Below are 57,671 nucleotides of genomic sequence, written 5' to 3'. Positions count from 1 at the left end.
AGGAACTGTTACAGTAACGGTAAATTACAACTAGTATAATTACCATATAAATAAATACGCCGTCTAGATAATGGCGGCGTTTTTTTTGAAACACTTTGCTTTCTTAATTTAGTGATTCAACAACCTCTCATGAAGAAACTACTCTTTTTTCTTTTTATTGGATTCTGTACGGGAGTTTGTGCTCAACACTCAGCTTCGGCTAGTGTAAATAGTACAGCTGTTGTAGTAGATCCTATAGAAATAACTAAAAATGTAGATCTTCATTTTGGAAATGTTATAAGTAGCTATAATCCCGGTAAGCTTATTTTATCTCCAGAGGGTAGTAGAACAGCATTTGGCATTCAGATTTCACCAGGAAACCCAGGTCAGGTAAGTGCTGCAGAGGCCATTGTAAAACATGGTAGCTATAACTACTCGATAACCTTACCAGAAAATTTCACTTTATTTAATGAGAATAATTCTAATCAATTTTTAATAATTGATGAATTTACGGTGAATCCGGAAGTTACAGGTGAAGAAATCGACATCCTTAAAATTGGAGCTACACTCAATCTAGAAGCAAATCAACCATCAGGTTTTTATACAAATTCATCAGGATTTAATGTTACTGTGAGTTATAATTAGTAGTATAGTGCACCTATTCTAGTAATTCAAAATATACCCCCCAAATGATTAGTTACAAATTTCGCTTCCTAACTTTACTTATTTCATTTTTTTGTTTTGTCAATATCTTTGCTCAAGGCGATCTTATGATCATGCCAAAGCGACTAATTTTTGATGGAACCCAAAGGTCTCAGGAAATAAATCTCGTAAATACTGGTAGTGATTCAGCCACCTATGCGATTTCCTTTATTCAGTATAGAATGAAAGAAAATGGAGAATTTGAACAGATTTCAAAACCGGATGAAAATCAAAGATTTGCTGATTCCTTCTTAAGATATTACCCAAGACGGGTTTCACTTGCCGCTAAAGAGGCTCAAACAGTTAGGCTTCAGGTAACAAGGACGAATAGTATGGAAGAAGGTGAATACCGTTCTCATTTATATTTTAGAGCTGTTGAAGACCAAACTGCACTTGGTAGTGAAACTAACAAAGAAGAAGAAAACAATATCTCTATAAATATTAAGACGGTATTTGGAATTAGTATTCCTGTAATACTCAGGAAAGGAAAATCTAATACTGAAATCAGGTTAAAAAATGTTTCCTTAGAAACCCTGGAACAACCTATACTTTCATTAGATATTGAACGAGATGGTAATATGTCTGTGTATGGAAACCTGGATGTAGAATATCAATACGAAAATTTAAAACCAGTGAAAGTTGGTATTGTAAAAGGAATCGCTGTATATACTCCAAATAATGTAAGAACCTTCTCTTTTCAATTACAAGACTCAGAAAATATAGATCTCTCTAAAGGAAAACTTCTCGTTTCTTATTCTAACGATACAGGAAAAAAATTGGCCAGTACTGTTTATGAACTGGAATAATTCAGAAATTTTAAGCTTAATATTGAAAGTATATAACGTATGAGAATTCTCCAACATACATCATATACTGTTCTTCTGATGATACTTTTAATTTTGGGATCTACAGATCTACAAGGTCAGAAAATTAATGATATTACCGTTAATTCTTCTAATGTATGTGCAGGAAATGAAATCATTATTTCATTTGAAGTAAGGAATGGAGGGAATAATCAATTTACTAGAAGTACTCAATACACTATTGAGTTTGGAACGGGGGTGGGAAATAACAATGACAATTTTTTAGCTAGAGGTGTTCAGTTACTTTTCACGGCCGATAACGCTCCCGATCCATTTAATAATGCTTCAGCTATAATTACAAAATCTTTTTTGATTCCTGATGATACCCCAGCAGGTAATATTTATGTGTTTAGGATAAGTTCTCAAAATCCTAATGCTGGAGGTAGTAAAAAGGAAGTATCAGATACCTTCGAGGTTTTTGCTAAGCCCGCAACCCCTTCAGCCAGCAGTAATACTCCTATTTGTAGTAGAGGAACTTTAATGCTTTTCGCCAATAGTTCTGAAACTAATATTTCCTATAATTGGACTGGACCAAACGGTTTTAATCGAACCAATGAACAAAATCCTACTATAAATAATGCTACCGCAGCAATGAGTGGCGATTACTCTGTAAGCATTACTAGCACTACTACGGAATGCGTTAGTAGCACTGCTACTATATCTGTATTTATAGAAGATGAAAACAAATGGAACGGTTCCGTCGATAACGACTGGAATAACCCGGGAAATTGGGATTGTGGCCGAATACCTGATTTAAATGAAAATGTTAGGATTTCTGGCACAGGAATTCCCAATTATCCTGTTCTAAATTCAGGATCAGCAGGCCAGAGCAAAAATATTATACTAGAAAGTATGGCTTCGCTAGAAGTTCTGGACAATGCACTGGAGATTTCGGGTATTATATCTAATAATGGAACATTCAATGCCAGTAATGGTACAATCGAAATGAAGGGGAACTCATTTCAAACTATTCCAAATAATACCTTTCTGAATAACAGAATTAAAAATTTAACGATTAATAATCTCTCTGATGTAAGTCTTTCAGGAGATCTGGAAATTACAGGAATCCTAAATGTAGAAAATGGAAACCTTAACTCAGCCGGCTTTTTGAAACTAATTTCTGATGCTACCCAAACAGCATTGATTGACGGTAATGGAACCGGTGAGATTATTGGAAATGTAACTATACAACGCTATATAGATCCTGCATTTGGGTATAAGTACATAAGTTCACCGTTTAATAACTCCACGGTAGGCGATCTTGAGTCTTATGTAAATCTTGATGCTTCTTTTCCCTTATTTTATGAATATGATGAAAACAGGCAAGATTTAGATGGTAATGATGCAACAGGTTGGTCTGCTTATACTACCCGTTCAGGTAGCTTAAATCCCGGGCAGGGATATGCAATAAATATGGGTACCTCTTCTAGTGCAGCCACGATAGAAATTTCCGGAATCGTAAATAATTCAGATTATAACCGCCGCCTTTCTAATAATAATGGCACTTATACTAAAGGATTTCATTTGGTGGGGAATCCATATCCTTCACCAATAGACTGGAATGCAACTTCGGGATGGAATAGAACAGGCATTGACGATGCCATCTATTTATTTTCAGCCGATAATTCTGATCAATTCACCGGAACCTACTCTTCTTATGTAAATGATATAAGCAGCAGTGGAACGAACAGCGGAATTATTGCCTCCATGCAGGGCTTTTTTGTTCATGTAACCAGTACGACTGGAGGCAATCTTGGAATGACAAATTCAGTAAGAATTAACGATTTCAACAATCATGAGTTTATAAAAGCCAGCGCCTCCACTACTCCATTAATTCGTATTGCTGCAGGTTTTGAAAATGAGCAATTGAACGATCCAATGGTGATATATTTTGATTCTTATGCTTCGCTTGATTTTGAAGCCGAACTGGATGCTTTAAAACTGATGAACACAAATAAGAATGTTCCTAATTTATATTCCATCTCAGCTAATAAACAGAAATTACTTTCTATAAATGCAATTTCAGATCCGGTTAAAAAAAACTATCAAAAAATACCTCTTGGATTATCTACTGAAAAAGCAGGAGATATTATTTTTAGCTTAAAGAACTTTGATAATATCTCTGAAAATTTCAATGTTTTTTTAATCGATCAGGAGCGTCAAACATCTATAAATCTTAAGAAAAGAGATTATAAAGTTTCCGTGGGAAAAGGCCAATTTAATACCCGATTCTTTCTTGCATTTTCACCATTGGATAATATCTCTTCAGAAGAGATTATAGAGCCTCCATTTACTTTGATGAGCAATCAACAAAAGATCAATATAAAAATGAATCTTTTGCAGCATGAAAATGGCACAATTCGTATTAGTGCGATAGATGGCAAATTAATAGAACTCGTTCCTGTAAGGGCCAACCAAGAAATAACTATTGATGGGATTAAAAGTAATGGCGTATATCTGGTAAGTTTCACCTCTGGAAATCAACAATACTCGAAAAAGGTAATCGTAAGAAAATAAGAAAAATTATGAGCTGCTCTAAATATCTTCTTTTTACTTTTATAAGTGTCTGTTTCAGTTCACTAAACCTTAATGCCCAGGAGAACCCGCCCATTCCTGTTCAGGTAGAAGTAAGCACCGCGCAGTCACTAAATTTTGGAGCTTTTGTTGTTGGCAATGCAACGGGAACCGTTAGTATAGATTCTTATGGTTTTAGAACACCCGGTGGGAGTGTCACTTTGCTCAATATGGGAGATCCGGAGTCGGCTGCTTTGTTTGATGTCTATGCAAATCCTGGAACCATTATTAACATAACCCATAGCGATAGTTTTTCTCTTTCTGGAACCAGTGGAGACGAAATTATACTAAAACTTGATAGTTATAGTACCGGTAAAACCTTTATCACCACTCAAAATTCTGACATTCCTAATCCCGTTACCATCGGGGGAACTCTATATCTTGAAAGCAATGTAACAAATCGCCCGGGTAAATATTATGGAACCATCTACGTAACCTTCAATCAGCAATAAGAATTCTATTAGTTAAATGCATCATTCCTTCGGAAAGTTCTTAAGATCCATATTCAGGATTTGCCTTTTTTCTTTATTCTTGACTGTGAGTAATTCTTATTCGCAGGATTATCCCGGATATGACGAACTTATCGTAGAGCTTTCTATTCCGAAAATTGGTAAAATTGAAGTTCCTATTGCAATTAAAGACCAGGAGGCTTACATTTCTTTTACAGATTTGTTTGATCATTTCAAGATAAAGAATGAGTATGATCCATCCTCAGGAATTATAAATGGTTTCATTATCACTCCTGAAGAAGCGTTTCTTATTGATCCTTCCGAAAATAAAATAAAATTTAAGGATAAAAGCTTCGTATTAACCGAAGATGATTTTATAAAAACTCCTACCACATTCTATCTTAGATCTGACCTTTTCGGAAAAGTATTTGACCTGAATACCGATTTCAATTTTAGACAGCTAGCCATTAATTTCAATACAAGCCTGGATTTACCAGTACTTAAAGAAATAAGACTTAAACAGGTAAGAAGTAATTTGAATAAGGTAAAAGGCATTGTAGAGCCAGATACCGTCATAGACCGTAAATACCCGTTCTTTAAAGGTGGTAATCTTGATTGGGGAATCACTACTACCCAGCAAACTAATGGTCCGGATGACAATCGTCTTAATTTGGGCGTGGGGACGATGCTTGCCGGTGGCGAAACCAATATATTACTTAACTATTCTGATAGAATACCATTTACTTCCAGAAATCAGTTCTATCAATGGAGGTATGTAAATAATGAAAATAAACTTTTCAAACAGGTAACGGCAGGTAAGATTTTTACCGGTGCCACTTCTTCCCTGTTTGCTCCTGTGGTGGGTGTTCAATTGAGTAATTCTCCTTTACAAAATCGCCGTTCCTACGGCTCCTATATTTTAAATGATTATACCGAACCTCGGTGGACGGTTGAGCTATACGTAAATAATATTCTTATTGATTATACAAAAGCCGATGCTTCAGGTTTTTATTCGTTTGAAGTACCTCTTATGTATGGAAGTACCAATGTGAATTTAAGATTTTACGGACCCTACGGAGAAGAACTTTCTGAAGAACGACTCATTAATATTCCATTTACTTTTGTACCGAAAAATGAACTGGAATACACTTTAAGCGCAGGAGTTGTAGAAGATGAGGACAATCGTAGATTTTCAAGGTTTAATCTTAATTATGGAATTTCTAATAGTATAACAATTGGTGGTGGAGCTGAATATTTATCTGATGTCACTAGCGGCGAGATAATGCCATTTATAAATACTTCCGTCAGGCTTACTCCAAATTTAATATTTTCAGGAGAATATAATTATGGAGTTAAAGGAGAAGGTTTACTGAGTTATAGAACCACGTCCAATATGCAGTTTGATCTTAATTATACCAAATATCATGAAGATCAAACTGCCATTAACTATAATTACCTAGAAGAGCGGGAATTTAGTTTTTCGGCTCCAATTAGAACCAAGGCTTTTTCAGCATATACACGGTTTACGCTGAATCAGATTATTCTCCCAACCACCGAGTTTACCACAGCTCAGCTACTGCTTTCAGGAACTCTATTCGGGATTAGTTCTAATTTAACCACCTATGCGATTTATAATGATCGTATAAAGGAACCTACCATTTATAGTAGTATTTCACAAACATATCGTTTACCAAAGCAGGTATTATTTTCTCCTCAAATACAGTTTGATATTTCAGACCAATCTCTTAGAAATATTAACCTGGAACTGGAAAGAGTAATTTTTGAACGAGGATTTTTAAATCTTTCTTATGAAAACAACTTTTTGAGAAATGCCTATTCTTTTGAAATCGGACTTAGGTATGCATTTAATTTTGCTCAAACTTCGGCAACTTCCAGAATTGGAAACAGAAACTCTTCCTTTATCCAATCAGCCCGCGGAAGTCTGCGCTACGATGATAATACAGGTCATATCGGGATTAGCAACAGGCCTGGTGTTACCCGTGGCGGACTTACCATAATTCCCTTCCTGGATTATAATGAAAATGGAAAAAAAGATAAGATGGAACCTGGAGTTTCCGGTCTGGAACTTAAATCTAAACCCGGAGTTCTTTCGTATAATGAAGACAAAACTATTTTAAGACTAAATGACCTGCAACCCTACATTAAGCTGCTACTTGAGGTTGAACCCAATAGTCTTGATAATATTGCCTGGAAAGTAGACAATCCAAAGATCCTTGTTGAAACGGTTCCAAATCAGTTTAAACCAGTGTATATCCCTGTAAGTGTGATCGGGGAAGTTTCAGGTTTTGTATTTCTGAAAAGTGAAGATAGAAGAAAAGGTCAGGGTAGAATTATCATTAATATTCTGAATGAAAATCAGGAAATAGTAGAAAGCGTTCTTTCTGAAGGGGACGGTTATTTTACCTATTTAGGACTTTCACCAGGAAATTATACGGCCGAAATCGATAAGCAACAACTTGAGAACTTAAAATTTATAAGTTCAGAAGCCCAATCTTTTGAAATTGAAATGAACGAATATGGTGATATTATTGATGATCTTGAATTTATCATCGAAGAAACTCAATAAGTAATTCCTAAGACTTTCAGTTTTCTTATTTCATTGCCCAACTTAAAATCAATTTCTTCTCCTACTTTTCTACCGGTTACTGCTTTCGCGATAGGAGCTACAAATGCGATCTTTTTCTTTTTAATATCGGCTTCATCAACTCCAACAATCTGAAATTCCTGTAATTGCCCCGAAGTTTCATTTGTAAGTTTAACCCTTGCACCAAATCTTATTTCATCTTTTGGCTGATCTTTTGAATCCAGAAGTCTCGCGGTTTGCAATCTTTCTGACAGCAAATTTATTTTTCCGTCAATTAGACTTTGGGCTCTTCTTTTTTCAGTATCATTTTCAGCTTCAACATGAGCTCTTTCATATTCTAGGTCTTTTAATTCCTGCTTAAGTTCAGCAAGCCCATTGGGTGTTACATAATTAGTAACTCCTTCGGGTATAGCCGCTCTTGGAGGAACCAAAACCGGTTCTTCCTGATCTTCTTCCTTTACAAATCCCCTACTCATAATTCAAGTTTAAAATATAATCTATGGAATTATATTCAAAACGCTTCATCTAACCAAAATTGGAATCATAAATATTTCAGAAAGAACAGCGGGTAAAAGAACTTAGAAGTATTTTTATATGAATTAATATAAGCATGACTCTGGAAATCATCATTCTCTTTGTTATTATCATTGCTGTTATATTCCTCTTTGCGTTAGAAGTTTTTCCAGTAGACAAAATCGCTTTCTTTATCATGGTAAGCCTTTTGCTTGCGAACCTTATTACTCCCGAAGAGGCTATTTCAGGATTCCCGAGTCCGGCCACCATCACTGTACTGGCGTTAATGATTATCGCCATCGGGTTGGAAGATAACGGTGTTATAGACTGGCTGGCTAATGGATTAAAAAAACTAAGAGGATTACCTCTCTTTTTTATGGTTCCTGTGTTTATGTTTATTGCAGGTGGAATTTCGGCATTTATAAATACCACTGCAGTTGTGTTGGTATTTGTGAAGATCATCGATGAGCTAAGCGATAAATATGACATTCCAAACTCTAAATTGTTGCTTCCACTTTCATTTGCGGGAATAATTGGTGGAAGCTGTACTTTAATGGGAACATCAACAAACCTTATCGTTAACGCTGTTGCCGTTAAAAGAGGTGTTGAAAAATTTAGTTTTTTTGAATTTACCTGGTTAGGTGCAATATTTCTGATTATCACTATAGTTATTGTGAGTTTAATGGCCCGCTTTCTTCCTAAAAAGAAAAAAAGTAGTATTTCCAATGTCTATGATCTTGATGAGTTCATTACAAGAGGAATTGTCTCTAAAGACTCGGAACTTATAGGAAAGAACATTAAGGAAATTTTTGGTAGTGAGAATGAGGATATAGAAGTAATTAGGTTGAAGCGGAACGCTGTTATCAATGAACATCCGGGAAAATACACTACCCTAAAAGAAGGTGATCAATTACTGTTAAGATGTAATATTGAACAGCTTATTAAGCTAAAAGAATCGGGTGACCTTACCATCATAAGAAAATCAGAAAAAGATAAACCTGAAACAGACGAGCAAAATGAAGAGATCCTTGAACAAAATATTCAGGTAGTAGAATTATTGATGCTTCCAAATTCACCTTTAATTGGAAAGAGCATAAAAACAGTTGGCTGGTATGATCTCCATGGGGCGGTACCTTTGGCTATTAGAAAACGGAGAAGTTTTATAAATCCCGGAAGAAGAATATTCGATAAAAAATCTGATGATATAGAATTGAGAGTTGGTGACCGTCTTTTGGTTGAAGTAACCGAAAATGACCTGGAGCAACTTCATAAAATGGATAATATTAGTATTCTGCAGGAGCATAGTGACATTAATATCACGACCAAATGGAAACGCAATTTAACTTTAGGAATTCTTCTACTTGTCATTGTGTTATCTGCATTTTCGATTTTCCCTATTCTGAAAAGTTCCCTTATTGGTTGTTTTCTAATGATCTTTTTAAGGTGCATAAATCTTGGAAAAGTCTATACACAGGTGAACTGGCAAATTATCTTTCTTCTTGCCGGCATGATTCCTCTTGGTGTTGCCATGAGTAACACCGGAGCCGATCAATGGATTTCAGATAGCCTTTTAAAGCTTTTTGAAGGCCAGGCTAATTATGTAATTATAGGGTTGCTGTTCTTTGTAACCATGTTCCTAAGTGGTTTTATATCTAATAATGCAACAGCGATTATTGTTGCTCCAATTGCGATTACCATTGCCGCTAGCTTAAAATTAGATCCTAAACCATTTATTCTCGCGGTGTTATTTGCCTCTAATTTCAGCTTTTTCACTCCGGTGGGATACCAAACCAATACGATTATTTATGGTATGGGAATCTATAAGTTCAAACATTTTCTTATTATTGGAGGTGTGGTATCTATCGCACTTTGGATTACCGCGACTATACTGCTCTCTGGCCAGCTATAAAATGTTATTTTTGAAAAAAAGTAAATGCCAAAACTGTTAGTGATCGGTTATGTTTGGCCTGAACCGAAATCTTCGGCTGCAGGAACCAGAATGATGCAACTTTTGAAGTTCTTTCAAAATGAAAACTATCAGATTACATTTGCCACTACTGCCCGTGAAACCGATAATAAGGCTGACTTGAATGAATTAGGAATTCAAAGCGAGAAGATCAAATTAAACGATGCGGATTTTGACGTTTTTCTTGAAGATTTAATGCCCCATATTGTTCTTTTTGATCGTTTTATGGTGGAAGAACAATTTGGCTGGAGAGTTGATACTGTTTGTCCCGAAGCAATAAAAATACTTGATACAGAAGATCTACATTTTCTTAGAAAGGCACGTCATCAATCATTTAAGGAAAATAAAAAAGCAGAAGAAATCTATTTTGATTCAGATCTAGCTAAAAGAGAAATTGCCGCGATCTATAGATGTGATCTTAGTTTAATTATTTCTGAAATTGAATTAAAGCTACTTACTTCTAAATTTCAGGTTCCAGAAAGCATTCTTCAATATTTGCCATTTTTACTGAAAGAAATTTCAGAAAAAGAACAATTGAATCTTCCTGTTTTTGAAGACAGAAAAGATTTTATAAGTATTGGTAATTTTTTACATGAACCCAACTGGAATGCCGTTCTGTATCTTAAAGAAAAAATATGGCCGCAAATAAGAAAGGCTTTACCTGAAGCTAAAATGCAGGTATATGGCGCCTATCCTTCTCAAAAAGTTTTAAACCTTCTCAATTCAAAAGAGAACTTTATCATTAATGGTTGGGCTGAAAGTTCCCGGGAAGTAATGAGAGATTCCAGGGTATGCCTCGCCCCTATCCAGTTTGGTGCGGGATTAAAAGGAAAACTTGTGGAAGCTATGCAAAATGGAACCGCATCTGTAACCACTAAAATTGGAGCGGAAGGAATAAACGGTCAATTAGCATGGAATGGTTTTATTACAGAATCTGATAATGAATTCATTGAGAAATCTATTGAATTATATACGAATGATCAACTTTGGGAAAAACAGCTAAAATTAGGATTTGACATCATCAATAAGCGTTTCAATAAGCAAGAGCATATAGAAAATTTCAGAAAAAAATTATCCCTAATTCAGAATGATCTGGAAAGACATCGTTTGACCAATTTCACAGGGAAAATGCTTAAACATCATTTGCATAAAAGCACCTATTTTATGTCCAGGTTTATCGAAGAAAAGAATAAAAAATTTCTTTAAACCGACTATCCCCAAGGCAAGCCGTGGGAATTTATTAGATTAAAAAACCGCCAGTTACAATTGCATCCTGGCGGTTTTCACTACAAAAAAAACAGTTTATTCAAACTCTAAACAAAACTGAAACTGTTAAACAGATTTTAATTGGTTTACAAATAGTTTTTCATTCAACTTTTGCAACACCTCAATTTTATTTCTTGTATCAACTAACAGGGAAATATTATTGCTACTTCCTCCGTAAGAAATCATTCTAATGGGCACATCCTGAAGAATTTCAAATAATCTTGAAGTTCCCCTATCCTCAATTAATCCTTCTCCCACCACACAAATAATACTATGACTGGCATCTACACTTATCTCACCATATTGATCAAGCTCCTGGAGTATTAGATCTAAATTTGCCGTATTATCTATCGTCAGAGAAATTGCGATCTCAGATGTGGTAATCATATCAATGGAGGTTTCGTAGGTATCAAATACCTCAAATATTTTCTTTAGAAAACCATGTGCCATTAGCATCCGGTTAGATTTGATCTTGATCGCGGTAATTTCATCTTTTGCAGAAATTGCTTTAAGCCCTTTCCTTTCAGCAAGAGCACTAATACAGGTTCCGGTAGCTTCAGGAGTAAAGGTATTCTTCAAATAAACAGGAATGTTTTTTCCTATAACCGGGGATATGGTTTGAGGATGTAGAATTTTAGCTCCAAAATATGCCAGCTCTGCCGCTTCCTCAAAACTTAGTTGTGAAACCGCATGAGTGTTTTCTACAAATCTCGGGTCATTATTATGTAAGCCGCTTATGTCTGTCCATATCTGAATTTCAGCAGCTCTTATTGCTGCTCCTAATATAGTTGCAGTATAATCACTCCCCCCTCTTTTTAAGGTGCTTACTTCATTTTGAGCATTCAACCTCACAAATCCCTGAGTGATTAAAATATTACTTTCAAAAGAAGATTTCAACGTGTCATTCAGCAATTCTCCAACAAGACCAGTATCTGGATTCTCAAGATTATGAATTTTCATAAATTTTCTTGCATCCAGTAATGTGTTAGCTACCTCCTCAAACTTTAGATAAGAACTAAATATAGAAGTTAAGAGCCTTTCACCTGTGGTAATAATCTTAGCATCAACTTCATTACTCCATGGTTGTACCTGGCAAATTTCCACCAGTTCTTCTAATTGTAATACTATATGATCTTTAATAGATTGATTGGATGTTTTATCTGGAACCAGTTCGTCGATTAATGAAAAATGTTTAGCTTTTAAAGCCTGGATTTTTTCAGATACCTGATCTAAACTCCCGGTTTTCACAAATTCAGATATTTCAACAAGTTGATTGGTTACTCCGGACATCGCCGAAAGTACTAAAAGCTTATCTCCAGGTAAATTGGAAATAATTTCTTTTACATTTCTTATACTTACCGCAGAACCTACAGAAGTACCGCCAAATTTTAAAACTTTCATACCTACTAAATTGAAGATGCATAGATATTATTAAAATGAAGTGACTAAAAAATTATGTTTCATTTTATATACATTTGTACAAAATGTTTAATATTTAACAATGAAGACCATTACAACTGTTGTTCATGACATTATAAGACATCAACCATTTCTAGATGATGCCATTGCCAGAGATATTATAAACTTCAGCGGATTAGCGGCCGATATTCAGTCTCAAGTTGAAAAGGAGATGCGAAAAGAAGTAAAACAGGGAAGCATTATTATGGCGTTGCGAAGATATGCTCCAAGCAGAACAAAAGTGAATATGCAAAGTCTTCGTGAATTGGGAGACATTATTGTGCGTTCGGGAATAACCGAGTATACTTTCTTAAATTCAAAAACCATTATAGCGAATAAGATCAAATTAATGGAAGCGGTTAAAGAACAAACCGGGGTTTATTTAAATTATTCCAGCAATTATCAGGAAAGCAATATTTTAGTGTCTTCTTCGCTCACCGATCTTGTTGAAAAATGTTTTAGAAACGAAGTAAGGGTTTCAATTAAGGAAGAACTTTCCTCAATTACTATTGAACTGCCCAAGAATAGTTCTCAAAGTGTAGGTCTTTATTTCTATATTTTTAAGTTACTCGCTTATGAAGGAATTCCTGTGTTTGAAATGATTTCAACTTCAAACTATTTCGCATTATTTCTTGAAAAAGAATATGTGAATAAGGCATTTTTATTAATGAATGAGATCAAGCAATAATCTACCAGTATTCGAAAAACACACCTGTCATGGCTATTAGAGCCAAAACTATAATTATAGCAATAGCAATATTAATTGTTTTGCTTAGTCCCTGCCTGGCCGATTGAAAAAACTCTAGATCCGAGGATTTTCTATTAGTATTGTCTTCAGTATGCATCATTTTTAGTTGATTGGTTCGAAAACGGCAGACAATATACTAAATATCAATAACTTATATGGTTTTATTATTAAATTTTTGTGGAATATGGTAATATTACAGGAATATTAATTGATTTATAACACGTTATAAACCTTCAGAAATATTCGGCTTAAATATCTCAGTTATAATCTTTTACAAGAGTAGCCCATTCCATACTTTTTAGGGTTCTAACCAGTACAGGATTTATAATTTCCAGTAACTCTGAATCTTTTGGAAAAGCGTAACTATAATAATCTTTTTTCAGGCTCTGTCCTAATATCTCCAATTCATCAGAAAGATTATTTCGTTCAATCTCAAACTTTAAAATTGGCTCATCATATACAAAAAGACCGGATTCTTTTTCAAGAATCACGTGTAAACCTTCTGAACCACTATTCACTAAATTACTTTCAATATTATATAGGTCTAATAATTCCTGCGAACTTGAACTTTTAACCGTGGTGATATCAAATCTTTCCAGATCCTGAATATTGGTTATTTCTTCATTGATGCTTTTTACCGTAAGCGAAGATGCGATCCCCGCTGTAAAGCTTGAAATAATGATCACGGCCATAAACATCCAGATAACACCAACGATTCTACCTCCGGTAGTTTTTGGTGATTTATCACCATAACCTACCGTGGTCATAGTTACGGCACTCCACCAAAATCCCTGCATGATCCCTCTAAAACTGCCTCCGAATTCTTCATGATTTTTCTTACGCTCAAAGAACCATACTAATGCCCCAAAAATGAATATAACCAATAACAACAAGGCAATAACAGAAAAGAAATTCCAGCTAAAAAAATTCTTTATGTGTTTAAAAAATGTTGATTCTTTTAGTTTAGCCACACTGGTATGAGAAATAAAATAGGGCTGGGAAAAATTCATACGGTTCATACGACTATCGGTAACCGTGATAGGGTTTACACTAAAGTCTACTTCCCCATTTTCAACTCCATTTAATAAGCTACCAAGATCTTCATACTCCTTAAATTCATACGAGACCTGAAGTTGTTCATTCACCATCTTCCAGGAGGCGATACTTAAACCTGAATATCCCTGGGGACGTTTTTCTACAAAAGGAGGTGTTTCGGTAATTCCAATGACAAGTTTTTTCTGAATTTTAAGGGAATCTGTTTCCTGAGAAAATCCTTGAAAAAAAAATAATACTATAGTTAATAATGTGATATTTCGGAAAAAAGGCATCAATAATTTTTTAAAAATTCGAATATAATATAAAGATGTGAAACGCTATTATTTCGAAATCGTGTCCTTTTCGAAGATATAGGAAATATTAATTTTCTTTCTACCAAATTTTCTAGCTCGTTTTACATTTTCACCCATATAGATATCTATTCTATGCCGCCAGCGATAATGCATTTTATCCTTTACCAGGAACACCCCGTCAAAACCTTCAATTTTAATTTTTGAGTTATGATCCAGTCCTAATCTAATTAAATCCCTGGAAACTGCAATGGCATTCATTCCCGGCTTCAAAGTATCACCCCATGCGGTTATACGGGGATTACCAGCAGTTTGATAATCAAGAGAATTATAGGCTGTTGCAGTGACGCAGACAGTAACCCACTCCTCTTCATTTTCATCTGAATTGAAATTTTTACAGGAATTCAAAAATAATATTAGGATACAAAAGGCTGCTAACTTTTTAAAGTTAATCGCAGTAAAACAAAATTTCACGTATTTCATATAATCTTATAAAGTAAAACCTTCTGGATAATCACGCTTTACAAACTGATTAGCTTCATCAAAATTAGTTACTTTCATATTCTCTGCATCCCAAATCATTTTTATATCTCTTCCTGGATAATAAATTTGATCTTTACCTTCTTCATCCTTCCTGGTTTTCTGAATATCATATCCTCTAATGGCGAGATTTGCAATAAGAAGAGACTCCGTTAGAGGTCCTGCTATACTAAAAGGAGAACTTACCTCTTTCTTTCCATGACCAGCAATGGCAGCTTCTACCCACTGCGCATAATGTCCATTTATACCGCCTTCTACCCTAGAATATTTTTGAGGAAGATTTACTTCCTCTGTTTTAGAGGTTGGCAGTAATTGCGGATTTAAGCCATAAGTTCCACACATCATTTTACCTTTAGAACCAATAATTAAAGCTCCATTTCCTCCGTCACCAAAAGTTTCTTCTGGACCGAGCTCTTCGGGACGCATTGGTTTGATTCCTCCATCCATCCAATGCAATTTAATATCTTTTGAAACACTGCTTTTACCATCAAAGCTCATAATCACATGACTGGATGGCGGACAGCTCTCCGGAAAATAGCCTCTTTTAAATTCATCTACGTATAGACTTCCAACACTACATTCAACATCTTTTGGATACTTTAACCCTAGAACACTAAATGGAGGTTCAATAAGATGACACCCCATATCTCCAAGTGCGCCAGTTCCATAATCCCACCAGCCACGCCAATTGAAGGGAACCAGTCCGTCTACATAATCTTTACAAGGTGCGGTACCCAGCCAAAGTTTCCAATCCAGTTCAGAAGGAACCGGAGAAGAATTCTTAGGCCATGGTATTCCCTGTGGCCATACCGGGCGGTTCGTCCAAACATAAACCTCTTCTACTTCTCCTATTAGTCCTGCATCATACCACTCTTTCATTTTCCTCACTCCGTCGCCAGATGCTCCCTGGTTTCCCATTTGAGTAACCACCTTATATTCTTCAGCAGCTTCGGTTAATTTCCGGGCTTCATAAATATCGTGTGTTAGTGGTTTCTGTACATATACATGCTTACCACGTTCCATAGCTGCCATAGTTTGTACAGCATGATTATGATCTGGGCTAGCAATACTTACCGCATCAAAGTTTTTAGATTCTTTATCAAAAAGTTCTCTATAGTCTTTGTAATATTTTGCCTTTGGAAAGCGCTCTCTTGAAACTGCGGCTCTGCGATCATCAACATCACATAGAAAGGCAATTTCAGCTTTCCCACTTTCGTAAAAACTAAGTAGATCAGATTGTCCTTTACCTCCTACTCCTATTCCAGCGATTAAAAGTTTATCGCTTGGCGCAGTAAATCCGGGGCCTCCAAGGACGTGGCGCGGAACTATCATTATTCCGCTTGCAGCAATGGCCGATTTTTTCATAAAATCTCTCCGAGAATCTAAACTGCTTATTTTCTTTGTTTTAGTCATGTTTTAAGGAAGTTGGTTTGAAAGCATCACAGTACAATTGCTACTGAATATCTTCCAATTTAATGAAAATATGACAAAATGTATCATCGTATGTTATTCTGTCTGGTTATTTGGCATTCGGCAGGGTACTTGCACAAGTTGATTATAAATGACTGAAAATTAGTTTACAGTCAAATTTAAAATTGAAAAAATACTTTTTATGAGTCAAGTAAAGCAAAATGACGCCGTTAAGGTACATTACACAGGGAAGTTAGAAGACGGTCAGGTTTTCGATAGTTCAGTAGAACGCGGAGAACCACTAGAATTTACTCTAGGAGAAGGTCAACTTATCCCAGGTTTTGAAGAAGGTCTTATCGGTATGGAAGTGAAAGAAAAGAAAACGATCAATATACCAAAAGAAGAAGCTTACGGAGAGCCTAAAGCTGAGCTAATTCAGGAAGTTGAAAAAAATCAACTACCAGAAGAGCTTAAACCAGAAGTAGGAATGCCACTTGTTTCTAAAGGTCCTGATGGTCGTGAGATCAACCTTGTAGTTACTGAGATTAAAGAGGAAAGTATCGTAGTTGATGCTAATCATCCTTTAGCTGGTAAAGATCTTGTTTTTGATCTTGAAGTAGTTGAGATCAAGTAATTACCTTTATTTATAATATCATAAAGCCTGAAAGTTGAACTTTCAGGCTTTTTTATTTATAAGCGTGTTTTGGTTAAGATTTTTATAATTCTTTTCTATTTCAGGCATTGCGCCTTAATTTAGAGAGAAATCAATAAAAATTATTATTATGAAAAGAAAAGGATCAGCCGTTTGGGAAGGCTCATTGAAAGAAGGAAAAGGAAAAATAAGTCTTGAAAGCGGCGTTCTAAAAGATGCGCAATATTCTTTTAAAACACGGTTTGAAAATGGTAAAGGAACGAATCCTGAAGAACTCGTAGGAGCTGCTCATGCCGGTTGCTTTAGCATGCAACTTTCAGCATTTTTAACTGAAGACGGTTTTGAACCGGACAAGGTAGAAACCACCTCTGAAATTACTTTTGAAGATGGAGAGATCACAAAATCTCATCTTATACTGAATGCAGTTGTGCCAGGGATTGATAAAGATAAGTTTGATAAGATCGCTAATAAGGCTAAAGAAAGTTGTCCACTTTCTAAGCTTTTAAAAGCTGAAATTACATTGGAATACGATTTGAAATAAAAATCCTGCATAATACATAAGCCACTAATGCACTAATGAGTTTAAAAATATATTGGTGTATTAGTGGCTTTTCTTTAGAACTAAACTAAACAATTAGATTAGTCAGAACTTATTATTTAGTTCTTTAATGATTTCAGAATTGAACTTTTTAAATTATTGTTCATTTTATTCTCACTTACCCATTTCTGGTTTACTTCCAATTCTATTCCCAGATAATCATTGCGAAATACTTTTCTTAAAGAGGTCGTAAAACCATCTGCCTTGCCTAAATAAGGATAATTGTATCTAATTTTCAAATCAGAATTTTCCTTTAATAAATTATTTTTCCATTTCCTGCAAAATTCCTTTTCTACCAATCGCTTCGGGTCATATAGCAGCCCTATGTCACAATTTCTTTTCACAGAATTTAAAACCGGGGTAAAAGTATGAACCGATATATGTAGAACAGTATTTCCTTCTCTAATAAGGTCTGAAATTTTATCTTCTATTTCCTCACGATATGGCAGGTAATACGTTTGAACTATGTTGGTTATTTGCTCCTTCTGTAAATTCTTTGAATATCTGGATAAAAAACTTTTGTGATGTTGAGATCTATTGGTTTCAACTAATAACCTGCCGATAGTTTGATACTTACTAAAATCTACAGAATTCTCCAATTTTTGATAAAGATCGAATGCTCCCGGGTCGTATGCTACATGAGTTTCAAGAACATAAGGATCCTTTTCAAACACATATTGATATTTTTCAGGGATATCGGGGAAAGCATGCTCACAGCTTAGAACAAATTTCATGGTCTGAACATTCTATTTTCATTAAGACACTCTGCAAGTCTAAAATAGACCTTTTTTATGTGCTCTTTTGAAAAATCGTTTCTTATAGCCTTAAGGATTCTTGTGGATAAGCTACCATGTTGCAATATAAACTCTATACGTTTTTGATGGTTTTCACTTAGTTTACTGCCCACCCTGGCATACAGTATTTTCCAGATCTTTTTTACGTCAGCCTCCCTTTGAAGATCGAATATTGCGAGATACTTTTTATCGGTTATTAAGGTAGTTTCAGCACTGCCAATAACTTCATCTAAAATAAGGAATAAATCATCTTCATGCCAGGACTTCTGGTCTTCTAGAGAGACTAACTCTTCGCTAACAAATAACTTCAACACTTCAACAATAAAGGCCGCGATAGCTATATCTGCCGATGGGTTTTCCTGGATGTCTATCACTCTAATTTCAATTGCGTTGCGGTCAAATCTTGAGATTGCTCCCCGCGAATTTAAAAAGTGATGATCTAAAATATTTTCAGTATCAAACGGCTTAATAGCATTAATTATTGGTTCAAAGATCGTTTTATTGTAATCGGCTTTATTGAAAACCTGTTCGGGAATGATTTTCCCCGTCATATGAGGGATTTCTTTTTGATTGGATTTATAAAATTCCATTCGGGAATCTTTAAAACCTGTAAATTTACCATCTAATACGGGCGAGCTTGCCGAAAGCCCCGGAATTATCGGAAGCAAAATTCTTACCGCCGCATGTAATTTTTCAAATTCAGCGTCATCAAAAAAAGGAAGATTAATGTGCATACTTTGAACATTGCTCCAACCATGCCCTTTGCAATTAAAAATCTTATTATAAAGACTGTAAATCTTATTGTAATGATGTTCCCATAGCTTAGTTTCAGTTTGCGGATTCATTAATGGATGGGATGCAGAGGGAAGAAGAAAAGTGTCAAATTTTTGCAGATGCTTATTCATCTCCCTGACATTTTCTGCAAATAGCGAATCAAGATCCAAAAGATCATTAGTAGGACCATTTGTTTTCATCTCCACCACATGGGCTACAAGCTCATTGCTCCATTCAATTTTTCCATTCTCAGTATCTGAAGTTATAGAACCGTGTTTTTCAATAAAAAGTTGATCTACAATTGGGTTGACCTTAAAATTAGACCTCTTAACCAGCATATACTCCAGTTCAATCCCAAATACTTCAAAAAGATGATAAGCCATTATATTTTATTTTCTAATCGATTTTTAAGTGCAGTCAATACATCTATGTAAACCTGATCACCATAATATTCGTCTTCCACTCCCGCATCAATATTAGGATTGTCGTTGATCTCGATCACCAATGCCTCTCCATCTACTTCTTTAATATCTATTCCGTATAAGCCTTTGCCCATAAGTTTAGCCGCTTTTAGAGCGTTTTTTAAAATCTTCTCCGGAACCTTTTCAATAGGTAATGAATCTGCATTTCCATCCTGATCGTCTTTATTTTTGGCATCCCAATTATAGATCTGCCAGTGGCCTTTAGCCATATAATACCTACAGGCATAAAAAGCTTTTCCGTCTAAAACCCCAATTCTCCAATCATAATCTGATGGCGAGAATTCCTGGGCAATCACAAGTTCAGACTTCTTAAGCATTGTAGAAACCAATTCTAAATATTCCTCTTCAGTACTTGCTTTTTTAACTCCGAAAGAAAAAGTTGAGTCGGGAGATTTTAGAACCACCGGTAATTTTGTAATTTCTAAAACCGACTTTAAATTATCTTTATGAACGATCACCGTTTTTGGGGTAGGAATTTTTGAGTTTTCTAAAGCTTCTGCCATAAATACCTTATTACAGCATTTTAAAATAGCATCTGGATAATCCAGAATAGCGATATCTTCCTGTTGTGCTTTTCTTGCAAATGCATAGGCTTCATTATTAACTTCAGTACTTTGTCTTATAAACAAAGCATCGAATGCGGGCAACCTTGAAAGATCTTTAGGTTCCAGAATTTCAGTAGCAAAACCAAGCTTCTCCCCTATTTCTATAAACTTTTTGAGTGCCTTTGCATTACTTGGCGGGGCAACATCATTAGGTTGGACCAGAATAGCAAGATCATATTCTGAAACGTTCGCTCTGGGAGTATCATATCGCTTTTTTGCAAAATATTGTTCTGCAGAAATCAGCACACTTTCTTTATGCTCTTCCGGAATTTCAGATTCTGAAATAGCTTTGATACTTTTTATATTCCATCTGGTTGTAAAATTGAATTTAACTCTTAAAAACGGAATTTGAAAATGCCTAAAAAACATAGCACTTAATTCCTTGTACTTTGCAGCAACATTCTGCCCAAAGTATATACTTAACGTAAATTCCTGAGACTTTAAATTCTTGAGAGTTTGCTGAATAAGATCGTCAAAATCTTCAGAAACAATTTTTATAAGTTTTGGTTCCCCAAGATCTACAAGGTTTTTTAAGGTTGGAATTGCCAGATGCCCCCTGGCTTCAGCTAAAAGCGAAACATAGTATCCCTTAGACTGGTATGAATAATCCTTACAGAGATTAAAAACTCGCGCTTTTTTAAGTCTCGAATATTCAGGATTAGTGAGATAGTCTTTGGACGAAATTATAGTAACATGCTCAGAAGAGATCGTCCACGTCTCCGGCTGATTTACGACAATATATTTTTTCATTAAAAATGAAATGTTTGATCAAATGTATATTAAAAACCAATCCGATTTCAGAATTTAAGTATAGCTTAATATTAATTCTTAAATTCAGGCCACCAAACTGATAAATATCAATTCTTATGCAACTAAAACTATTCGTATTTATACTATTTTCAAGTATTCTCACGGTTAATGCCCAAAAAACAGATCAGAAAATTATGGAAAGGGCAAAAAAGATTCATAAAGAAGCAATTACTATAGATACCCACAATGATATTAATGTAGATAATTTTACAGATAATAAGAATTATACCACGGATCTGGATACCCAGGTAAACCTTCCTAAGATGGATGAGGGAGAAATGGATGTGACCTGGCTAATTGTTTATACAGGACAGGAATCCTTAGACGAAGAAGGTTATAAAGCTGCTTACGCTAATGCAATAAGCAAATTTGAAGCGATTCATCGCCTTACCGACGAAATAGCACCGGATAGAATAGGTTTAGCTACGAATTCTGAAGAAGTTCGGAAACTGGTTAAACAAGGAAAAAAGGTTGCTATGATAGGTGTGGAAAATGCATATCCTATTGGGACTGACCTAAACAGAATTAAAGAATTCTATGATCTTGGAGCCAGGTATATGTCTCTTTCTCATAATGGGCATAGCCAGTTTAGTGATTCTAATACGGGCGAAGAAAATGATGAATGGCTTTATAATGGTTTAAGCGAATTAGGAAAAGAGGCGGTTATAGAAATGAATAAATATGGAATAATGATAGATGTTTCACATCCTAGTAAAGAAGCAATTAAAGATATGTTTGAGCTATCAAAAGCACCATTAATTGCCTCGCATTCTTCCGCTCGTGCTTTATGCGATCATAGCAGAAACCTGGATGATGAATTACTAGCGTTATTTAAAGAACATGGCGGAGTGGTTCAAACCGTTGCATTTAGTTCTTATTTGAATACAGAGAAGGATGATGCTTATGAAGAAGCCAGTCGTAAAGTTTATGAGCAGAAAGCTGCTGAAATGGATCTCCAGATCTTACCAAGAGATACGGTCAGAAATTTCACAGATGAGAAACGTACGGCATATTATAATCAAATAAGCAAGATCAAATCTTCTGCTAAACCTGAAATTGATAAACTTAAAGAAACGGTTATTCCGGTAAATGTTTCAGATTTTGTAGATCATATAGATTATCTGGTAGAAAAAATTGGAATTGATCACGTAGGTATTAGTTCAGATTTTGATGGTGGCGGAGGAATCGAAGGATGGCAGGATGCTTCAGAAACCCTGAATGTGACCATTGAACTTGTAAAACGTGGTTATACCGACGAGGAAATCAAAAAATTATGGGGAGAAAATTTACTGCGAGTTATGGATGAAGTACAGGCAGTTGCAGATGATCTTCAGAAATCCTAATTAGTTTAATGTATATCCATTTTCTGTCCCAATCGTTCTTTCGTCACCCTGAATTTATTTCAGGGTCTCAATATCGCATTGATTTACATTAAACTGAGATTCTGAAACAATCCCGATAGTTATCGGGACAGAATGACGCTATTTTTCAGTTTAGGATGCTTTACGGACAAACAATTAGTTTATTTTAACTTCAATAATATTTGCCGGCCCTCCCAGGGATTCATTGGCAATAAATAATCTACCGGACGGGCTAAAACAAATACCTTCCGGCTGGGCAAATTCCGCTGGATCCAGAAGATGTAGATTATTTATTTGTCCTTTACGATCTACAATAAGAACCTTTTGGAATTCAGCATCCAAAACATAGAGATCATCATTAAGAGGAGAAAAAGTGATATCTGAAGGACGAATAAGCTTTCGGGGATTATCTGTCTTTAAAACATCAAATTTCGGATCATCATAACTTATTTTTAAAACCGGCTCTTTATTAAGTTTATTAGTTAATGGGTTAAAAGAATAAATACCTTTATAACCACTGCTATTATCAAGATTTCTCTCTTTCACAGATAACCAAAGCTCACCATTGGTATTTGCAGCAAGGCCTTCAATATTATTTCGATATTCAAATTCAAGCTCAATTACCTCAGAATTCTCTTCTACTCCCTCCAGACTTTTTATATTGAAGAGCTTACCATTGCTTTCGGCTACCCATAATTCGTTATTTAAAGAAGTTAATGCTTCGTAATCACCGGAATTGGCAAATTTGTATTGCTTTATTATTTTAGAGGTTGATAGATCATAAATAAAAATAATTCCATCTTCATCCTGCACACAGGCTATTTTTTCATCTCCAATCCATTGCATACCGGAGACTTCATCAAGTTCTTCTGGTAGCTCCCATTTGTTTAGAATTTCGTAAGATTTAGTCGAATCTTCAAAATCGTAATCATTACTTTCATAAATGGCATATACAACTCCAGCTAAAATTAAAGTTAACGCGATGATACCAATGGCCCATTTATTCATGAAATTATTTTTAGTAAACTAAAATTACATGAATGAGCATCAGGCACAAAAAGATTAACAATACTTTGAATGCTTTATATTGATCTCATCTTAACTTTTTTCTTTTATCTACAAATTTCGCATTTGAGTCCGAATTTTTTTTATATCATAACCTTAGTTATGCTTTTCTAAAAAAACCTTCATTAGATAATAAATGTACCTCTCCTGTAATAAATGCTTCAATAATTCAAGCGTGCTATAAAAGTCTAAATATCAAATAAAGTTAAAGATATGTTAATTTAGTACCTTTTATTACATAGTACTGTAACGCTTTAGTTTTAACGTCGTCTATTAAATAGAAACAATCATTAAAATTCATCAATCATGACAACTTTAGTAAGCAACACCAAAAACAGAAAATCATTTATGAGTACAGAGGCTAGTTCTAACAAGACAAGCTTCTATAACCGAAGAAGATTTTCCTAAACAAAATTCATCAATCAATAAAATCATCAATTATGACATCATTAGACAGCATTATCCAGGATTTTGGAACGAATAAAGAAGGAGGTCTTACTCATCGAAGACCATTCTTAAACTTAAAAGCTTCTACCAAACACAGCAATTATTATAGTCGCCAAAGCTACATTTGATTATTCTTCAATTGTATAATCATCTGCCGTGACAATTTTACCTAACCTAATTGAAAGACTTTGGTGTAAGAACTCAAATTTTACTTATTGATTATCCAGAAGGTAAAAGGTAATTGCAAACGAGATTGCAAGATTAAAAAGCGTTTCATTTAGAGCAAAAAAAGCTATCGTATGAAAACTATTTCAACCTAGCCGGTAAATTCAAGTTTATCGGCTATAATTTTTGGTTAAAAAAAATCTAAATTAGTTCAAAACCAAAGCTTCTGACGTAAACATTTGTTTATTTGCAGTATTTATCTTCAACAAATGTTAGCATACATAAAAAGGCACCCAAAATTAAAATGGGCTTTAATTATATTTACCAGTTTAATAGTACTATTCTTCTTGTTTTTTGGAAGTATCTATTTTGGAATGTGGGGAAAGATCCCAAGTTCTAAAGAGCTTACCGAGCTAAAACAAAATAAAGCAACCCAGGTTCTTGCAGCCAATGGTAAACTTATTGGGAAGTTTTATATATTCGACAGGCAACCTATTGATTTTTCGCAACTCCCACCCTACCTTAACGAAGCTCTGATTGCCACCGAAGATGCCAGATTTTATGAGCATGATGGGATTGATAATCGTAGCCTGCTAAGGGTTTTCTTTAAATCTATTTTACTTCAGGATGAATCTGCCGGAGGAGGAAGCACCATTACGCTGCAATTAGCCAAGAACATTTATGGGCGTCGGGATTTTGGAATGTTCGGCATTGTGATAAATAAGATGCAGGAAGCGGTGATTGCAAAGAGATTGGAAAATATCTATTCTAAAGATGAGATCATACAGCTCTATTTTAATACGGTTCCGTTTAGTGATAACACCTACGGAATTGAAAGTGCTTCCCTAAAATTTTTCAACAAACATACTTCCGCCTTAAGCCTAGAGGAAGCTGCTGTTCTGGTTGGAATGCTAAAGGCTAGCCATTATTATAATCCCAGAATTTTTCCGGAACGTAGTCGTTTAAGACGTGATGTAGTTTTAATGCAAATGTCCAAGTATGATTATCTAAGCGTGGAGGAAGCTGAAGAAGCTAAAATGCAACCGCTAGTCCTGGATTATAAAAGTTATAGCAACAATAAAGGGGTTGCTCCGTATTTTAGAGAACAGATTAGAAAAGACGTTAGTAAGATTCTTGACACCCTTAAAAATAAGGATGGACAGAAATATAATATTTATCGTGACGGACTTATTGTTCACACTACCCTTAATTATGAAATGCAGCAATTAGCTGAAGAAGCTATGACAGAGCATATGTCTGAATTGCAACAGGAACATGAAAAATCTTACGGGAATTATGCACCCTGGATTCGTAATAAAGATATATTAAATAGTGCCATCAAAAGATCCGGGAGGTATCAAAATTTACAAAAAGATGGAATGAGTGAGCGTGATATTCTCAAAGAATTGGAAAAAACCCGCCCCACCGAACTTTTTGAATATGAGGGTATGGAAACAAAAAATGTGAGTACTATTGATAGTATTTCACATTATTTAAAGTTTCTAAATTCAGGTTTACTGGCGGTAAGTCCAAAAAACGGTGCGGTCCAGGCCTGGGTGGGTGGTGTAGATTTCCGTTTCTTCAAATATGACCATGTTGCGCAAAGTAAAAGACAGGTGGGATCTACTTTTAAACCGTTTGTTTATACGGCTGCTCTGGAAAGTGGAATTGATCCCTGCTCCTATTTTTCTGTTCGGGAAGTTACGTATGCAGATGGCTGGACTCCTTCTAATTCATCTTCTGAAGGTGACGATCCAAATATGAACTATAATTTGAAAACTGCTTTAAGTCAGTCAATGAATACCATTGCGGTAAAAGTACTGATGGAAACAGGAATAGAGAAGGTTATAAATCAGGCTCGTAAAATGGGTATAGTATCTGATCTTCCACAAGTTCCCTCTATTGCCTTAGGGACAGCATCACTCAATCTAGGTGAACTTACTTCAGCATATACCAGTTTCGTAAATGATGGGCGTTATTCTAAACCCTATTATATTACTAAAATTGAAGATGGAAATGGGAATTTACTCGCTGAGTTTCAACCGGAAGTATCAAAGACGAGAGCTTTTTCAGAAGATACCAGAAAGATCATGCTTAATATGATGCAGGCAACGGTTAATGAAGGAACTGCTACCAGGTTAAGATATAAATACGGCCTGCAAAATGATATTGCAGGAAAGACAGGAACCACACAGGATAACAAGGATGGCTGGTTTGTAGGAATTACTCCAGAATTGGTTTGCGTAACCTGGGTGGGTGCAGACGATCACAGGATAGGATTCAGAAATACAGGTATTGGTCAGGGAGCAAATTCTGCCCTCCCTGTTTTTGCCAAACTCATGCAAAAAATGAATGCCGATTCAGAATTTAATAATATCACAAATGCAAGGTTCCAGCCCTTAAGTCGGGAATTGGCAGAATTGATGGAATGTCCGCCAGAAGAACGTGATAACTTTTTTGAAAGATTATTTTCCGGAAATAAAAATAAAAATTCCAGGAATGAGGAAAAGGACGATAAAAAGAAAAAGAAAGGTTTCTTTAAACGTCTATTCGGCAAAAAGGATGATAACTAAAATTTCTTATTAAGACATAATAGCAGAAATACCGTTTTGAGGTGAGCAAAAACTCCGTCATATCAAAAGTTAAACAATTGGATTTTAGAGTTTCCCGTTGGATGTACGTTTATGGCAAACCTGTTCTAAGGTATTCACTGGCCATTATTTTTGTTTGGTTTGGGTTTTTAAAAGTAATTGGGGAGAGTCCTGCTGAAGACGTAATTACGGCTACGGTATTCTGGTTAGAACCCGAAGCTTTTATTCCTATTCTGGGAGTTTGGGAAGTGCTTATTGGTTTATTTCTCTGTTTGAAAAAAACAATAAGATTAGCTATACTATTATTGATCTTTCAAATTCCGGGCACTTTCCTGCCTATAGTTTTCCTTCCTGAAATTATTTTTACCGAATTCCCTCTTCAATTAAGTATGGAAGGCCAGTATATAATTAAAAATCTTTTAATTATTAGTGCAGCCATCGTTGTGGGAGGTAGTGTTCGCGAACCGGAATTTGTGGAAAAAAACATTAAATCATCTGATACAAATTTCTAGAATTCCTTATTGATCTCCATCCTAAGTTTACGCGAATAGTCTTCTTCCAGCCAATCACGATAATTCTTGGTGCTTTTACTTATACAGTAAGAATATTGCTTTATACGGGAAGAAATATCATCCTTTAATTCCTTCGCGAGGATCCTTGCGTCAAATACATCTTCACTATTTTCAACACACATCTTTACGTGTTGCTCCATAGACCATTCCAAAACAGCTTTAGATTTCAGACCTTTTTTGATCACTATATCATAAGCTTCTTCAATGTCAAAAGTGACATCTTCAGATTTGGAAAATTGCTCTCGAATTTCAGGAGGCATTTGATACTGAAAATCTCTTTCAATATCTTCATCACTAAGAAGATTTTCAAAATAGAAATCGGGAGATCTAAATATTTGTTTCCAATCTACCGCAGTGCTCCAATGCCCGAATCTAGCCAAATTATTCCCTAGATCTATTACATTAAACTCATCTTTATTCTTTAGCACACGTGAACCACGGCCAATCATTTGGAAATAAAGTGTAAGTGATTTTGTGGCACGATTTAGAATAATCGTTTCTACTGTAGGCTCATCAAATCCTGTAGTAAGAATACTTACTGAAGTAACAATAGCATCTGGTGTATGTTTGAACCATTTTAGAATGTCTTTCCGGTCCTGCTTACTCGTTGTATTGTCCAGATGCCTAATAGGCAAACCTGCGTTTTTAAAAGTATAATAGACCTCTACAGAGGTGTTGATACCATTATTGAAGATCAGCGTCTTTTTACCTTTAGACCTCTCATAATAAGCAGTGAGAAGCTTCTCCTGCATGCTATAATTAGAATATAACTCTTCAGAAGATTTTACGGTGTAATCACCATTCATCCCCACTTTAAGATTGGTTAATCCCACATTATAACTATAAATATTAACCTGAGCTAGAAAGCCTTTTTCTATTAAAGAAGAAATAGAATCCCCAACAATAAGCTCCCTGTAGTTATCTTTCATCGGAAGTTTAATATTGGAACTTAATGGAGTTGCTGTTACTCCAAGGATAAAACACTTTTCAAAGAACTTGAATAATTTTCTAAATGAGTTGTAATGTGCTTCATCAATAATCACCAATCCAATATCCTGAATTTCCAGTTTTTCATCATTCAATCGATTATTTAGTGTTTCCACCATGGCAACAAAACACATATAATCGTCCTGATCTGGTAATTCCTTTACCTTGCTATTAATGATCTTATTGCGCACTCCAAACCCTGAAAGCATCTTAGAAGTTTGCTTACAAAGTTCAATTCTGTGCGTAAGTATAAGAACTTTTTTATTTGTTCTCTGGATATACTCCCTTGTCATTTGAGAGAAAATCACCGTTTTTCCACCACCGGTAGGTAGTTGATAAAGAAGGTTATAGTTTTCAGGATGTTCTTCAATTACGCCGAATATCTTATCTATATCTTTTTGTTGGTAGTCATATAACTCCTTGTCTACTTTCTTCTTTTCAATACCAAATGTTTCTGACGCCATAGATTTTTTTAAGTAAGCAATTTTGCAAAAATAAGCCATTTTAAGCATTACTCAAAAAATTATTGCAGTTTATGAGCCCTAAAAAAACACGCTCCAATTTTAAAAATATTGTAGATTTGTAATGGTTATTTTGGATAATACTTTTTTCATTCCCTGAAAAAAATAACTCTGTAAAATCCCCCGGAATTTTTATTAACTAAAAATCCCGTGATTTGACTTCAGCAGAGCGTTTATTTACCAAATACGAGAAAACACTTTTAATTTGTGAACTTTTTTCTAATATGAAGAAAGTTGACTGGTTAGACCTATTGGTGCATTTTCATGAGGAAAAATGGAAGAAAAACACCTGTATTATTAACCATCAAAAATTCCTTTTTCATTTTTATATCATTACTTCCGGAAGAATAAAAATGTATAATGTTGATGAAAGCAGTCATAAAGAGCACACCTTATTCTTACTTAAAAATGGAGATGTCTTTGATCTATTCTGTTTAGTAGACGGGATTAGTCATAAGGTTTACTATGAATGTCTGGATAATATTAAGGTTCTGGCAGTTTCGATGGATCATTTAAGAGACTGGCTCAATAAAAACCCTGTATACTATAAGTACTTTTTATCATATACAGGAAAAATAATGAGAACGCTCGAAGAAAACGTCTCTCAATTAATATTTACGAATATCTCGACTCGTCTTTTAAAGCTGTTAATAGGAAATATCGATAAAAAATCTAATCAGCTTGAAGTTATTAACGATCTGCCAAATAAAGAGTTAGCTCATTTAATAGGATCTACCCGGGCGGTAGTAAACAGGCATCTGCAGGAATTAAAAAAAAACGGCTCAATTGCTATTCACAGAAATCAGGTAGAAATTAAAGATATTTCCCTCTTGATCAAGGAATTAGATAAACACTATAAAAATAGAAAATAGATACTCTTGTGCTACTTAAGTCGTTCTTATACAGTCTTTTAAATACTACCTTGGTGGTTCTTAAAATATTTTATTCATCAATTATATACTGTATTATGAAAAAAATTATCACCTTAATTTTAGTCGCAGGATGGGTGCTTTCCTCCTATTCTCAAAGAATAATTCAACTTGAAGAAACAAGATTGAATTTTGATCCAACCGCAGAAATCGTTTTTGAAGATTATGCAAACGGAATTGTTAAAGTAAAAGAGAAATTTTCTACTCAATTTCGATCCGACGCTATTTCATTTATGAAGAAAAACTTTGATATACTGAGATATATGGAGGCTCAGGATAATATTAATGGTGATATTATTGTTACTGCGAAATGTTCCAATGGCTATATAAAAGCAACTTATAACCAAGATGGGGAGATAGTGAATAACTATCAAAAATTCAAGAATATTCCTCTACCATATCATGTAAGAAATGAGGTTTACTCCCAGAATAAAGGTTGGACTATGACGTCAAATAAATATATCGCTTATGGTAGAAGTGACCAGATTGAAAAGCAAAAATATATAATGACCTTAGAAAGAGGTAAAGAGAAAACAAAAATGAAGCTTACTCCCAGCGCATCAATTAGTGGGGTCGCTTCCATAGACTAATAAATTAGAGGCTGTATAAATTTTAGCAACTGTCTTGATCTCAATGGGCAGTCTAAATGTTAAAATGTAATAGTAGTTAATAAAAGTTGATCTCTCAGATCAACAAATACAGAGTTAACGCTAATTTTTATACAGCCTTTTTATTAGTTTTTTATTCAAAAAGATCTGAAGAAAGATACCTGTCTCCGCGATCACAAACGATACTAACAACAAGCCCGCTATCAAGTTCATTGCATAGTCTAACCGCTGCCGCTGCCGCACCACCACTACTCATACCTGCAAAAACCCCCTCTTCTTCAGCCAGCCTCCGGCTCATATCAACCGCCTCCTTCTGGCTTACTTCTAAAATCCTGTCAACTTTTTTCGGATTAAAAATTTTTGGCAAATAGGCTTCGGGCCATTTTCGAATACCCGGTATTCTGGAGTCGTCTGTAGGCTGGACGCCTACGATCTGAATCTCCTTATTCTTTTCCTTTAGATATGTACTTGTTCCCATAATAGTTCCGGTGGTACCCATAGAAGAAACAAAATGGGTGATTTTATGGTCTGTATCTTTCCATATTTCAGGTCCTGTGGTATTATAATGCGCTTTCCAGTTATCCTCATTTCCAAACTGGTTCAACATAAAATAATCCCCGGAGTTCATTTTATCTTCTGCATAATCCCTGGAGCCTTCAATTCCGTCATCAGCACTGGTTAAAATAACCTTTGCGCCATAGGCTTTCATGGTTTGTACACGTTCTACTGTAGAATTCTCCGGCATCACCAGTTCAATATCCAAACCAAAAATCCCGGCGATCATGGCGAGTGCTATTCCTGTATTTCCGCTGGTGGCCTCTATAAGCTTAGTGCTTTTATCAATATCACCTCGGTCTAATGCATTTTTAATCATACTGTATGCGGCACGATCTTTTACACTCCCTCCAGGATTCTGGCCTTCCAACTTAAAATATAAATCTACCCCTGGTTTATCTATTAATCTTTTAGCTTTTACCAGCGGGGTATTCCCTACAAGATCTATGATTGAGTCGTTCATTTATCTGAATTATTTTTAATATTAATTTGTGGGGTATGGGAAACCATGGAGTTTTTAGGTACCGACTTGGTTAACCAGACGTTTCCGCCAATTACACTATTTTCCCCAATAATGGTATCTCCTCCCAGAATAGTCGCGTTTGCGTAAATAGTAACATTCTTTTGAATGGTTGGGTGGCGCTTTATGTTTTTAAGTGTTTTGTTAACCGTTAAGGCTCCCAGCGTAACACCCTGATATATCTTTACATTATCTTCAATTACCGCCGTCTCCCCTATTACCACTCCGGTGGCATGGTCAATAAAAAATGATTTACCTATTCTGGCACCCGGGTTAATATCTGTTCCGGTAATACTATGAGCACATTCTGTCATGAGTCGCGGCACAAGAGGGAGTCCGAATTTGTAAAATTCATGACTCAATCTATAGGTGGCGATGGCAAAAAATCCAGGATAGGAAAGATAAACTTCTTCTACAGAATTTGCAGCCGGATCATTTTTTGCGATTGCCTGGGCATCAAGATTTAATTTTTCAAGAATCTCCGGGAGTTTATTTAAATAATTACTCCAAATATCCTGACAAGGCGAACCTGGTTCCCAGCAAACCAGTTTGGCAAGTACTTCAAAATCCATCCCTAATTCCATAAGATTATCCTTTACAGGCGTTTGTCTATCAAACAGGGTGTAGAAAAGTTTTTTGGTAAAGGCCTCCGTCTTTTCTTTAATGCTAAAATTGAGATTTGGAAGGTGTTTTTGATCTTCTATTTTCTTAATAATTGTTTCTAATTTCATAGCACGCATTGGTCTATTTCAAATTTACTTAATTACAATGAACTCAGGAAGCATATGATCACAAGGATTAGAATTCATATTTGAATATTATCTCATCAAAGAAAAATGGCCTCTTTGATCTTCAAAGCCCGATAATTTACTCAGTCTAAGGAGTATTTAATTTAATACTGTCATGTAATATCTTTTAGTCATAAAAACCGGTCTCTAACCCGGTCAAATTGATAGGCGTTTGTCCAGTTCTGGGAATCGGCTTCTTCAGCAATCTTATTAATTCTGGGGCCAAATTCAGAAGAGATGGCATTACTTATTACGTAATCTGCCGCCTGTTCATATGATTTCAGCATACTTTTCTCGAAAGACTCCGTTATATTTTCTATATCGTTTGAAAAAGTTTGGGCGATCTCAATATTATAAAACATTACATCTGCCAGAGAATACGGTTCCATCTCTAATTTTAAAAAATGCTTGATAAGTTTATGGGCAACGGAACGACGTTTTTTTGGTTTCCGATTATTGGGAGGATAATATTCTTTTGAAATCTTAAACTTTGCTTCCTTTACGAGCTTATCTTCATTTGGGTTAAAAACAAAATTGTAAAACACTTTTACATCATCAAACCGATTATAAAGATCAAGAATTTGTTCTTCGAGATCTTCCTTTTCCAAAGACTTTATATATTTTTTGAAATCTCTTTTACTCATTCTCTTTCTTATTTAATCTCTTTACGTTATCCTCAATTTTGCCTGAAATGTCCAGCAACCATTCTAGTTGGCCGGTAACCAGGTGTGCCTCTTGAAGATTAAGCCGCATTTGCTCATCTATCTGATTTTTCCCTGCCTTAATTTCAATATCTCTTTCTTCAGCCATTTTATCAAATTTTCTATGAAGCGATTGTCCTGCCTCAGAAATTTCGTCATGAGATTTTTCGAGTATTTGTTTTTTCTCTAAAATATTCATGCTGTTAGAAAGATTAAATAAAATTGCTTTGGTATATGCTTCAAAATCTGAGGAAGCATGGGTGGTGGGATGTGTACGTATGTAGGTTCCCAGGGATGCCGATGCAGTTAGAAAAGTATGGCTAAGACCTACAATTTCATAAACAACAGGTAGATCTTTCTGTTTAGATTTTGGTTCCTGGGTCATTCTTTGAAAAGCACTACTTAAATTACCCATTTCTATAAATGCTTTTTTCCTGGCCAGTTTATAAGATAATGGAAGATTTTCCTTTTTATGATAATATTCGTCAATCTGATCCAGATACTCAAAATTTGCTTTTAAGGAGCTTACAATGACATTATGAATATCCTGTGATTCCCATTTAGGCCATAAAATCAGGTTTCCGAAAGTCGCTAGTCCTGCACCAATTAAGGTATCTACTACTCTAAACTGGATCACATTAAGCACTTCCGGTTGAAGCAGCGCATAAATAAAAATTATACTCAAAGTAATAAAAATCGCCGCTGTTGTATAGTTTCGCTGTATCAGGGAAAAAGCAAGCGTTAAAGAAAGAATACCCAGAATGGCATAAATCATTGTGTTTTGGGTAAGAATAACAATACCAATAGCGATTGCACCGCCAATCAGGGTACCTACGATCCTTTTCCGCGTTCTTACCTTGGTAAGCCCGTAATTGGGTCTCATAATCACAACTATTGTAAGTAATATCCAATATGAATTCTGTACAGAAAAATAGTCACCTATTAAATATCCAAGCAAAACTACCAGTGCCAGTCTTAATGAATGTCTAAAAATAGCGGAACTTAGATTGAGATTAGTTAATATGGTTTTGAAGCTGTAATCCTGTGGCGTTAGGAATTTTTGAACTTCTTTTTCCTTATAGAAAAATTTCTTCTTGTTTTCCAGGTTTCTTAGAATGCGATCAATATTATTGATCTTTTGTGCCTGTTTAGATTGGTAATCAAACAGGTTTCTAAGCAAAAGCATAGCCTCTCTTTTCTCTTCAATTTCGATATTATTTCGAAAATTTTGTAAAGCTCTTTGCACTTGTTCCAGATCGTGAGGAATCTGGTTCTTCGGTAATTTGGTATTCTTATAAACCGCCAGCCCTATTTTCTCCAGTTGATTTGCCAATTGCAATGTAAAGTCACCAAATATCTTTAGTGTTTCTTCATCATTCTCAAAAGACTTTCGCATTCTCTCGTAATCTATCGGGTGTGCCATCGCCAGCTCCAGCATGTCTACCAGATCAATAAATATGAGTAACCTTTTTCGTGCATAACCAGAACTACCGGAAGTTTTCCTGGCACTAATCAGTATTTCCCGAAGACTTTCATGATGTTCGTTTAACTCGGTTTGAAGCTGAAATAATTCTTTCTGAAGCTTATCGTCCCTTTGATTAGATCTCAATAGTCGAATTCTTAATCTCAGATAATCAGCGGTAATTTCCATCGTTTCCGCTAAAAGCTGTTCGGTGGCTCTTTCAGGTTTAATAAAGTACCAGCCAATACTAATGAGTAAATACCATATTCCGCCAGCAAAGATCAGTAGTGATTTTTGCCAGATCTCTATTCCTGAAGAAAGATTGGCAAAACTTAAAACCACGGCCAGTAATCCGGCAAAAGTGACAAGCGATGCCCTAAAACCATATACCGACAAATATGAAATTGAGAAGATCATAATAAGTAGCATGGGAATCACAGCCCAATCAAACATAGCAGCGTAACCTGCAATTATAAATGAAGATGCCCCAAGAAAAGCAGCGGCTAAAACCCCATTAATTTTATGTTTAAAACTACCAGGTACATCGCTGGGAGAAGATAAAAGACATCCCATGGCAATGCTTATTCCTATTTCCAGGCTACCAAAATTTGAAAAAATAGTAATTGGTACCACGATTGAAATTGTAAGGACAATCGCTTTAGAAAAGTCTGTGCTTCTCAAAAATTTTATAAAATCGTTTTGGTATTTTTTAAACGGGATGGTCAAGTCAACTAAATTTTAAGCTTTGAAATTAAAGCTTTAACCTCAATAAATAATGGCAATAGTACAAATTTCAATATTTAAGGAGAAATTGGCATATGTTATTTGTCTCATTTTATAATTCCGTTTAATTTGTTAATAAAATATGTTGAAAATGAATAAGCAAATAATATTGAAATCAAGACCTGAAGGCAAACCTTCACTTAAGAATTTTGAAATTCAGGAAATTGATAATGCACAAAACGGTGAGATAATTTTAGAAACTAAATTCATATCTGTAGATCCCTATTTACGCGGAAGAATGAGGGATGAAAAATCATATATTGAACCTTTTGAAGTTGGAAAACCTTTGGAATCGATGGTGGTCTCAGAGGTTACAGATTCCTCCAATGAAGATTTCAAGAAAGGAGATCACGTAATTGGAATGCTGGACTGGAAAAAACAACAATCGCATAGCGGTAAAGATCTTCGAAAAATAGACCCATCTATAGCACCACTTTCAGCTTATTTGGGGGTGCTTGGTTTAACAGGACTTACTGCATACCTCGCCCTGGATAAAATAGGAAAACTGGAAAAAGGTGAGACTCTTCTGGTTTCTGGTGCTGCAGGCGCGGTTGGAAGTGTAGTTGGCCAGATTGGAAAGATCAAAGGTTGTCATGTGGTTGGAATTGCTGGTAGTGATGAAAAGATTGATCATATCCAGGGAAAATTCGGCTTTGATGCAGGTATCAATTATAAAACCACTCAGAACATGAAAAAAGCGATCAGTGAAGCATGTCCAGATGGTGTAGATGTTTATTTTGATAATGTGGGTGGTGAAATTTTAGATGCAGCATTACAAAATATTAATAAAGCTGCCAGAATCATAAATTGTGGAGCTATTTCAATTTATAATGAAACCGAAGTGCCTACAGGGCCAAGATCTGAAGGAATCTTAATCAAAAAGTCTGCTTTAATGCAAGGCTTTCTGGTGAGAGATCATATTGAAGATTATCAAAAAGCAATTTCTGATCTTGCCGGTTGGTTAAAGTCCGGGGAACTTAAATATGACGAAACTGTTGTGGAAGGTTTCGATCAAACACCACAAGCATTTATTGATATTTTTGATGGAAAGAATCTAGGGAAAATGGTTGTAAAAGCTTAAACAAAAAGAGGCTGTCTAAAAAAGTGACATTAATTTCACTTTTTTAGACAGCCTCTTTATAATAATCTAATCTAGTGGTTCTCTATTGTTCCTGCTCTGTAGGCATTATAAATACGTCATTTACATTCGCTCTTTTTGGTTGCGAGAGTGAATAATAAATAGCATTTGCAATGTCTTCTGCTTGCAACGGTGTCATCTCCTTAAAATTAGATAGAACGTCTTCTTTTATTTCATCATCGGTAATAGTATCGGTAAGTTCAGTATCGACAAAACCAGGTTCAATTGAGGTAATATTTATATTGAATTTAGGTGCCAATTCCTGTCTTAATCCTTCAGAAAACATTTTTACTGCAGATTTTGTTGCACAGTAAACTGCTCCCCCGGGATATATCTTTCTAGCAGCACTAGAGGAAATATTTATAATATTACCACTCTTCTGCTCCATCATTGTTGGAAGCACAGCCGCAACCCCATTTAAAACCCCCTTGATATTAACATCTACCATTTTATCCCATTCATCTGTATGTAGATTTTTGACATATGATAAAGGCATTAATCCAGCATTATTTATCAATCCGTCAATACTGCCAAATTCTTTCTTGGTTTTATCTATGAGGTTCTTGAAATCTTCTTTTTTGGTTACATCTCCTGGAATTACAAGGGCTTTTCCTCCATTTTCCTTATCGATTTTGGATTTTAGTTCCTTTAACTTTTCTTCTCTTCGGGCCGTCAACACAACATTTACGCCTTCCTTAGCTAATCTCATCGCTGTTGCTTCACCAATTCCACTTGAGGCTCCGGTAATAATAATCGTTTTTCCTTTCATGCTCATAACTAATTTCTTTTTTTGATTTTATCTAAAATACTCCAAAACCTCTAAAATAACTTAGGAATCATGGGCTTTGTCATTAATTTAACCAGATATACTAAGGCTTGTTAAATAATTTATCATGAAGCATAAAAAAGCCGGATCCTTTAAAAAAATCCGGCTTGTTATCAATAAAGAACGATTACTTTTTTGGTGGCTTTGAAGGCCTCACTTCTATCTTACTAGGTAGTGTGCGAGGATTCATTTTTAATAGATCTCCTACCAATTCACCAATATCCTCACTCTGTATTTTCCAGGCATCGGCTTCAGAAGGTTCATGATCATTGAAATGTGTTGCTACAGAACCTGGCATAATGGTGCTTACTTTTACACCTTTATCACGAAGATCCAGCATAACTGCTTGTGTAAAGCCTGTAACTCCAAATTTACTGGCATTATATGCCGCTCCCCCGGCAAAGAAATTTGTACCTGCAAGACTTGAAATGGTGATAATATATCCTTCAGATTTTTTTAAAGCATCTACGCATGCTTTTATACTAAAGAAAACTCCAGTCAGATTAGTATCAATGGTATCTTTCCACTCCTCTACCGTGAGGTCTTCAACAGAACCAAAATTTCCGATTCCCGCATTGGCGACAAGAACATCTAACTGTCCCCATTTATTAATCAATTGGTCAACCGCTTTTTGCTGACTATCGAAATTTCTAACATCGGCTTCCAATCCAAGAGCTTCTCCATGCTTAGATAATTCACCAGCAGCTTTTTCCGCAGATGATAATGAACGGCTGGTAATAGCTACTTTATATCCCATTTTTAGTAAAGTCTCTGCAACACCATAACCTATACCTTTACTTCCTCCGGTAATAAGAGCTGTTTTCTTATTCGTACTCATAATTTATTTTTTTTGAATTTTAAAGCTACTAAAGACGCTTATGCTCCTGAAATTTAAAGCTCTAAGATTGTGTTAATTTTAAAGGTTAAATACTTTATAAAACCTTACAAAAGACTTTTATAGAATCTTAAAAAAACTAACTTTGTTCCTGAGAAAAATTCAGCAGATTTAATTGAATTTTCGCAAAATAAGTACTGACTAATTTAATAGAGATACCTTGGAAAATATAACAGCACAGAAGTTACTCAATAAGATTCAACGCGACTTGATGCGCAACGGAATCATTACCAATACAATCGTTGAAGATCTCAAAGATCTTAGAAAACTTGTAGTTGAAGAGAACATTCCTTTGCTGGCTAAAGTAACCAGGTTGACCCATGAGCATATTAGTGAGCATGACGACTTTTTAATAGCCATTCCTGATGATGAACCATTGGAGTTGGATGAAGATAATAATGAAGAAGAGAATGAAGAAGCTGAAGAGGAAACTGAGATTATAGAAACAGAAGATGTTACCGGGCAGGAAAGTTTAGAATATATGCTATCTCTAATGGCCGAACATTCCAATAAGCTGAATGAAATGGAGCTTCGTGATTATGTCAAGGCCTTAAAGGAACATGCCGGGGAAGATTATTAATTCCCGAAAATACTTTTCAGAAGTACTTCTGAAATTGCTACAAAAAGAAATTATTTGATGAAAGAAAAAGCGAAATCTAAAAAGAAGTCGCGAATACGCTTATTACATCAATATTATAGTTATACAGGTTTTTATACGTTCGTTTGGAACAGTATAAAAAAAGCTATCATACCTATCGTATTGTTTGTGGGCGCCTTATGGGCTATAGATCGTTATCTTCTCGATATTGAAGATATGCTGGTAACTATTACCGAAACCTATGCTCCTCTTGAGGTTTTAAGTATTTTCTTTCTTTCAGAATCACTTCTTGGTTTAGTTCCTCCTGAGCTTTTTATTGCCTGGGCAGGAAAATCTTCAAGCCCAATTCTATTTCTTACGCTTTTAGCAACAGCTTCTTACCTGGGCGGAATTGTTTCTTATTGGCTTGGTGTGAGCATCACAAAAATTCCAGCAGTTCATAAAGCTATGGAACTTAAGATGGCCAAGCATATTAAAAACACCAGAAAATGGGGTGGCTTTTTAATCATTGTTGGAGCGCTTTTACCTATTCCATTTGCGATGACGAGTATTGCCGCAGGTATTATCAGGTTCCCGTTTTCCAGTTATTTGATTTTTGGTTTGCTAAGGTTTGCAAGATTTTACCTGTATGCTTTAGTGATATTCGAAATGGTTTAACTCTTTCCTAAACAAAATTCTAAACTTTTCATAAGGTCTAAGGTTTAGGTTTTTAATCATATTATCTTGGTTTAAAATTACGCTACGGCGTTTTTACTATTAACCAAATAAAATCAAAACTATGTCAATTCTTACAATTGTATTGAATATCCTTTTACCGCCGCTGGCTGTATTTATGAAGCACGGGTTAGGAGTTACTTTTTTAATAAGTTTACTATTAACCGCCTTAGGTTGGATTCCTGGAGTGATACATGCATTCCTGGTAAATGGAACTCGATAAGAAAAATTTCTTATTAAATTAAGAGGCTGTCTAGAAAGTGAAAGTAATATCATTTTTTAGACAGCCTATTTTATTTATATGCAGAGGCAAAATTAATTTTCTTCCTCTTCTTTTCGTTTTACTACCTGTTGCCATTTCCAGGCACTTTTTAGCGCATCATCTAAAGTTCGTTCTGCTTTCCAGTTAAGTTCGTTATTAGCCTTTGTAGTATCGGCATATGCTGCTGTTATATCTCCTTCTCTACGGCCTACGATCTTATGAGGTAATTTTTCTCCAGAAACTTTTTCGAAAGAGTTGATGACTTCCAGCACAGAATTTCCTTTACCGGTACCTAAATTAAATACCTCATAATTATTTTTCTCTTTTCCATGCATTAATCTTTGGAGTGCATGAACATGAGCTTCCGCTAGATCCATTACATGAATATAGTCTCTAACAGCTGTACCGTCATTAGTAGGATAATCATCGCCGAAAACAGATAATTCTTCTCTCTTTCCTATAGCTGTTTGAGTGATAAATGGAACTAAATTTTGCGGAGTTCCAATTGGCAATTCACCAATTTCAGCAGTTGGATGAGCTCCTATCGGATTAAAATATCGTAATGAGATAGCCTTGAAATCTACATTGGTTTTACAAGTATCGTGGATAATCTCTTCGCCTATTTGTTTTGTATTCCCATAAGGGGATTCCGCTTTTTTTACCGGAGCGTCTTCTGTAATTGGAAGTTCATCAGCCTGGCCGTAAACAGTACAGGAAGAACTAAAGATAAATCTGGCACCCTCCTTTTTATTCAATTCATGTAATAAGTAGACCAGGGTAGAAATATTATTTTCATAATATAATAGTGGATTGGTTACACTTTCACCTACAGCCTTGGAGGCAGCAAAGTGAATTACATCTTCGATATCTGTATATTGATCAAAAAAGCTTTTTACTGCTGCTTTTTCTCTTAGGTCTATATTCTCAAATTCCGGAGTTTTTCCTGTAATCTGAGTAATTCCAGCCAGAACATCCAGAGATGAATTAGATAGATTATCAATGATTACAACCTCGTAACCTTCATTTTGCAAAGCTACAACTGTGTGAGACCCTATAAATCCCAATCCGCCGGTAACTAATATCCTTTTAGTTTTCATAAATGTATTTTACACCTGCAAATTAAGAAAAATGGTAAAAAGCAAGTACTCAATTTTATTAAAAACATCACAAAGCTGTTTAAGGTCTGTAATGTCATTTCTAATTTATAAATTATCTTTGCACAGATTAAATCCTGTTTATGTCTTTACAAAGCCAAATCAAACTCTTTAAATGGATTAGCATACTTGAAGGAATCTCTTTCTTATTGCTTTTATTCATAGCTATGCCTCTAAAATATATATTTGAAATGCCTGAAATGGTTAGACAGGTTGGTATGGCTCACGGTATTCTTTTTATCGCTTATGTTTTAGGCGGAATCTTATTAATTAAACCCATGAAATGGAGCTTAAAACAGATAGGAATAATCCTTGGCTGCTCTATGCTTCCTTTTGGACCGTTTTATGTTGAAAAGAAATACTTATAGTACATGAATATTGAAGAAGGCTTAATAGATATTATCTGCTTTTTTGAAGAGTTATTTGTAGACTACGGAATGAATGCCGTGGCTGCTCAGTATCTTAATCTTCTCATTAATCTTGTGGTTCTTACCCTGATTGTTCTGGGAATCAATTATCTCATCAAAAATTTTATAATAGAAGGGTTTAAGTTATTTACAAATAAGACAAAAACCACGCTCGATGACTTTCTTATAAAAAGTAACTTTCCAAGGTATGTTGGGCGATTTCTTCCATTGTTTGTGGTTTACAAGCTCTTCCCATTAATATTTTCTGAATTTCCGGAAGTCCTTGAGATTTTTTATAAGCTGGTAGAAATTTATGTCATCATACTTATTGTATGGATTTGTAGAAGTGTACTTAGGTCTACCAGGAATTATTTAAAAACGAGAGAAGAATTTAATGATAAACCATTAGAAAGTTTTAGCCAGATCATCATGATCTTTATCTGGATTATAGGCTTAATGTTTATCTTTTCAACTCTTTTTAATAGATCTGTATTAGGATTTGCTATTTCTTTAGGTGCGGCTTCCGCTGTAATTCTTTTAATATTCAAGGATACTATACTGGGATTAGTAGCTTCCATTCAGGTTTCTGTTAACGATATCGTTAGAATTGGAGACTGGATCACTTTTGAAAAATTCGGGGCAGATGGTACGGTAACCGAAATTAATCTTGCCACAGTTCGAGTACAAAACTGGGATAATACTTTTACCACGATCCCAACATACAGCCTAATTTCCGATTCATTCCAAAACTGGAGAGGAATGCAGGAATCTCCCGGAAGAAGAATAAAACGTTCGGTTTATATCAAACAAAATTCTGTAAAATTCCTTACTTCCGAAGAGATTGATAGATTAAAGAAAATTAAACTTATCGCGCCCTATTTGGAAAACAGACAGGCAGAAATCGATAAATACAATGAGTCTAACGGCACCGATAAAAGCTTACTCATCAATGGTCGCAACCAGACCAATCTTGGAATCTTTAGAAAATATGCCGACTCATACCTGCATGAGCATTCTGCCGTACATAAGGAAATGTATATCATCGTAAGACATATGGCTCCCACTGCCAATGGTATTCCTTTAGAAATACTTTGTTTTAGCAAGGATAAACGCTGGGAAAATTTTGAGTATATTTCGGCTGATATTTTTGACCATCTTATAGCGGCTATCCCCTATTTTGATCTTAAACTATTTGAAGCTCCTTCAGGAGATGATATTCGTAGTTTTCTGGAAAGAAAATCAGAAATTTAATTCTTTATCAATAGACTATGAAATTAAAACCATTTCTTCAGGGCTTCGGTATCCTTGCAGTTGTATTAACATTAATTCCTCTAATTGCAGCAGATTTTTGGTGGATCAGGATGTTTGATTATCCGCATATTGAATTAACACTATTAACCCTTACCGCCATAGCGGTTTATTTTTTCAGATTTGAGATTAGATCCTGGAGAGATTATACATTTATGGCAGTTCTGGTTACCTGTTTTATTTTTCAATTCTATAAAATATATCCATACACTCCCTTTGCACCCTATGACGTTGGAAAACCTACTGCTAATGTGAATGAAAATAGCGGTTTTATGTTATTAACTTCAAATGTGCTTCAGAAGAATAAAGAAACTGCGCTGTTTATCGCTGAAATGAAAAAATTAGATCCTGATATTGCTGTTTTTACCGAAACAGATAGTAATTGGGAATTAGCTATAGAAGAAGGTATAGGTTCTAATTATCCTTATAAGAAACTGGCCCCTTTGGATAATACTTACGGGATGTTGCTTTATTCAAAATTGAAATTAAGAAATCCACAGATAAAATATTTGGTAGATGATAGTATTCCCTCAATTCATTCAGAGATTCAGTTACGATCTGGAGAATGGATAAAACTTCATGCCATACACCCTACTCCACCTATGCCACAACATAATCCTTCATCTTCAGACCGAGATGCTGAAATGATGAAAATAGCTTTAGAAGCAAGAGACTCCGATCTCCCGGTGATGGTAATTGGTGATTTTAATGATGTTGCATGGTCAAGTACTACCAGCCTGTTCCAAAGTGTTGGGGAACTTTTAGATGTAAGAAAAGGAAGGAGCTTTTACAATACCTTTGATGCTACAAGTTTTATTATGAAATGGTCTCTTGATCATATTTTTGTTTCGGAGGAATTTAGAGCGAGTAAAATTGATGTAGGAAGTGATATAAAATCAGATCATTATCCTTTTTACGCGCAACTATATTTACAGAAAGAGTTGGCCAAAGAACAGAAACCAAAACTTGCAACTCAGGAACAGATAAAAAAAGCTAAAGAGCAAATCGCAGAAGAAGAACGTGAAAATTCTGAAAAGGGACCAAATGGATCAAGTAACCAATAAATACTAACATTTAATTGGGATAGTATCACTCCTCTAATATTTATTTTTAAGGAAAACAGTATAATGCAAAATTCCAGCCCTGCTGAAGCGGAGAACGTTACAGAGTCCTTTAATCAATTCTACAATAATTTTATTGATCAACTTCCAGGAATTGGACTAGGCCTTTTAATTATTATACTAGGTGTATTAATTGGCATCTGGTTGGGTAGATTCTTTCAAAGGAGAATTTCTGCAAGGACATCAGATCCTTTAATGAGCCGATTTCTGGGAAAAGCCATTAGGTTTGTTATAATAATTATTGCTATTATGCTTGCCCTTAAAGCAGCCGGTCTTGGAGGCGTAGCCACGGGAATACTTACAGCCGCCGGAGCTAGTGCTGTTGTGCTGGGGTTTGCTTTTAAAGATATTGGAGAAAACTTTATTGCCGGTATTATCCTTGCTTTCAACAGACCCTTTGATGTAAATGATACGGTTGAAATTGGCGATAATTTTGGTAAGGTGAAAACCCTGGAATTTAGATATACTAAACTGAAAACCTTTGACGGTAAAGATGTATATATTCCAAATAGTGATGTGCTTACGGAGCCTGTAACAAATTTCACTGAAGATGGTTTTTTTCGTTGGAGCTTTATTATTGGTATCGCTTATGAAGATAATATTGATGGGGCTAAAAAAACTGTGATGGAAGCTCTAAGAAAAGATCCTCTGGTAATTGAAGATGAAGATCATGAAAACTTTGTAATTGAAGATGAATTAGCTACCAGTACCGTGAACCTTAAAGTATTCTTTTGGGTAGATACCAAGGATTTTAGAATGCAAGCTTTGATAACGAAAGGAAACGTGGTTAGAGCGGTAAAAGAAGCACTTGAAGATAATGGCTATTACATGCCAGCAGATATTCAGGAAATCAAATTATACGGTGGTGAAAAAGAGTTTCCGGTGAGATTAGCGCCAAACCCTGAGGCTCCATCTAAAACAAGTTAGTGTTAGGTGTAATTAAAATGATGCATAAGGCAATCTCAGGTTTTGTGACTGGTCAATGCTAAAAAACATCTCATAGCCGTAACTACGGAATTCTTTTTAACGAAAGTTTCGTAGAAAATTGTTTAGGATTAAGCGCAGGGTTTTGACTTCACTTGACACTTAGAGTTATTTTAATCGATCTTTAACAAATTCTATTTCGGTTTTACCGTGTGGTTTAGGTTTTCCTTCTTCGTCCAGGGCAACCATTACAATCTTATCTACAGCAATAATTGATTCTCTGGTCATTTTGTTACGCACCTCACATTTTAAGGTTAGCGAAGCCGTTCCAAATTTTTCAACCTCTATACCAATTTCAATAATATCACCTTGATGAGCAGAACTTCTAAAATCTATCTCACTCATGTATTTTGTAACTGTCTTTGGATTTTCTAGCTGAACAATACTATATAAAGCACATTCTTCATCTATCCATTCAAGTAGTCGCCCTCCAAACAAAGTTCCGTTTGGATTTAGGTCTTCAGGTTTGATCCATTTTCTCGTGTGAAATCTCATGTTTTATTTCGAAATTAAACAGAAAAATTGAGTGATTAAAAGATACTCCATAGATTTACCTAATTCTCAAAATGAAAAGATTAATCTATAAATTCTATAATTATTAAAAAGGATAATTATAGAAACTGCTGTGCGACATTAATGATCTCGTCATGATCAAATGCTAACTTCATGGAGTGAAGCTTTTCTATGGCGAACCATTGAGCATCTTTAGCGTCATCTGAAGGTTTTAAATGTTCTTCACAGAATATCCGGCTCAAAAAAGCGATAGAAATTGTATGGCCTCTAGGGTCTCTCCCCGGTTCACCAAACGCCTGAACCTGTTGCATAGATTTCACTTCAACCCCAGTTTCTTCCAATAATTCTCTCTTGGCCGCTGTCTCAAGGTTTTCCCCTTCATTTACAAATCCTCCTGGCAGGGCCCATTCGTCTTTAAAAGGTTCATTCTTTCTTTGGATTAATAATACTTTAAACTGGTTGTTCGCTTTACAGAAAACAACACTATCTACGGTTACAGATATCTTTTGTGCCATATTATTTTAATGTTTCAGGAATTTTTATTTCCGTATTAAACTTTTTATTGAACTTTTCAATAAAGTATGCCGACAATAATGGCGAAGCTTCCTCCACGTTTTGATGAACAAAAAAATATAGATTTTTTAAGCCCATTTCGTGCCATTCTCCAATTCGTTCCAGCCAATCATCTAACCTTGTATAATCACTTTTATGATTTGCCCCATTGTACCGAATAAAAGCTGATTCTGAAGTTAATCTCATATGAAGCAAATCTCTCCTGCCGGCAGAGTCTGTAATAATATGAGTTATTTTATGTTGCATCATTAATTCATTCAATTCATCGGCAATCTTTTCATCTTTATACCAGTCGGCATGACGAAATTCAGCAGATAAAGGAACTTCTTTGGGCCAATGCTTAAAGAATTTTTCAACCCGATCCATATTTTTTGGCCCAAAATCTTCTCGAAGCTGAAGAAATACCATCCCCAGTTTTTCTTTTAAGGGTAGAATATTTTTCACAAAATCATCAGTAATTACCTCAGTTTCATTGAGTCTTTTAATATGACTGATTATTCGTGGTACTTTCGGGAAAAATTTAAAATCTTCCGAAGCCTTAGTTTCCCATTTTGCGAATTGCTCTTCAGGAAACATACGATAAAAAGACGCATTTAACTCGATAGAATTAAACTGAGTTGAATAAAATTCTAACTCATCTTTTGTACCTCTTGGATAGAAGTTCTTAAGGTCTGCCCTGTTCCATTTTGCGCAACCAATTCTTACATCTTCAAATTGAGAAGATTTAAAGGAATTAAGAACCTCCCTTGTTTGTTTGTGGGTTGGTGGAAGTGAAAAATCAATGCTTCCCGGATCATCTACTTTTCCAAATTTCATTTAATTCTTATTTAAAATAAACCGTCTTTCTATTTACAAATTCACGAATACCATCTTCGGAAAGTTCTCTGCCATAACCTGATGTTTTGGTTCCTCCAAATGGAAGTCTGGGATCACTCTTTACAAGTTCGTTCACGAATACAGCACCATCTTCGAATTCCGGGACTATTTTCTCGGCAAAGTCCATATCTTCTGTAAAAATGGACACGCCCAATCCAAATTCTGATAAATTTACCAGGTCTATTGCTTCCTGTTCTTTTTTGAAGGTAGTAACTCCAATCGCAGGTCCAAAGGTCTCTTCTTTGAACATGCTCATATCAGAAGTTACCCCCGTTAGTATAGTGGGTTCCATATATGCCTTGTCACGTTTACCTCCCAGAATAATTTTTGCTCCAGCTTTCACTGAATCCTGAATTTGTTTTTCTAAATCTTCAGCAAGATCTTCCCTGGCCATGGTTCCTATAAAAGTATCCTCATCTAAAGGATCTCCACTTTTTAGTTCTCTAACCTGTTTTACAAATTCTTCAGTAAACTCATCTGCGATACTTTCATGAATTATAAGCCGCTTTCCAGCGATACAACTCTGTCCGGTATTTTGAAACCTCGCCTGTACACAGGTTTTTACGCTTTCAGAAATATTAGCATCTTTAAAAATAACTAAAGCATTACTACCACCTAATTCTAAAACAGACTTTTTAATTTCTTCACTTGCCGTAGAAGCGACAGCCGCTCCTGCAGGTTTACTACCGGTTAAGGTTACCGCCTTTATTCTGGGATCTCGAATAATATCTTCAATCTTACTACTACCTAAAACAAGATTTTGAAAACAAGATTTTGGAAAACCGGCTCTTTCAAAAACTTTTTGAATATTATTTGCTGAGCGCATCACATTACTGGCATGCTTTAAAACTCCAATATTTCCGGCCATTAACGCTGGAGCAGCAAACCTAAAGACCTGCCAGAATGGATAATTCCAGGGCATTACAGCCAGGACCACCCCTATGGGTTCATAGTTTACATAACTTTTGGATGCATCGGTCTTAATTTTTTTAGGAGATAAGTGTTTTTCGGCATTTTCAGCATAATACTCGCATACCCAGGCACACTTTTCAATTTCTGCGATCGCCTGAGTAATAGGTTTTCCCATCTCAAGGCTCATATCTTTAGCGTACTCCTGTTTGTTATTACGCAATTCGGCAGCGGCTTTCATCATTAAATCTGCCCTTTCCTTAAAAGTTGTCTTTCTCCACTTTTCAAATCTGGAATTGGCGCTCTGAAGAGCATCGTCTATTTCAGGCTTAGTTAATTCCTTAAACTTTTCCAGAACTTCTCCCGTATATGGATTTTTTGATTCAATCATTATTTAATAATCTTTAGCTTTTCCATTCAATATAATAAGATGAAAAGAAGATAGACGGGCGATTAAGACATATTTAACTCCTATTGTTTATAAACGGTTTACAAGTCAAATTACCAGGTAGTAAATTCAGCTGTATAATTAATTATATTTAAGAAACATTACTTGCCATGAATCCTAGAGACATTAATCTAATAGATCTAAGACCGCAGATCCCTTCAGCCAGAATTACCGATAATATGAGTGCAGATGAGAGGTTTCAAAATGAAACCCTTAGACCAGTTGCTAAGTTACAGCATGAACTTTTATTGGCTATGTTTCGAAATTATATTGTAAAACATAAGAATAAGTTTTACGAACTAAAGCTCGAAAAGAGATTTGAGTATATTGAAAATGCTATTCAAAGAGATATTAAATTCAGAAATAGCTTGAAGGGCATGATTATAGGCCAATTCACTTTAGCTGAATATGAGATCTATATAAAAAACTCTTCTGCACTCAACAAACGAATGATGAATATTGTAAAGGAAAGATTATTAAGCAGTATTCAATTATTGGAAAATAATATGGCGTACTAGAAATCCTATCAGGATTGTTATAGTGAAACTCATAAGCGTTCCTATTAACACATATTCGGTTTGCTTTCGTGCTCCGGTTTCAGATTTATCACTAAAACGAAGAATAGATTTTGCGGCGATTAAAAACCCTATTGCTGAAAAATTAGTAGTCAGAATAAAGGTTAGGACGAGAATTCTTTCGAAAATACCAATATATCTCCCTGCAGCATCCAGGCTATTTTTTTTAAGATCATCCTGTACCTCATTCTGCCATCTCTTAGTAGCCTTGCCGATAAGGAATCCCGTGGGGAAAATTATTATTAAATATCCTATTAGAAGTGCCAGGAATACTTCCGAAGTAAATAAACCGGAAATAAATGGTAGTATTCTATCAAACCCCGCAATTAAAAATATCCATGCCAGGAGGATCACAAAAATATGTAGCATTTGATCCAGAACAAACATCTTAAGATTGTCTTTTTTAAACTGTAATTTCCAGAAATCTATAAAGAAGTGGGTAATACTCACAAATACGGCAATGTACCACCATTCAAGTTTTGCGAGAAACAGTAAGGTCAAAAAACCGGCAATAAACGCATGAATATAGAGAAATTTAGATTTTCCCTTATGCTTTCTTTTGTGATTTACCCATTTTGTAGGCTGGAGCACAAAATCTGTAATTATATGGGCTAATAGTAATTGTAGAAGTATAAGCACACTATTTTCCATTAGAAAATTGTTCGTTTATTAAAGATTCATAACGATGAAGCAGGCTATCAATTGCATCCCACCCCGCCGCTTTTTTTCGTTGATTTACTGCCGACTGACTAATGCCAAGCTCTGAAGCTATATCTGTTTCTTTAAAACCATTTAAAAGATAATATATTACTTCTGCGGAAGCTGTGCTCCATTTATCTGATAGGGTATCCAACAAAAACAGAGACGAATTAAACTCATTATTTATGTTTTCTACTGGTGTTTTTAGCTGAAGTTTTCGATTCTCCTTTTTCATATCATCCAATGTTCTCCCTGAAAACTGAAACGCCTGGCCATTAGATTCCATAATAGAATCTCTTTTAAAATCATAAGACCCTATCCCAATAGCGATCCTAATATCTGCTTCTATTTTAAAAGCTCTATTAGTATCGTTTTCATGTAGATGAATTCTGTTTATCGCAGTTTTTAATTGCAATGCAACACGTAATGCTTTTGAAGGATTATACACTATCCCTTGAAAACTATCTCCTCTGAAAATCTTAAATCCTGAATCCTTCTCTGAAAGCTTCTCTAAGGAATCAAACTCCCTGTTCAAGTCAGAAATGACTTTCTCCAGGAGTTTTTCAGAATAACTCGAGGAAGATAAAAGATCTGCTGAAATTACTGCTACCATATGTCAAATATACAAAAATAAGCTTAAAGCCTTATAATTACAATTTATAAGGTTATATACTAATAATGGATTGATATTAAATATTTCCTAAACTTTCGGTAAGCAGATAAAGCTTGATTAATTTTAGATTCAACATTGAAAATTAAAGAAAATGGTAACAAATAAAGAAGAACTTTTTTACAAATGTCTGGAAACCGTAAACAGGCAAATTGATAAATATCAGAATGAAATGGATCAAATTAAAGAATCCATGGAGAACAACGATGCCCATACAGATTACGATGAGGATGACAGCAAAGGACAACTATTAGGGGATTTTGAAAAATATGCTGAGTACCTTGATAATTCGAGAAAAATGAAAGAAAAATTAAGCCGGATAGATAAAAAGCATTATACCGAGCAAGTTGATTTTGGAAGCGTTGTTGAAACCTCTGAAAATTATTATTTTATATCTGCTGCATTGGGAAAAATAACTATGGAGGAAGGAATTACCGTATATGCAATTTCAACCGATGCGCCTATATATCAGGAAATGAAGGGGAAAAAATCCGGAGAAAATTTCAGCTTCAATGAAAAAGAACATAAGATTTTGAACGTACATTAAATCTATTCAGGATATTCAATACGCAGGTGGTAAATATTCTTCAGCTTCCGCTTTAAGATTTTCTTTACCATCTGTATTTCCTTAAACGTAATATTTGAATTCAGGAATTGTCCCTCTTCCATTTGTTTATCGATAATCTTCTCTACAAAATTATCAATGAGCACAGCGGTAGGCTCCTTAAGACTTTTACTTGCAGCTTCCACACTATCACACATCATTAAAATAGCAGTTTCCTTACTAAAAGGAATTGGTCCTGGATATCTAAAATCTTCAGAGGAAGTATTTTCATTAGCTTCCTTCTCCTTCATATAAAAATAATAAACCGTACTGGTACCATGATGGGTTCTAATAAAATCTATCACCCTATCTGGTAGATTATTCTTTTTTGCGATCTCAATTCCTTTGATTACGTGCTCTATAATTATTTGCGCACTTTCCCTCGGAGATAATTCATCGTGCGAATTTACAGAGGTCGTTTGATTTTCAGTAAAATAAGTGGGATTGTACATTTTACCAATATCATGATAAAGTGCTCCTACCCTGGCCAGCATGGCATTAGCATTAATTTCATTAGCAGCTGCTTCTGCCAGATTTGCGACATTTAAACTATGATGAAAAGTTCCCGGAGCTTTCTCTGCCAGTTCTTTTAATAATTTGGAATTTGTATCTGAAAGCTCCAGCAAAGACATGTCGCTTACCATCCCAAATATTTTTTCATAGACATAGATCAATGGCTGAACAAATAATGTAGCCAGACCTCCAAGTAAGAATGTAAGGAAGACTTCGGGCTTCATATCGTCAATATTACCTTCCTGAATAACTGTAAAAGCAAAATAGGCAATGATATAAACCAGCGTGATTTGCCCTACTGAAATAAATAAATTAGCCCTTTTATATAATTCACTTACAGTAAGAATAGTAACAATTCCCGCAATAATTTGAAGGAACATATATTCATAACTATTGGGAACTATGAATCCTAAAAGTAATACGGTGATCACGTGTGTGAAAAGCCCCAACCTGGCATCAAAAAATGCTTTTAAGGTAAGTGGCAGTATACACAAAGGAACAACATACACATAGTCTATATTAAAACTTACTGCGAGTGTAGTAAGCATGACCATAAATATAATATTGAAGAAAATAAATGTCACCTTTACATTATTCTCAAAGATGCTCATGCGGTACTTTCTCATAAAAAGCAATAACATAAGTAAGGCCAGGGCCACTAGTGTGCTATAGCCAACAATAATCCAGTTATAATTGGTTTTACTCCAAACCTGAGATTCATATTCGGCTTTTAAAGATCTAAGAATGTTATATTTATTCCCCTCTACAACCTCTCCTTTGGCAATGATCCTACTACCCTGCTCAATAATTCCTCGGGTATAGGAAATATTATTAAGCTTGCTTTCAAGTTCTTTTTGGGTGAGTTGATTGTTGAAACTTACGTTGGGCTCTACCGAATTAAAGAAAACTTCCAATAGTTCAGTTCTAAACGAAGAAAATCCTGCATTAGAAATTTCTTCACTTAAAAATCCTCTTATTTGGCTTTGTTTTAAAATTCTTCTGTAAGCAACTTCAGAAGCCTCATTACCTTTAAGCAAATAGACGAGTTGATCTGGATTTAAACGATCACTTTCCTGTAGTAAACCAAATTCATAAATATCATCAACGGTTTTTGTGACGAAATCATCAATGATGGTCTCATACACACTAAGAACTGTGTCGGGAAACACATTGTTAACTTCTGCTAAGGCGTCCTTATTAACTCTTGCGGGTTTTTCAGTGTCAAAGCTATAGTAAGGAATATGTGATTTGGTTATATCCTGCCTTTCTGCAGAAACTTCTTCATCTGTCTTTAAAATAGCAAAATCGAAAGGAGCATAAAGATTCTCATATTGCCATGGCTTCCCCTTTGGGATATCATACTTAAATTTACCACCTTTCGGAAGAAGGTAAACGATTAATACTGAGGTAAGCACAAACAGGAAAACTTTATAAAAAAGCGCCTGATTTTTGTATAGCTTATTAACGAAATCGCTCATAGATATTCAGGTAATGCTCAAATGTAGTAAAAATAGGTCTGAATAAGCTTAGGTTATTTAATTCCTTATAAAATCACTAACTTCGCAACTCTTGAATTAATTAAACTTACAACATGAATAAAGAAGTAGTAATAGTAAGCGCTGCGAGAACTCCAATAGGAAGTTTTCTTGGTAGTTTATCAAGCATTCCAGCAACGAAATTAGGATCTATTGCCATTAAAGGGGCACTAGAAAAGATTAATCTAAAACCAGAAATGGTAGAAGAAGTTTTGATGGGTAATGTTGTGCAGGCTGGTGTTGGTCAGGCTCCGGCAAGACAAGCTTCTCTTGGTGCTGGAATTCCAAATACGGTTCCTTGTACTACCATAAATAAAGTTTGTGCCAGTGGAATGAAGGCTGTGATGCAGGGAGCACAATCAATTATGTTAGGTGACACTTCTATTGTAGTGGCAGGTGGAATGGAAAATATGAGCCTTATTCCTCATTATGTTCATATGAGAAACGGAAAGAAATTTGGACCGGCTACTCTTGAGGACGGAATGCAAAAAGATGGATTGGTAGATGCTTATGACCATAATGCTATGGGTGTTTGTGCTGATCTTTGTGCTTCTGAACATAATTTCTCCAGAGAAGACCAGGATAAATTTGCAATCCAATCTTATGAAAGATCTGCAAAAGCGTGGAAAGAAGGTAAATTCGATAATGAAGTTGTGCCTGTTGAAGTTCCGCAGAGAAAAGGAGATCCTTTAATAGTAAAAGAAGATGAGGAGTTTAAGAATGTTAGGATGGATAAAATCACTTCTCTTAGACCGGCATTTTCTAAAGAAGGAACTGTAACCGCTGCAAACGCTTCTACTATTAATGATGGAGCCGGAACAGTGATTTTAATGAGCAGGGAGAAAGCAGAAGAATTAGGTTTAAAACCATTGGCGACAATTAAAAGCTTTGCAGATGCGGCAACGGAACCAAAATGGTTTACTACAGCCCCATCAAAAGCACTTCCGAAAGCTATAGATAAAGCGGGAATAAAAATGGACGAAGTAGATTTCTTTGAGTTTAACGAAGCTTTCTCTGTAGTTGGTCTTGCGAATATGAAGATTCTAGGTTTAAATGATAAGAATACTAATGTAAATGGTGGAGCCGTTTCCTTAGGTCACCCACTTGGATGCAGTGGTGTAAGAATCCTTATCACTTTACTAAATGTACTGGAACAAAATAATGGAAAACTAGGAGCAGCTGCTATTTGTAATGGTGGTGGTGGTGCTTCAGCAATGGTAATTGAACGTAATTCCTAAAATTGATTAATAAATAATTAATGCAATACGGAATTTGCCATTTAAGTATTGTACCGCTTAGGGCTTCTGCATCTCACGAAAGTGAAATGACCTCTCAGCTATTATATGGAGAGTATTTTAAGGTTTTGGAAGAACGTGCTCATTGGAGCAGAATTCGAAATGTTTTTGATGGTTTTGAAGCCTGGATAGATAAGAAGCAGTATACAATAATAGAAGAATCTGAATATTATTCTCTAAACGAGGATGATATTCAGCTTTCTTCTGATCTTATTGAATATATCACAGATGATAAAGGTTTACTAATGCCTATCCCATTAGGATCTGTAATTAATTTCACCAAAATTTTAGGTCACAAATTTGAGGGCGAAATTGCAAAACCTGTTCAAGTCAATAAGGGAAACCTTATAAATACTGCAATTCTTTATTTAAACTCTCCTCATATTTGTGGAGGAAAAACTCCTTTTGGAATAGACTGCAGTGGTTTTACCCAAACAGTTTATAAATTGAATGGGTATCAAATTAAAAGAACTGCAGCAGAACAATCAAAACAGGGAGAGGCTTTAAGCTTTATTGAAGAAAGTGAACCCGGCGACCTGGCATTTTTTGATGATAACGAAGGAATCATTAATCATGTTGGCTTGATGATGAAAGATAATTACATCATTCATGTAGACGGAAAGGTAAGAATAGATCGTATAGACCATTCAGGTATATTCAATGCTGAATTAAAAAAACATACTCATAAGCTGAGGGTAATTAAGAAGATTATTTAAGCAAATAAAAAGTTTATAAAAAAAAGAGCCACTGAATTTCAGTGGCTCTTTTTTTAGTTATAATGGCTATCGCTATAAATTATAGTTTAGCTTTTAGTTCGTCAGCTTTTTCCTGATTTCCCAGGTTAGTATAAAGATTCATAGCTGTTTTAACGATATCTGTATTCTCTGGATCTACTTCCATTGCTTTTTCAAGAAACGGCAAAACTTCTTTATAAAGCTCTTTTCTTTCAGCATCCAACTCGTCATAACGTGCATTGTCTTTCTTACTCATTCCAAGACCGTTCATCTCGTCTATGATACTTCTTTCTTTGCTAAGTTTAGCTGCAATTAAATTTATTCTAGCCTCGTTAAACTCAGAATCTGCATCCAGGGCTTTTTTATAAAACTCAATGGCTTTTTCAGTATCTTCAATTTCAGCATACATAAGTCCAATATTGTTAAAAGTTGCCGGATCTGAAGGATCATTAGCTGCTACCTCTTCCAAAATTTCTCTAGCCTTATCTTTTTCTCCCATTTGGTAGTACATATTAGCCTCTGCCTGTAAAAGACCCATATCATCTGGATTAGTAGCCTTGGCTTTATCCATTGCTGCTATTGCTTTATCATATTTTTCCTGATTGATATATATTCTGGCGATTAATGCTGCTATTTCACCTTTTTTAGAAGGGATCTTTTCAACTTCTGGTTCTTTATATTGATTAGTTTTGATCATAAGATCCATTTGCTGTTTAGAACCTAAGTTCTCTCTTTCTCCTGTTTCAACATTTACTGCAGTAAATGCCTCTCCAGAACCATCATAATCAAGTTCGTTTAGCATTTCAAGGTAATTAGCTGCTTTATCATACTTCTGCGCCTGTACTAGATTGTTAGCAGCATAGTAAAGATAGATTGTATCTTGTTTACTTAGATCATAGCTTGTATACAGTTTATCTGCAGCAGCTTCAAAATCTTCTTTGTTCTGGTCTGAAATTGCACTCTGGATCAAATTGTTCTTGAGCGCTGTTAATCCTTCTGTAGCCTCATCGCTTCCCATATCCACAGCTTTCTGAAAAGCTTCAGCAGCCATCTTCATATCTTCGGCAGTAGGATTACCTCCCGAATAAGCTTTACCTTTATATAGATAAAAATTTTCCTGCCACTTATCATTAAGTCCAGAAAGATTAGCTTCTGCGACTTTTAACTGAGCTTTAGCTTCTGCATAATTACCATCATCAAGTGCATCTTCAGCATTTTTTACTTGATCTTTTTGAGCGAACGTTGTCATGGTTAGAAATGACACTGCCGCTGCTGTCAAAATATTAGTTTTCATTGTTTTGGTTTTTAAGTTTTTATTCCTCACTATCATCTGCAATAGTTGTGCCATTCGCTGGGTCATCACTACCTACAGGCTTTTCAGCATCTTCCATACTGTCCAGATCATCTTCATCATGCAAGACTTTTGCTACAGCAGCAATGGCGTCATTACCTTTTAGATTGATTAGTCTAACCCCTTGCGTTGCACGACCCATTACGCGTAAATCTTCTACAGCCATGCGAATCACGATTCCAGATTTGTTAATGATCATAAGGTCATCTATATCTGAAACATTCTTGATTGCGACAAGTTGTCCTGTTTTTTCGGTAACAGAAATCGTTTTAACTCCCTTACCACCTCGATTGGTGATACGATAGTCTTCCAGACTGGATCTTTTACCATACCCATTTTCAGAAACAACAAGAATGTCTGACTCAAAATCATTTACGGCGATCATACCTACAACTTCATCTTTATCATCGGCTAAAGTGATTCCTCGCACACCGGAAGCATTTCTTCCCATAGGCCTTGTTTTCGATTCTTCAAACCTTATAGCCTTTCCACTTCTCAAACCAAGCATCACCTGACTGTTTCCAGTAGTTAATTTTGCTTCTAGTAATTCGTCTCCTTCTTTAATGGTAATAGCGTTAATTCCATTTGTTCTGGGACGAGAATATTTCTCCAGTCTGGTTTTCTTAACCTGACCTTTTTTAGTGGCCATGATCACAAAATGATCATTTACATATTTCTCATCTTTAAGATCCTGAGTACATATAAAGGCATTCACTTTGTCTTCAGGATCAATATTAATAAGATTTTGAATAGCTCTACCTTTAGAAGCCTTACTTCCTTCTGGTATTTCATAAACCCTCATCCAGTAACATTTACCGTTCTGGGTAAAGAATAGCATATACTGGTGGTTTGTACCAACAAACAAGTATTCAAGGAAATCTTCATTTCTAGTGTTAGATCCTTTTTGTCCTACTCCTCCTCTATTCTGCGTTTTATATTCGCTTAAAGATGTTCTTTTGATATAACCGGCATGTGAGATAGTAATTACTACTTTCTCATCTGGAATCATATCTTCAATACTAAGATCTCCTCCTGCGTATTCTATCTGAGAACGTCTTTCATCCCCGTACTTCTCCTTAACCTCTAAAAGTTCATCTTTTATAACCTGCATTCTGCGCTCTTTTCGAGCAAGAATAACCTCCAAGTCTTCTATGGTATTTAAAATTTCATCGTACTCACCTCTTAATTTATCCTGCTCAAGACCGGTAAGTTGTCTCAATCTCATTTCAACGATCGCTTTCGCCTGAATTTCTGAAAGTTCAAATCGCTCAATTAATTTATTTCGGGCTTCCTCAGCATTAGAAGAGGCTCTAATAAGGGCTATTACTTCATCTATATTATCTGAAGCAATAATTAATCCTTCAAGGATATGAGCACGCTCTTTTGCTTTCCTTAATTCGTATTCTGTTCTGCGAACAACCACATCATGTCTATGCTCTACAAAATGATAAATAAGATCTTTAAGATTAAGCATTTCAGGTCTTCCATTAACCAGTGCAATATTATTTACACTAAAAGAAGATTGAAGCGCGGTATGCTTAAATAATGTATTTAAAACTATATTAGGTATAGCGTCTCTTTTCAATTGATAAACGACACGCATTCCATTACGGTCGGATTCATCTCTAATAAGACTTATACCTTCGATTTTTTTATCGTTTACAAGATCTGCTGTTTTCTTGATCATATCGGCTTTATTAACCTGATATGGAATTTCTGTAACAACAAGGTATTCCCTTCCACCGATTTCTTCCATATGGGATTTTGCGCGCATTACAAC

Annotated in this window: 55 protein-coding genes (2 of these 55 running past the window's edge); 29 read left to right on the top strand and 26 right to left on the bottom strand. The window is 35.3% G+C overall.

Annotated elements, in window-relative coordinates:
- From GFO_RS07315 to GFO_RS07290, 6 genes are all read left to right on the top strand, one after another.
- On the top strand, positions 1-34 hold the 3' end of the coding sequence (locus tag GFO_RS07315) for a DUF4402 domain-containing protein (RefSeq protein ID WP_011709444.1). The gene continues 464 nt to the left of window position 1, outside the view; the window shows 34 of its 498 coding nt (coding positions 465-498); its start codon lies beyond the left edge, outside the window; the stop codon is at positions 32-34.
- 95 nt (positions 35-129) lie between these two features.
- Positions 130-624, top strand: a complete 495-nt coding sequence (locus GFO_RS07310) for a DUF4402 domain-containing protein (RefSeq protein ID WP_011709443.1) — start codon at positions 130-132, stop codon at positions 622-624.
- 131 nt (positions 625-755) lie between these two features.
- Entirely contained in the window at positions 756-1,487 is a 732-nt protein-coding gene (locus tag GFO_RS07305; RefSeq protein ID WP_229664772.1) for a fimbrial biogenesis chaperone, read from the top strand.
- A 39-nt stretch (positions 1,488-1,526) separates the two neighbouring features.
- Positions 1,527-4,061, top strand: coding sequence for a T9SS type A sorting domain-containing protein (locus tag GFO_RS07300; protein ID WP_011709441.1), 2,535 nt, complete (start codon positions 1,527-1,529; stop codon positions 4,059-4,061).
- A gap of 8 nt (positions 4,062-4,069) precedes the next feature.
- Positions 4,070-4,570: a DUF4402 domain-containing protein gene (locus tag GFO_RS07295; protein WP_011709440.1), complete on the top strand. Its 501-nt coding sequence runs from the start codon at positions 4,070-4,072 to the stop codon at positions 4,568-4,570.
- An 85-nt stretch (positions 4,571-4,655) separates the two neighbouring features.
- A complete protein-coding gene (locus GFO_RS07290) occupies positions 4,656-7,154 on the top strand; it encodes a fimbria/pilus outer membrane usher protein (RefSeq protein WP_148264602.1) in 2,499 nt (832 codons plus the stop codon).
- Here GFO_RS07290 and GFO_RS07285 read toward each other — a convergent pair.
- On the bottom strand, positions 7,148-7,648 hold the full coding sequence (locus GFO_RS07285; RefSeq protein ID WP_011709438.1) for a GreA/GreB family elongation factor: 501 nt from the start codon (positions 7,646-7,648) through the stop codon (positions 7,148-7,150). The two genes, GFO_RS07290 and GFO_RS07285, sit on opposite strands and share 7 nt — an antisense overlap.
- Before the next feature lie 134 nt (positions 7,649-7,782).
- On the opposite strand from GFO_RS07285, the gene GFO_RS07280 reads away from it, so the two are divergent.
- Both GFO_RS07280 and GFO_RS07275 read left to right on the top strand, forming a co-directional pair.
- Complete coding sequence (locus GFO_RS07280; RefSeq protein WP_011709437.1) at positions 7,783-9,594, top strand: SLC13 family permease; 1,812 nt, start codon at positions 7,783-7,785, stop codon at positions 9,592-9,594.
- A gap of 24 nt (positions 9,595-9,618) precedes the next feature.
- Positions 9,619-10,857, top strand: a complete 1,239-nt coding sequence (locus GFO_RS07275; protein WP_011709436.1) for a glycosyltransferase — start codon at positions 9,619-9,621, stop codon at positions 10,855-10,857.
- Positions 10,858-10,983: 126 nt separating this feature from the next.
- Here the strand turns inward: GFO_RS07275 and GFO_RS07270 are convergent, their stop codons facing one another.
- Positions 10,984-12,318 carry an aspartate kinase gene (locus GFO_RS07270; protein ID WP_011709435.1) on the bottom strand — a complete coding sequence of 445 codons (1,335 nt, stop codon included), beginning with the start codon at positions 12,316-12,318 and terminating at the stop codon, positions 10,984-10,986.
- Between the two features lie 100 nt (positions 12,319-12,418).
- On the opposite strand from GFO_RS07270, the gene GFO_RS07265 reads away from it, so the two are divergent.
- On the top strand, positions 12,419-13,063 hold the full coding sequence (locus GFO_RS07265) for a hypothetical protein (protein WP_011709434.1): 645 nt from the start codon (positions 12,419-12,421) through the stop codon (positions 13,061-13,063).
- A gap of 317 nt (positions 13,064-13,380) precedes the next feature.
- On the opposite strand, the gene GFO_RS07260 is transcribed toward GFO_RS07265, so the two are convergent.
- The 3 genes from GFO_RS07260 to GFO_RS07250 are packed head-to-tail and all read right to left on the bottom strand — an operon-like array spanning position 13,381 to position 16,422.
- Positions 13,381-14,451, bottom strand: a complete 1,071-nt coding sequence (locus GFO_RS07260) for a transporter substrate-binding domain-containing protein (protein WP_011709432.1) — start codon at positions 14,449-14,451, stop codon at positions 13,381-13,383.
- A 48-nt stretch (positions 14,452-14,499) separates the two neighbouring features.
- Entirely contained in the window at positions 14,500-14,952 is a 453-nt protein-coding gene (locus GFO_RS07255) for a 3D domain-containing protein (protein WP_011709431.1), read from the bottom strand.
- 6 nt (positions 14,953-14,958) lie between these two features.
- Complete coding sequence (locus GFO_RS07250) at positions 14,959-16,422, bottom strand: Gfo/Idh/MocA family protein (protein ID WP_011709430.1); 1,464 nt, start codon at positions 16,420-16,422, stop codon at positions 14,959-14,961.
- Positions 16,423-16,621: 199 nt separating this feature from the next.
- Between GFO_RS07250 and GFO_RS07245 the strand changes: the two genes are divergently transcribed.
- Both GFO_RS07245 and GFO_RS07240 read left to right on the top strand, forming a co-directional pair.
- Complete coding sequence (locus tag GFO_RS07245; RefSeq protein WP_011709429.1) at positions 16,622-17,053, top strand: FKBP-type peptidyl-prolyl cis-trans isomerase; 432 nt, start codon at positions 16,622-16,624, stop codon at positions 17,051-17,053.
- Positions 17,054-17,201: 148 nt separating this feature from the next.
- Entirely contained in the window at positions 17,202-17,612 is a 411-nt protein-coding gene (locus GFO_RS07240; protein ID WP_011709428.1) for an OsmC family protein, read from the top strand.
- A gap of 116 nt (positions 17,613-17,728) precedes the next feature.
- Here the strand turns inward: GFO_RS07240 and GFO_RS07235 are convergent, their stop codons facing one another.
- The 3 genes from GFO_RS07235 to GFO_RS07225 are packed head-to-tail and all read right to left on the bottom strand — an operon-like array spanning position 17,729 to position 21,074.
- Positions 17,729-18,403, bottom strand: a complete 675-nt coding sequence (locus GFO_RS07235) for an N-formylglutamate amidohydrolase (protein WP_011709427.1) — start codon at positions 18,401-18,403, stop codon at positions 17,729-17,731.
- Positions 18,400-19,620 (bottom strand): glutamate-cysteine ligase family protein, encoded by a 1,221-nt coding sequence (locus GFO_RS07230; RefSeq protein ID WP_011709426.1) that lies wholly within the window; start codon positions 19,618-19,620, stop codon positions 18,400-18,402. The genes GFO_RS07235 and GFO_RS07230 overlap by 4 nt, the downstream gene beginning before the upstream one ends.
- Complete coding sequence (locus GFO_RS07225; RefSeq protein WP_011709425.1) at positions 19,620-21,074, bottom strand: RimK family alpha-L-glutamate ligase; 1,455 nt, start codon at positions 21,072-21,074, stop codon at positions 19,620-19,622. The genes GFO_RS07230 and GFO_RS07225 overlap by 1 nt, the downstream gene beginning before the upstream one ends.
- 116 nt (positions 21,075-21,190) lie before the next feature.
- On the opposite strand from GFO_RS07225, the gene GFO_RS07220 reads away from it, so the two are divergent.
- Positions 21,191-22,477, top strand: a complete 1,287-nt coding sequence (locus tag GFO_RS07220; RefSeq protein ID WP_011709424.1) for a dipeptidase — start codon at positions 21,191-21,193, stop codon at positions 22,475-22,477.
- 174 nt (positions 22,478-22,651) lie between these two features.
- Here GFO_RS07220 and GFO_RS07215 read toward each other — a convergent pair whose 3' ends face one another.
- Positions 22,652-23,503: an SdiA-regulated domain-containing protein gene (locus GFO_RS07215; protein WP_011709423.1), complete on the bottom strand. Its 852-nt coding sequence runs from the start codon at positions 23,501-23,503 to the stop codon at positions 22,652-22,654.
- A gap of 497 nt (positions 23,504-24,000) precedes the next feature.
- Here GFO_RS07215 and GFO_RS18015 point away from each other — a divergent pair, with 497 nt between their 5' ends.
- The 3 genes from GFO_RS18015 to GFO_RS07205 all read left to right on the top strand — a co-directional run bounded on the left by GFO_RS18015 (position 24,001) and on the right by GFO_RS07205 (position 27,275).
- On the top strand, positions 24,001-24,135 hold the full coding sequence (locus GFO_RS18015) for a hypothetical protein (protein ID WP_262489191.1): 135 nt from the start codon (positions 24,001-24,003) through the stop codon (positions 24,133-24,135).
- Positions 24,136-24,441: 306 nt separating this feature from the next.
- Positions 24,442-26,745: a penicillin-binding protein 1A gene (locus GFO_RS07210; RefSeq protein ID WP_011709422.1), complete on the top strand. Its 2,304-nt coding sequence runs from the start codon at positions 24,442-24,444 to the stop codon at positions 26,743-26,745.
- A 77-nt stretch (positions 26,746-26,822) separates the two neighbouring features.
- Positions 26,823-27,275, top strand: a complete 453-nt coding sequence (locus tag GFO_RS07205; RefSeq protein WP_229664775.1) for a hypothetical protein — start codon at positions 26,823-26,825, stop codon at positions 27,273-27,275.
- Here the strand turns inward: GFO_RS07205 and GFO_RS07200 are convergent.
- Complete coding sequence (locus GFO_RS07200; protein WP_041250290.1) at positions 27,272-28,786, bottom strand: DEAD/DEAH box helicase; 1,515 nt, start codon at positions 28,784-28,786, stop codon at positions 27,272-27,274. The two genes, GFO_RS07205 and GFO_RS07200, sit on opposite strands and share 4 nt — an antisense overlap.
- 281 nt (positions 28,787-29,067) lie before the next feature.
- On the opposite strand from GFO_RS07200, the gene GFO_RS07195 reads away from it, so the two are divergent.
- Together GFO_RS07195 and GFO_RS07190 are read left to right on the top strand one after the other, a co-directional pair.
- Positions 29,068-29,715 carry a Crp/Fnr family transcriptional regulator gene (locus GFO_RS07195; RefSeq protein ID WP_148264601.1) on the top strand — a complete coding sequence of 216 codons (648 nt, stop codon included), beginning with the start codon at positions 29,068-29,070 and terminating at the stop codon, positions 29,713-29,715.
- A gap of 95 nt (positions 29,716-29,810) precedes the next feature.
- Entirely contained in the window at positions 29,811-30,362 is a 552-nt protein-coding gene (locus GFO_RS07190; RefSeq protein ID WP_011709418.1) for a hypothetical protein, read from the top strand.
- A gap of 151 nt (positions 30,363-30,513) precedes the next feature.
- Here the strand turns inward: GFO_RS07190 and cysM are convergent, their stop codons facing one another.
- From cysM to GFO_RS07170, 4 genes are all read right to left on the bottom strand, one after another.
- On the bottom strand, positions 30,514-31,398 hold the full coding sequence (gene cysM / locus GFO_RS07185) for a cysteine synthase CysM (protein ID WP_011709417.1): 885 nt from the start codon (positions 31,396-31,398) through the stop codon (positions 30,514-30,516).
- Complete coding sequence (gene epsC, locus GFO_RS07180) at positions 31,395-32,186, bottom strand: serine O-acetyltransferase EpsC (RefSeq protein WP_041250289.1); 792 nt, start codon at positions 32,184-32,186, stop codon at positions 31,395-31,397. The genes cysM and epsC overlap by 4 nt, the downstream gene beginning before the upstream one ends.
- Before the next feature lie 188 nt (positions 32,187-32,374).
- Positions 32,375-32,887: a DUF6155 family protein gene (locus tag GFO_RS07175; protein WP_011709415.1), complete on the bottom strand. Its 513-nt coding sequence runs from the start codon at positions 32,885-32,887 to the stop codon at positions 32,375-32,377.
- Positions 32,880-35,087 (bottom strand): FUSC family protein, encoded by a 2,208-nt coding sequence (locus tag GFO_RS07170; protein WP_229664776.1) that lies wholly within the window; start codon positions 35,085-35,087, stop codon positions 32,880-32,882. The genes GFO_RS07175 and GFO_RS07170 overlap by 8 nt, the downstream gene beginning before the upstream one ends.
- A 193-nt stretch (positions 35,088-35,280) precedes the next feature.
- On the opposite strand from GFO_RS07170, the gene GFO_RS07165 reads away from it, so the two are divergent.
- On the top strand, positions 35,281-36,270 hold the full coding sequence (locus GFO_RS07165) for an NADP-dependent oxidoreductase (RefSeq protein WP_041250049.1): 990 nt from the start codon (positions 35,281-35,283) through the stop codon (positions 36,268-36,270).
- Between the two features lie 82 nt (positions 36,271-36,352).
- Here the strand turns inward: GFO_RS07165 and GFO_RS07160 are convergent, their stop codons facing one another.
- Both GFO_RS07160 and GFO_RS07155 read right to left on the bottom strand, forming a co-directional pair.
- Positions 36,353-37,102, bottom strand: coding sequence for an SDR family oxidoreductase (locus GFO_RS07160; protein WP_011709411.1), 750 nt, complete (start codon positions 37,100-37,102; stop codon positions 36,353-36,355).
- Positions 37,103-37,280: 178 nt separating this feature from the next.
- A complete protein-coding gene (locus tag GFO_RS07155) occupies positions 37,281-37,991 on the bottom strand; it encodes an SDR family oxidoreductase (protein WP_011709410.1) in 711 nt (236 codons plus the stop codon).
- A gap of 217 nt (positions 37,992-38,208) precedes the next feature.
- Between GFO_RS07155 and GFO_RS07150 the strand changes: the two genes are divergently transcribed.
- The 3 genes from GFO_RS07150 (at position 38,209) to GFO_RS07140 (ending at position 39,583) form a co-directional block, all read left to right on the top strand.
- Complete coding sequence (locus GFO_RS07150; protein WP_011709409.1) at positions 38,209-38,628, top strand: hypothetical protein; 420 nt, start codon at positions 38,209-38,211, stop codon at positions 38,626-38,628.
- Positions 38,629-38,685: 57 nt separating this feature from the next.
- The gene (locus tag GFO_RS07145; protein WP_011709408.1) at positions 38,686-39,303 is read left to right on the top strand and encodes a YqaA family protein; all 618 of its coding nucleotides are present in this window, start codon (positions 38,686-38,688) and stop codon (positions 39,301-39,303) included.
- 121 nt (positions 39,304-39,424) lie between these two features.
- Positions 39,425-39,583, top strand: coding sequence for a YqaE/Pmp3 family membrane protein (locus GFO_RS07140; RefSeq protein WP_011709407.1), 159 nt, complete (start codon positions 39,425-39,427; stop codon positions 39,581-39,583).
- A gap of 92 nt (positions 39,584-39,675) precedes the next feature.
- On the opposite strand, the gene galE is transcribed toward GFO_RS07140, so the two are convergent.
- Positions 39,676-40,719, bottom strand: a complete 1,044-nt coding sequence (galE, locus tag GFO_RS07135; protein WP_011709406.1) for a UDP-glucose 4-epimerase GalE — start codon at positions 40,717-40,719, stop codon at positions 39,676-39,678.
- Positions 40,720-40,859: 140 nt separating this feature from the next.
- On the opposite strand from galE, the gene GFO_RS07130 reads away from it, so the two are divergent.
- From GFO_RS07130 to GFO_RS07115, 4 genes are all read left to right on the top strand, one after another.
- Complete coding sequence (locus GFO_RS07130) at positions 40,860-41,144, top strand: DUF3817 domain-containing protein (RefSeq protein WP_041250047.1); 285 nt, start codon at positions 40,860-40,862, stop codon at positions 41,142-41,144.
- Between the two features lie 3 nt (positions 41,145-41,147).
- Positions 41,148-42,434, top strand: coding sequence for a mechanosensitive ion channel family protein (locus tag GFO_RS07125; RefSeq protein WP_011709404.1), 1,287 nt, complete (start codon positions 41,148-41,150; stop codon positions 42,432-42,434).
- Between the two features lie 17 nt (positions 42,435-42,451).
- Positions 42,452-43,555, top strand: coding sequence for an endonuclease/exonuclease/phosphatase family protein (locus GFO_RS07120; RefSeq protein WP_011709403.1), 1,104 nt, complete (start codon positions 42,452-42,454; stop codon positions 43,553-43,555).
- Between the two features lie 63 nt (positions 43,556-43,618).
- The gene (locus GFO_RS07115; RefSeq protein ID WP_011709402.1) at positions 43,619-44,539 is read left to right on the top strand and encodes a mechanosensitive ion channel family protein; all 921 of its coding nucleotides are present in this window, start codon (positions 43,619-43,621) and stop codon (positions 44,537-44,539) included.
- A 165-nt stretch (positions 44,540-44,704) separates the two neighbouring features.
- On the opposite strand, the gene GFO_RS07110 is transcribed toward GFO_RS07115, so the two are convergent.
- From GFO_RS07110 to GFO_RS07095, 4 genes are all read right to left on the bottom strand, one after another.
- Positions 44,705-45,091 (bottom strand): acyl-CoA thioesterase, encoded by a 387-nt coding sequence (locus GFO_RS07110; RefSeq protein WP_011709401.1) that lies wholly within the window; start codon positions 45,089-45,091, stop codon positions 44,705-44,707.
- Between the two features lie 116 nt (positions 45,092-45,207).
- A complete protein-coding gene (locus tag GFO_RS07105) occupies positions 45,208-45,624 on the bottom strand; it encodes an NUDIX domain-containing protein (RefSeq protein ID WP_011709400.1) in 417 nt (138 codons plus the stop codon).
- Position 45,625: 1 nt separating this feature from the next.
- The gene (locus tag GFO_RS07100) at positions 45,626-46,498 is read right to left on the bottom strand and encodes a DUF72 domain-containing protein (protein ID WP_011709399.1); all 873 of its coding nucleotides are present in this window, start codon (positions 46,496-46,498) and stop codon (positions 45,626-45,628) included.
- Between the two features lie 7 nt (positions 46,499-46,505).
- Entirely contained in the window at positions 46,506-47,858 is a 1,353-nt protein-coding gene (locus GFO_RS07095; protein WP_011709398.1) for an NAD-dependent succinate-semialdehyde dehydrogenase, read from the bottom strand.
- Between the two features lie 167 nt (positions 47,859-48,025).
- Here GFO_RS07095 and GFO_RS07090 point away from each other — a divergent pair, with 167 nt between their 5' ends.
- On the top strand, positions 48,026-48,433 hold the full coding sequence (locus GFO_RS07090; protein WP_011709397.1) for a hypothetical protein: 408 nt from the start codon (positions 48,026-48,028) through the stop codon (positions 48,431-48,433).
- On the opposite strand, the gene GFO_RS07085 is transcribed toward GFO_RS07090, so the two are convergent.
- Positions 48,407-49,141 carry a DUF3307 domain-containing protein gene (locus tag GFO_RS07085; protein WP_011709396.1) on the bottom strand — a complete coding sequence of 245 codons (735 nt, stop codon included), beginning with the start codon at positions 49,139-49,141 and terminating at the stop codon, positions 48,407-48,409. The genes GFO_RS07090 and GFO_RS07085 overlap by 27 nt on opposite strands.
- Positions 49,131-49,802, bottom strand: a complete 672-nt coding sequence (locus GFO_RS07080) for a terminase gpP N-terminus-related DNA-binding protein (RefSeq protein WP_011709395.1) — start codon at positions 49,800-49,802, stop codon at positions 49,131-49,133. Before GFO_RS07080 ends, GFO_RS07085 begins: the two co-directional genes overlap by 11 nt.
- 151 nt (positions 49,803-49,953) lie before the next feature.
- On the opposite strand from GFO_RS07080, the gene GFO_RS07075 reads away from it, so the two are divergent.
- Positions 49,954-50,406 (top strand): hypothetical protein, encoded by a 453-nt coding sequence (locus GFO_RS07075; RefSeq protein WP_011709394.1) that lies wholly within the window; start codon positions 49,954-49,956, stop codon positions 50,404-50,406.
- 2 nt (positions 50,407-50,408) lie between these two features.
- Here GFO_RS07075 and GFO_RS07070 read toward each other — a convergent pair whose 3' ends face one another.
- Positions 50,409-52,454 (bottom strand): HD family phosphohydrolase, encoded by a 2,046-nt coding sequence (locus tag GFO_RS07070; protein ID WP_011709393.1) that lies wholly within the window; start codon positions 52,452-52,454, stop codon positions 50,409-50,411.
- A 113-nt stretch (positions 52,455-52,567) separates the two neighbouring features.
- Between GFO_RS07070 and GFO_RS07065 the strand changes: the two genes are divergently transcribed.
- The gene (locus tag GFO_RS07065; RefSeq protein WP_011709392.1) at positions 52,568-53,749 is read left to right on the top strand and encodes an acetyl-CoA C-acyltransferase; all 1,182 of its coding nucleotides are present in this window, start codon (positions 52,568-52,570) and stop codon (positions 53,747-53,749) included.
- Between the two features lie 20 nt (positions 53,750-53,769).
- Positions 53,770-54,522, top strand: a complete 753-nt coding sequence (locus GFO_RS07060) for a C40 family peptidase (RefSeq protein ID WP_011709391.1) — start codon at positions 53,770-53,772, stop codon at positions 54,520-54,522.
- Positions 54,523-54,601: 79 nt separating this feature from the next.
- Here the strand turns inward: GFO_RS07060 and GFO_RS07055 are convergent, their stop codons facing one another.
- A complete protein-coding gene (locus GFO_RS07055) occupies positions 54,602-55,834 on the bottom strand; it encodes a tetratricopeptide repeat protein (RefSeq protein WP_041250287.1) in 1,233 nt (410 codons plus the stop codon).
- Between the two features lie 19 nt (positions 55,835-55,853).
- Positions 55,854-57,671: the 3' portion of a DNA gyrase subunit A gene (gyrA, locus tag GFO_RS07050; RefSeq protein ID WP_011709389.1), read on the bottom strand. Its footprint extends 714 nt past the window's final position; 1,818 of the gene's 2,532 nt are visible here — the last part of the coding sequence; the start codon falls outside the window, past its right edge; it ends in the stop codon at positions 55,854-55,856.

The sequence above is a fragment of the Christiangramia forsetii KT0803 genome, assembly GCF_000060345.1.
GTDB lineage: Bacteria > Bacteroidota > Bacteroidia > Flavobacteriales > Flavobacteriaceae > Christiangramia > Christiangramia forsetii.
This window is presented reverse-complemented; position numbering and strand designations above follow the sequence as displayed.

What these genes read in the sequence shown, in the direction of transcription:
- GFO_RS07310 (WP_011709443.1), top strand. Translation starts at nt 130, where the DNA reads ATGAAGAAACTACTCTTTTTTCTTTTTATTGGATTCTGTACGGGAGTT.
- GFO_RS07305 (WP_229664772.1), top strand. Translation starts at nt 756, where the DNA reads ATGCCAAAGCGACTAATTTTTGATGGAACCCAAAGGTCTCAGGAAATA.
- GFO_RS07300 (WP_011709441.1), top strand. Translation starts at nt 1,527, where the DNA reads ATGAGAATTCTCCAACATACATCATATACTGTTCTTCTGATGATACTT.
- GFO_RS07295 (WP_011709440.1), top strand. Translation starts at nt 4,070, where the DNA reads ATGAGCTGCTCTAAATATCTTCTTTTTACTTTTATAAGTGTCTGTTTC.
- GFO_RS07285 (WP_011709438.1), bottom strand. Translation starts at nt 7,648, where the DNA reads ATGAGTAGGGGATTTGTAAAGGAAGAAGATCAGGAAGAACCGGTTTTG.
- GFO_RS07280 (WP_011709437.1), top strand. Translation starts at nt 7,783, where the DNA reads ATGACTCTGGAAATCATCATTCTCTTTGTTATTATCATTGCTGTTATA.
- GFO_RS07275 (WP_011709436.1), top strand. Translation starts at nt 9,619, where the DNA reads ATGCCAAAACTGTTAGTGATCGGTTATGTTTGGCCTGAACCGAAATCT.
- GFO_RS07270 (WP_011709435.1), bottom strand. Translation starts at nt 12,318, where the DNA reads ATGAAAGTTTTAAAATTTGGCGGTACTTCTGTAGGTTCTGCGGTAAGT.
- GFO_RS07265 (WP_011709434.1), top strand. Translation starts at nt 12,419, where the DNA reads ATGAAGACCATTACAACTGTTGTTCATGACATTATAAGACATCAACCA.
- GFO_RS07260 (WP_011709432.1), bottom strand. Translation starts at nt 14,451, where the DNA reads ATGCCTTTTTTCCGAAATATCACATTATTAACTATAGTATTATTTTTT.
- GFO_RS07255 (WP_011709431.1), bottom strand. Translation starts at nt 14,952, where the DNA reads ATGAAATACGTGAAATTTTGTTTTACTGCGATTAACTTTAAAAAGTTA.
- GFO_RS07250 (WP_011709430.1), bottom strand. Translation starts at nt 16,422, where the DNA reads ATGACTAAAACAAAGAAAATAAGCAGTTTAGATTCTCGGAGAGATTTT.
- GFO_RS07245 (WP_011709429.1), top strand. Translation starts at nt 16,622, where the DNA reads ATGAGTCAAGTAAAGCAAAATGACGCCGTTAAGGTACATTACACAGGG.
- GFO_RS07240 (WP_011709428.1), top strand. Translation starts at nt 17,202, where the DNA reads ATGAAAAGAAAAGGATCAGCCGTTTGGGAAGGCTCATTGAAAGAAGGA.
- GFO_RS07235 (WP_011709427.1), bottom strand. Translation starts at nt 18,403, where the DNA reads ATGAAATTTGTTCTAAGCTGTGAGCATGCTTTCCCCGATATCCCTGAA.
- GFO_RS07230 (WP_011709426.1), bottom strand. Translation starts at nt 19,620, where the DNA reads ATGGCTTATCATCTTTTTGAAGTATTTGGGATTGAACTGGAGTATATG.
- GFO_RS07225 (WP_011709425.1), bottom strand. Translation starts at nt 21,074, where the DNA reads ATGAAAAAATATATTGTCGTAAATCAGCCGGAGACGTGGACGATCTCT.
- GFO_RS07220 (WP_011709424.1), top strand. Translation starts at nt 21,191, where the DNA reads ATGCAACTAAAACTATTCGTATTTATACTATTTTCAAGTATTCTCACG.
- GFO_RS07215 (WP_011709423.1), bottom strand. Translation starts at nt 23,503, where the DNA reads ATGAATAAATGGGCCATTGGTATCATCGCGTTAACTTTAATTTTAGCT.
- GFO_RS18015 (WP_262489191.1), top strand. Translation starts at nt 24,001, where the DNA reads ATGACATCATTAGACAGCATTATCCAGGATTTTGGAACGAATAAAGAA.
- GFO_RS07210 (WP_011709422.1), top strand. Translation starts at nt 24,442, where the DNA reads ATGTTAGCATACATAAAAAGGCACCCAAAATTAAAATGGGCTTTAATT.
- GFO_RS07200 (WP_041250290.1), bottom strand. Translation starts at nt 28,786, where the DNA reads ATGGCGTCAGAAACATTTGGTATTGAAAAGAAGAAAGTAGACAAGGAG.
- GFO_RS07195 (WP_148264601.1), top strand. Translation starts at nt 29,068, where the DNA reads ATGAAGAAAGTTGACTGGTTAGACCTATTGGTGCATTTTCATGAGGAA.
- GFO_RS07190 (WP_011709418.1), top strand. Translation starts at nt 29,811, where the DNA reads ATGAAAAAAATTATCACCTTAATTTTAGTCGCAGGATGGGTGCTTTCC.
- cysM (WP_011709417.1), bottom strand. Translation starts at nt 31,398, where the DNA reads ATGAACGACTCAATCATAGATCTTGTAGGGAATACCCCGCTGGTAAAA.
- epsC (WP_041250289.1), bottom strand. Translation starts at nt 32,186, where the DNA reads ATGAAATTAGAAACAATTATTAAGAAAATAGAAGATCAAAAACACCTT.
- GFO_RS07175 (WP_011709415.1), bottom strand. Translation starts at nt 32,887, where the DNA reads ATGAGTAAAAGAGATTTCAAAAAATATATAAAGTCTTTGGAAAAGGAA.
- GFO_RS07165 (WP_041250049.1), top strand. Translation starts at nt 35,281, where the DNA reads ATGAATAAGCAAATAATATTGAAATCAAGACCTGAAGGCAAACCTTCA.
- GFO_RS07160 (WP_011709411.1), bottom strand. Translation starts at nt 37,102, where the DNA reads ATGAGCATGAAAGGAAAAACGATTATTATTACCGGAGCCTCAAGTGGA.
- GFO_RS07155 (WP_011709410.1), bottom strand. Translation starts at nt 37,991, where the DNA reads ATGAGTACGAATAAGAAAACAGCTCTTATTACCGGAGGAAGTAAAGGT.
- GFO_RS07145 (WP_011709408.1), top strand. Translation starts at nt 38,686, where the DNA reads ATGAAAGAAAAAGCGAAATCTAAAAAGAAGTCGCGAATACGCTTATTA.
- GFO_RS07140 (WP_011709407.1), top strand. Translation starts at nt 39,425, where the DNA reads ATGTCAATTCTTACAATTGTATTGAATATCCTTTTACCGCCGCTGGCT.
- galE (WP_011709406.1), bottom strand. Translation starts at nt 40,719, where the DNA reads ATGAAAACTAAAAGGATATTAGTTACCGGCGGATTGGGATTTATAGGG.
- GFO_RS07130 (WP_041250047.1), top strand. Translation starts at nt 40,860, where the DNA reads ATGTCTTTACAAAGCCAAATCAAACTCTTTAAATGGATTAGCATACTT.
- GFO_RS07125 (WP_011709404.1), top strand. Translation starts at nt 41,148, where the DNA reads ATGAATATTGAAGAAGGCTTAATAGATATTATCTGCTTTTTTGAAGAG.
- GFO_RS07120 (WP_011709403.1), top strand. Translation starts at nt 42,452, where the DNA reads ATGAAATTAAAACCATTTCTTCAGGGCTTCGGTATCCTTGCAGTTGTA.
- GFO_RS07115 (WP_011709402.1), top strand. Translation starts at nt 43,619, where the DNA reads ATGCAAAATTCCAGCCCTGCTGAAGCGGAGAACGTTACAGAGTCCTTT.
- GFO_RS07110 (WP_011709401.1), bottom strand. Translation starts at nt 45,091, where the DNA reads ATGAGATTTCACACGAGAAAATGGATCAAACCTGAAGACCTAAATCCA.
- GFO_RS07105 (WP_011709400.1), bottom strand. Translation starts at nt 45,624, where the DNA reads ATGGCACAAAAGATATCTGTAACCGTAGATAGTGTTGTTTTCTGTAAA.
- GFO_RS07100 (WP_011709399.1), bottom strand. Translation starts at nt 46,498, where the DNA reads ATGAAATTTGGAAAAGTAGATGATCCGGGAAGCATTGATTTTTCACTT.
- GFO_RS07095 (WP_011709398.1), bottom strand. Translation starts at nt 47,858, where the DNA reads ATGATTGAATCAAAAAATCCATATACGGGAGAAGTTCTGGAAAAGTTT.
- GFO_RS07090 (WP_011709397.1), top strand. Translation starts at nt 48,026, where the DNA reads ATGAATCCTAGAGACATTAATCTAATAGATCTAAGACCGCAGATCCCT.
- GFO_RS07085 (WP_011709396.1), bottom strand. Translation starts at nt 49,141, where the DNA reads ATGGAAAATAGTGTGCTTATACTTCTACAATTACTATTAGCCCATATA.
- GFO_RS07080 (WP_011709395.1), bottom strand. Translation starts at nt 49,802, where the DNA reads ATGGTAGCAGTAATTTCAGCAGATCTTTTATCTTCCTCGAGTTATTCT.
- GFO_RS07075 (WP_011709394.1), top strand. Translation starts at nt 49,954, where the DNA reads ATGGTAACAAATAAAGAAGAACTTTTTTACAAATGTCTGGAAACCGTA.
- GFO_RS07070 (WP_011709393.1), bottom strand. Translation starts at nt 52,454, where the DNA reads ATGAGCGATTTCGTTAATAAGCTATACAAAAATCAGGCGCTTTTTTAT.
- GFO_RS07065 (WP_011709392.1), top strand. Translation starts at nt 52,568, where the DNA reads ATGAATAAAGAAGTAGTAATAGTAAGCGCTGCGAGAACTCCAATAGGA.
- GFO_RS07060 (WP_011709391.1), top strand. Translation starts at nt 53,770, where the DNA reads ATGCAATACGGAATTTGCCATTTAAGTATTGTACCGCTTAGGGCTTCT.
- GFO_RS07055 (WP_041250287.1), bottom strand. Translation starts at nt 55,834, where the DNA reads ATGAAAACTAATATTTTGACAGCAGCGGCAGTGTCATTTCTAACCATG.